Annotated in this window: 56 protein-coding genes, 5 tRNA genes, 3 rRNA genes, 1 other RNA gene and 1 other annotated feature (2 of these 66 cut by a window edge); of the genes, 59 read left to right on the top strand and 6 right to left on the bottom strand. The window is 37.5% G+C overall.

The window, feature by feature from the left end; genetic code table 11:
- Window positions 1-180, top strand: a binding site (T-box leader) (it extends 41 nt beyond the left edge of the window).
- A 51-nt stretch (window positions 181-231) separates the two neighbouring features.
- From serS to JFU18_RS15535, 3 genes are all read left to right on the top strand, one after another.
- Entirely contained in the window at window positions 232-1,506 is a 1,275-nt protein-coding gene (serS, locus tag JFU18_RS15545) for a serine--tRNA ligase (RefSeq protein ID WP_002009617.1), read from the top strand.
- Window positions 1,507-1,660: 154 nt separating this feature from the next.
- A tRNA-Ser gene (locus JFU18_RS15540) sits at window positions 1,661-1,753 on the top strand.
- 166 nt (window positions 1,754-1,919) lie between these two features.
- On the top strand, window positions 1,920-2,315 hold the full coding sequence (locus tag JFU18_RS15535; RefSeq protein WP_002029297.1) for a sigma factor-like helix-turn-helix DNA-binding protein: 396 nt from the start codon (window positions 1,920-1,922) through the stop codon (window positions 2,313-2,315).
- Between the two features lie 35 nt (window positions 2,316-2,350).
- Here JFU18_RS15535 and JFU18_RS15530 read toward each other — a convergent pair whose 3' ends face one another.
- From JFU18_RS15530 to JFU18_RS15520, 3 genes are all read right to left on the bottom strand, one after another.
- Window positions 2,351-3,019, bottom strand: coding sequence for a deoxynucleoside kinase (locus JFU18_RS15530; RefSeq protein ID WP_085308541.1), 669 nt, complete (start codon window positions 3,017-3,019; stop codon window positions 2,351-2,353).
- A 2-nt stretch (window positions 3,020-3,021) separates the two neighbouring features.
- The gene (locus JFU18_RS15525; RefSeq protein ID WP_002170085.1) at window positions 3,022-3,657 is read right to left on the bottom strand and encodes a deoxynucleoside kinase; all 636 of its coding nucleotides are present in this window, start codon (window positions 3,655-3,657) and stop codon (window positions 3,022-3,024) included.
- 123 nt (window positions 3,658-3,780) lie between these two features.
- Window positions 3,781-4,320 (bottom strand): cysteine hydrolase family protein, encoded by a 540-nt coding sequence (locus JFU18_RS15520; protein WP_002130738.1) that lies wholly within the window; start codon window positions 4,318-4,320, stop codon window positions 3,781-3,783.
- A 106-nt stretch (window positions 4,321-4,426) separates the two neighbouring features.
- On the opposite strand from JFU18_RS15520, the gene tadA reads away from it, so the two are divergent.
- From tadA to rsmI, 21 genes are all read left to right on the top strand, one after another.
- Complete coding sequence (gene tadA / locus JFU18_RS15515; RefSeq protein WP_002063356.1) at window positions 4,427-4,921, top strand: tRNA adenosine(34) deaminase TadA; 495 nt, start codon at window positions 4,427-4,429, stop codon at window positions 4,919-4,921.
- Between the two features lie 78 nt (window positions 4,922-4,999).
- Window positions 5,000-5,264: signal recognition particle sRNA large type (ffs, locus tag JFU18_RS15510), an RNA gene on the top strand.
- 132 nt (window positions 5,265-5,396) lie between these two features.
- Entirely contained in the window at window positions 5,397-7,085 is a 1,689-nt protein-coding gene (gene dnaX, locus JFU18_RS15505; protein WP_002029302.1) for a DNA polymerase III subunit gamma/tau, read from the top strand.
- A 25-nt stretch (window positions 7,086-7,110) separates the two neighbouring features.
- Entirely contained in the window at window positions 7,111-7,437 is a 327-nt protein-coding gene (locus JFU18_RS15500) for a YbaB/EbfC family nucleoid-associated protein (RefSeq protein ID WP_170935248.1), read from the top strand.
- Window positions 7,438-7,451: 14 nt separating this feature from the next.
- Window positions 7,452-8,048 carry a recombination protein RecR gene (gene recR / locus JFU18_RS15495; RefSeq protein WP_085308546.1) on the top strand — a complete coding sequence of 199 codons (597 nt, stop codon included), beginning with the start codon at window positions 7,452-7,454 and terminating at the stop codon, window positions 8,046-8,048.
- A gap of 14 nt (window positions 8,049-8,062) precedes the next feature.
- Window positions 8,063-8,284 (top strand): YaaL family protein, encoded by a 222-nt coding sequence (locus JFU18_RS15490; RefSeq protein ID WP_002009631.1) that lies wholly within the window; start codon window positions 8,063-8,065, stop codon window positions 8,282-8,284.
- Between the two features lie 248 nt (window positions 8,285-8,532).
- Window positions 8,533-8,802 (top strand): pro-sigmaK processing inhibitor BofA family protein, encoded by a 270-nt coding sequence (locus tag JFU18_RS15485; RefSeq protein ID WP_201032237.1) that lies wholly within the window; start codon window positions 8,533-8,535, stop codon window positions 8,800-8,802.
- Window positions 8,803-9,021: 219 nt separating this feature from the next.
- Window positions 9,022-10,574 (top strand): 16S ribosomal RNA (locus JFU18_RS15480).
- Window positions 10,575-10,705: 131 nt separating this feature from the next.
- Window positions 10,706-10,782 (top strand) — tRNA-Ile (locus tag JFU18_RS15475).
- A gap of 10 nt (window positions 10,783-10,792) precedes the next feature.
- Window positions 10,793-10,868, top strand: a tRNA-Ala gene (locus tag JFU18_RS15470).
- Window positions 10,869-10,947: 79 nt separating this feature from the next.
- A 23S ribosomal RNA gene (locus JFU18_RS15465) occupies window positions 10,948-13,872 on the top strand.
- A 49-nt stretch (window positions 13,873-13,921) separates the two neighbouring features.
- Window positions 13,922-14,037 (top strand): 5S ribosomal RNA (gene rrf, locus JFU18_RS15460).
- Together the 16S, 23S and 5S rRNA genes with 2 tRNA genes alongside form the textbook arrangement of a ribosomal RNA operon.
- 199 nt (window positions 14,038-14,236) lie before the next feature.
- Window positions 14,237-14,416, top strand: a complete 180-nt coding sequence (locus JFU18_RS15455) for a sigma factor G inhibitor Gin (RefSeq protein ID WP_002091596.1) — start codon at window positions 14,237-14,239, stop codon at window positions 14,414-14,416.
- A gap of 79 nt (window positions 14,417-14,495) precedes the next feature.
- Window positions 14,496-15,917, top strand: a complete 1,422-nt coding sequence (locus JFU18_RS15450) for an aminotransferase class I/II-fold pyridoxal phosphate-dependent enzyme (RefSeq protein WP_201032238.1) — start codon at window positions 14,496-14,498, stop codon at window positions 15,915-15,917.
- Window position 15,918: 1 nt separating this feature from the next.
- The gene (gene tmk, locus JFU18_RS15445) at window positions 15,919-16,545 is read left to right on the top strand and encodes a dTMP kinase (RefSeq protein ID WP_002009634.1); all 627 of its coding nucleotides are present in this window, start codon (window positions 15,919-15,921) and stop codon (window positions 16,543-16,545) included.
- Window positions 16,546-16,580: 35 nt separating this feature from the next.
- Window positions 16,581-17,564, top strand: coding sequence for a DNA polymerase III subunit delta' (gene holB, locus JFU18_RS15440; protein WP_002009636.1), 984 nt, complete (start codon window positions 16,581-16,583; stop codon window positions 17,562-17,564).
- A 5-nt stretch (window positions 17,565-17,569) separates the two neighbouring features.
- The gene (locus JFU18_RS15435; RefSeq protein ID WP_002009637.1) at window positions 17,570-18,397 is read left to right on the top strand and encodes a PSP1 domain-containing protein; all 828 of its coding nucleotides are present in this window, start codon (window positions 17,570-17,572) and stop codon (window positions 18,395-18,397) included.
- Window positions 18,398-18,411: 14 nt separating this feature from the next.
- A complete protein-coding gene (yabA, locus tag JFU18_RS15430; protein ID WP_002009639.1) occupies window positions 18,412-18,762 on the top strand; it encodes a DNA replication initiation control protein YabA in 351 nt (116 codons plus the stop codon).
- Window positions 18,763-18,882: 120 nt separating this feature from the next.
- Window positions 18,883-19,623 carry a tRNA1(Val) (adenine(37)-N6)-methyltransferase gene (locus JFU18_RS15425; RefSeq protein ID WP_201032239.1) on the top strand — a complete coding sequence of 247 codons (741 nt, stop codon included), beginning with the start codon at window positions 18,883-18,885 and terminating at the stop codon, window positions 19,621-19,623.
- On the top strand, window positions 19,610-19,900 hold the full coding sequence (locus JFU18_RS15420) for a GIY-YIG nuclease family protein (RefSeq protein ID WP_002130207.1): 291 nt from the start codon (window positions 19,610-19,612) through the stop codon (window positions 19,898-19,900). Before JFU18_RS15425 ends, JFU18_RS15420 begins: the two co-directional genes overlap by 14 nt.
- Window positions 19,869-20,744, top strand: a complete 876-nt coding sequence (rsmI, locus tag JFU18_RS15415; protein WP_002138891.1) for a 16S rRNA (cytidine(1402)-2'-O)-methyltransferase — start codon at window positions 19,869-19,871, stop codon at window positions 20,742-20,744. Before JFU18_RS15420 ends, rsmI begins: the two co-directional genes overlap by 32 nt.
- Window positions 20,745-20,764: 20 nt before the next feature.
- On the opposite strand, the gene JFU18_RS15410 is transcribed toward rsmI, so the two are convergent.
- Window positions 20,765-21,049, bottom strand: coding sequence for a transition state genes transcriptional regulator AbrB (locus tag JFU18_RS15410; protein WP_002063374.1), 285 nt, complete (start codon window positions 21,047-21,049; stop codon window positions 20,765-20,767).
- A gap of 492 nt (window positions 21,050-21,541) precedes the next feature.
- Here JFU18_RS15410 and metG point away from each other — a divergent pair, with 492 nt between their 5' ends.
- The 33 genes from metG to cysK all read left to right on the top strand — a co-directional run bounded on the left by metG (window position 21,542) and on the right by cysK (window position 54,447).
- Entirely contained in the window at window positions 21,542-23,551 is a 2,010-nt protein-coding gene (gene metG, locus JFU18_RS15405) for a methionine--tRNA ligase (protein WP_085308552.1), read from the top strand.
- 165 nt (window positions 23,552-23,716) lie between these two features.
- Window positions 23,717-24,484, top strand: coding sequence for a TatD family hydrolase (locus JFU18_RS15400; RefSeq protein WP_085308555.1), 768 nt, complete (start codon window positions 23,717-23,719; stop codon window positions 24,482-24,484).
- A 260-nt stretch (window positions 24,485-24,744) separates the two neighbouring features.
- Window positions 24,745-25,302: a ribonuclease M5 gene (gene rnmV / locus JFU18_RS15395; protein ID WP_002029323.1), complete on the top strand. Its 558-nt coding sequence runs from the start codon at window positions 24,745-24,747 to the stop codon at window positions 25,300-25,302.
- Window positions 25,299-26,177: a 16S rRNA (adenine(1518)-N(6)/adenine(1519)-N(6))-dimethyltransferase RsmA gene (gene rsmA, locus JFU18_RS15390; protein WP_002091590.1), complete on the top strand. Its 879-nt coding sequence runs from the start codon at window positions 25,299-25,301 to the stop codon at window positions 26,175-26,177. Before rnmV ends, rsmA begins: the two co-directional genes overlap by 4 nt.
- Before the next feature lie 117 nt (window positions 26,178-26,294).
- Window positions 26,295-27,158 (top strand): sporulation peptidase YabG, encoded by an 864-nt coding sequence (gene yabG, locus JFU18_RS15385; RefSeq protein WP_002009651.1) that lies wholly within the window; start codon window positions 26,295-26,297, stop codon window positions 27,156-27,158.
- Between the two features lie 238 nt (window positions 27,159-27,396).
- On the top strand, window positions 27,397-27,660 hold the full coding sequence (veg, locus tag JFU18_RS15380; RefSeq protein WP_002009653.1) for a biofilm formation stimulator Veg: 264 nt from the start codon (window positions 27,397-27,399) through the stop codon (window positions 27,658-27,660).
- Window positions 27,661-27,751: 91 nt separating this feature from the next.
- Window positions 27,752-27,931, top strand: a complete 180-nt coding sequence (gene sspF, locus JFU18_RS15375) for an acid-soluble spore protein SspF (protein WP_002094215.1) — start codon at window positions 27,752-27,754, stop codon at window positions 27,929-27,931.
- Between the two features lie 196 nt (window positions 27,932-28,127).
- The gene (gene ispE, locus JFU18_RS15370; RefSeq protein ID WP_012260164.1) at window positions 28,128-28,997 is read left to right on the top strand and encodes a 4-(cytidine 5'-diphospho)-2-C-methyl-D-erythritol kinase; all 870 of its coding nucleotides are present in this window, start codon (window positions 28,128-28,130) and stop codon (window positions 28,995-28,997) included.
- Between the two features lie 54 nt (window positions 28,998-29,051).
- Window positions 29,052-29,900: a pur operon repressor gene (purR, locus tag JFU18_RS15365; protein ID WP_002091587.1), complete on the top strand. Its 849-nt coding sequence runs from the start codon at window positions 29,052-29,054 to the stop codon at window positions 29,898-29,900.
- Between the two features lie 123 nt (window positions 29,901-30,023).
- Window positions 30,024-30,398 (top strand): RidA family protein, encoded by a 375-nt coding sequence (locus JFU18_RS15360; protein ID WP_000869819.1) that lies wholly within the window; start codon window positions 30,024-30,026, stop codon window positions 30,396-30,398.
- Window positions 30,399-30,550: 152 nt separating this feature from the next.
- The gene (gene spoVG / locus JFU18_RS15355; RefSeq protein WP_000454042.1) at window positions 30,551-30,844 is read left to right on the top strand and encodes a septation regulator SpoVG; all 294 of its coding nucleotides are present in this window, start codon (window positions 30,551-30,553) and stop codon (window positions 30,842-30,844) included.
- A 326-nt stretch (window positions 30,845-31,170) separates the two neighbouring features.
- A complete protein-coding gene (gene glmU / locus JFU18_RS15350; RefSeq protein WP_002091584.1) occupies window positions 31,171-32,550 on the top strand; it encodes a bifunctional UDP-N-acetylglucosamine diphosphorylase/glucosamine-1-phosphate N-acetyltransferase GlmU in 1,380 nt (459 codons plus the stop codon).
- A gap of 18 nt (window positions 32,551-32,568) precedes the next feature.
- Entirely contained in the window at window positions 32,569-33,522 is a 954-nt protein-coding gene (locus tag JFU18_RS15345) for a ribose-phosphate diphosphokinase (protein ID WP_002091580.1), read from the top strand.
- Window positions 33,523-33,594: 72 nt separating this feature from the next.
- Complete coding sequence (pth, locus tag JFU18_RS15340) at window positions 33,595-34,155, top strand: aminoacyl-tRNA hydrolase (RefSeq protein ID WP_087943057.1); 561 nt, start codon at window positions 33,595-33,597, stop codon at window positions 34,153-34,155.
- Between the two features lie 70 nt (window positions 34,156-34,225).
- Entirely contained in the window at window positions 34,226-34,450 is a 225-nt protein-coding gene (locus JFU18_RS15335) for an anti-sigma-F factor Fin family protein (RefSeq protein ID WP_085308557.1), read from the top strand.
- Window positions 34,451-34,555: 105 nt separating this feature from the next.
- Window positions 34,556-38,086 (top strand): transcription-repair coupling factor, encoded by a 3,531-nt coding sequence (mfd, locus tag JFU18_RS15330; RefSeq protein WP_085308559.1) that lies wholly within the window; start codon window positions 34,556-34,558, stop codon window positions 38,084-38,086.
- 135 nt (window positions 38,087-38,221) lie between these two features.
- Window positions 38,222-38,758, top strand: a complete 537-nt coding sequence (spoVT, locus tag JFU18_RS15325; protein ID WP_002009670.1) for a stage V sporulation protein T — start codon at window positions 38,222-38,224, stop codon at window positions 38,756-38,758.
- A gap of 231 nt (window positions 38,759-38,989) precedes the next feature.
- Complete coding sequence (locus JFU18_RS15320) at window positions 38,990-40,591, top strand: putative polysaccharide biosynthesis protein (protein WP_085308565.1); 1,602 nt, start codon at window positions 38,990-38,992, stop codon at window positions 40,589-40,591.
- A gap of 12 nt (window positions 40,592-40,603) precedes the next feature.
- Window positions 40,604-42,064 carry a bifunctional methyltransferase/pyrophosphohydrolase YabN gene (gene yabN, locus JFU18_RS15315; protein WP_201034581.1) on the top strand — a complete coding sequence of 487 codons (1,461 nt, stop codon included), beginning with the start codon at window positions 40,604-40,606 and terminating at the stop codon, window positions 42,062-42,064.
- A 14-nt stretch (window positions 42,065-42,078) separates the two neighbouring features.
- Window positions 42,079-42,354, top strand: a complete 276-nt coding sequence (locus JFU18_RS15310; RefSeq protein WP_002009677.1) for an RNA-binding S4 domain-containing protein — start codon at window positions 42,079-42,081, stop codon at window positions 42,352-42,354.
- A gap of 58 nt (window positions 42,355-42,412) precedes the next feature.
- Entirely contained in the window at window positions 42,413-42,721 is a 309-nt protein-coding gene (yabP, locus tag JFU18_RS15305) for a sporulation protein YabP (RefSeq protein ID WP_001059101.1), read from the top strand.
- Window positions 42,718-43,371, top strand: a complete 654-nt coding sequence (gene yabQ / locus JFU18_RS15300; protein ID WP_002091573.1) for a spore cortex biosynthesis protein YabQ — start codon at window positions 42,718-42,720, stop codon at window positions 43,369-43,371. Before yabP ends, yabQ begins: the two co-directional genes overlap by 4 nt.
- Entirely contained in the window at window positions 43,368-43,727 is a 360-nt protein-coding gene (divIC, locus tag JFU18_RS15295) for a cell division protein DivIC (protein ID WP_002124547.1), read from the top strand. Before yabQ ends, divIC begins: the two co-directional genes overlap by 4 nt.
- An 87-nt stretch (window positions 43,728-43,814) precedes the next feature.
- Entirely contained in the window at window positions 43,815-44,303 is a 489-nt protein-coding gene (locus JFU18_RS15290) for a S1 domain-containing RNA-binding protein (protein WP_002063394.1), read from the top strand.
- 158 nt (window positions 44,304-44,461) lie between these two features.
- Window positions 44,462-44,535, top strand: a tRNA-Met gene (locus JFU18_RS15285).
- 13 nt (window positions 44,536-44,548) lie between these two features.
- Window positions 44,549-44,620, top strand: a tRNA-Glu gene (locus JFU18_RS15280).
- A 261-nt stretch (window positions 44,621-44,881) separates the two neighbouring features.
- The gene (spoIIE, locus tag JFU18_RS15275) at window positions 44,882-47,353 is read left to right on the top strand and encodes a stage II sporulation protein E (RefSeq protein ID WP_016093699.1); all 2,472 of its coding nucleotides are present in this window, start codon (window positions 44,882-44,884) and stop codon (window positions 47,351-47,353) included.
- A 203-nt stretch (window positions 47,354-47,556) separates the two neighbouring features.
- Window positions 47,557-48,987, top strand: coding sequence for a tRNA lysidine(34) synthetase TilS (tilS, locus tag JFU18_RS15270; protein ID WP_085308571.1), 1,431 nt, complete (start codon window positions 47,557-47,559; stop codon window positions 48,985-48,987).
- Entirely contained in the window at window positions 48,984-49,526 is a 543-nt protein-coding gene (gene hpt, locus JFU18_RS15265) for a hypoxanthine phosphoribosyltransferase (RefSeq protein WP_002124550.1), read from the top strand. The genes tilS and hpt overlap by 4 nt, the downstream gene beginning before the upstream one ends.
- Before the next feature lie 85 nt (window positions 49,527-49,611).
- Window positions 49,612-51,513, top strand: coding sequence for an ATP-dependent zinc metalloprotease FtsH (gene ftsH, locus JFU18_RS15260; RefSeq protein ID WP_002091565.1), 1,902 nt, complete (start codon window positions 49,612-49,614; stop codon window positions 51,511-51,513).
- A 222-nt stretch (window positions 51,514-51,735) separates the two neighbouring features.
- Complete coding sequence (locus tag JFU18_RS15255) at window positions 51,736-52,524, top strand: type III pantothenate kinase (protein ID WP_002009692.1); 789 nt, start codon at window positions 51,736-51,738, stop codon at window positions 52,522-52,524.
- Window positions 52,525-52,530: 6 nt separating this feature from the next.
- Window positions 52,531-53,406 carry a redox-regulated molecular chaperone HslO gene (hslO, locus tag JFU18_RS15250; RefSeq protein ID WP_085308575.1) on the top strand — a complete coding sequence of 292 codons (876 nt, stop codon included), beginning with the start codon at window positions 52,531-52,533 and terminating at the stop codon, window positions 53,404-53,406.
- Window positions 53,407-53,523: 117 nt separating this feature from the next.
- Entirely contained in the window at window positions 53,524-54,447 is a 924-nt protein-coding gene (gene cysK / locus JFU18_RS15245) for a cysteine synthase A (protein WP_002130221.1), read from the top strand.
- A 72-nt stretch (window positions 54,448-54,519) separates the two neighbouring features.
- Here the strand turns inward: cysK and JFU18_RS15240 are convergent, their stop codons facing one another.
- Together JFU18_RS15240 and JFU18_RS15235 are read right to left on the bottom strand one after the other, a co-directional pair.
- Window positions 54,520-55,401 (bottom strand): IS3 family transposase, encoded by an 882-nt coding sequence (locus JFU18_RS15240; protein WP_201050318.1) that lies wholly within the window; start codon window positions 55,399-55,401, stop codon window positions 54,520-54,522.
- Window positions 55,402-55,409: 8 nt separating this feature from the next.
- Window positions 55,410-55,706 (bottom strand): transposase, encoded by a 297-nt coding sequence (locus tag JFU18_RS15235; protein WP_201031948.1) that lies wholly within the window; start codon window positions 55,704-55,706, stop codon window positions 55,410-55,412.
- A gap of 268 nt (window positions 55,707-55,974) precedes the next feature.
- On the opposite strand from JFU18_RS15235, the gene pabB reads away from it, so the two are divergent.
- Complete coding sequence (gene pabB / locus JFU18_RS15230) at window positions 55,975-57,372, top strand: aminodeoxychorismate synthase, component I (protein ID WP_201032245.1); 1,398 nt, start codon at window positions 55,975-55,977, stop codon at window positions 57,370-57,372.
- Window positions 57,373-57,377: 5 nt separating this feature from the next.
- Window positions 57,378-57,671 carry the start of an aminodeoxychorismate/anthranilate synthase component II gene (gene pabA, locus JFU18_RS15225; protein ID WP_002029312.1) on the top strand. It continues 294 nt past the right edge of the window, so only the first 294 of its 588 coding nucleotides appear in the window; the start codon lies at window positions 57,378-57,380; its stop codon lies beyond the right edge, outside the window.

Below are 57,671 nucleotides of genomic sequence, written 5' to 3'. Positions count from 1 at the left end.
ATAGAGAGTCGATGGTTGGTGGAAATCGATAGAAACAGTTTGTGAATCCATCCTGGAATGGAATGTGGAATATCTTTTGATTAGTAAACATTCCCGGTGAAGAGCCGTTATTTCTACTTGAGAGGAAAGCGGTAATGCTTTCAACTAGGGTGGCAACGCGGGTTAACTCCCGTCCCTTTGTATAGGGACGGGAGTTTTTTGTGTTTTATAAAATAAAAGGAGGAGTATATAATGCTTGATATTAAATTTTTACGTACGAATTTTGAAGAAGTAAAAGCAAAATTACAGCATAGAGGCGAAGATTTAACGGATTTTGGTCGCTTTGAAGAACTTGATACGAGAAGAAGAGAGCTACTTGTTCAAACAGAAGAACTAAAAAGTAAACGTAACGAAGTATCTCAACAAATTTCAGTATTAAAGCGTGAAAAGAAAGATGCGGAAGCTCTAATTCTAGAAATGCGTGAAGTTGGGGAAAAAGTAAAAGATCTTGATAATGAGCTTCGTACAGTTGAAGAAGATTTAGAAAGATTAATGCTATCTATCCCAAATATCCCTCATGAATCTGCCCCAATAGGTGAAACAGAGGATGATAACGTAGTAGCACGTACTTGGGGAGAAGTGAAAGAATTTACTTATGAGCCAAAACCACATTGGGACCTTGCTACTGATTTAGGGATTTTAGATTTTGAACGTGCTGGGAAAGTAACAGGAAGCCGATTTGTATTTTACAAAGGTGCTGGTGCAAGATTAGAACGTGCTTTGATTAGCTTTATGCTTGACCTTCATACTGATGAGCATGGATATGAGGAAGTATTGCCTCCTTATATGGTAAACCGTGCAAGTATGACAGGAACAGGACAACTTCCGAAGTTTGAAGAAGATGCATTCCGTATTGAAAGTGAAGATTATTTCCTAATCCCAACAGCTGAAGTACCTGTAACGAATATGCATCGTGATGAGATTGTGAGTAAAGAGCAATTGCCGATACGATATGCTGCGTTTAGCTCATGCTTCCGTTCTGAAGCAGGTTCAGCTGGTCGTGATACACGTGGTTTAATTCGCCAACACCAATTTAATAAAGTTGAACTTGTGAAGTTCGTGAAACCAGAAGATTCTTACGAAGAGTTAGAAAAATTAACAAATGATGCAGAGCGCGTGTTACAATTATTAGAGTTGCCATATCGTGTTATGAGCATGTGTACAGGAGATTTAGGATTTACAGCAGCGAAGAAATACGATATTGAAGTATGGATTCCAAGCTATGGTACATATCGTGAAATTTCTTCTTGTAGTAATTTTGAGGCATTCCAAGCGAGACGCGCGAATATCCGTTTCCGTCGTGAGCCAAATGGCAAACCGGAACATGTTCATACACTAAATGGATCTGGTCTTGCAATTGGACGTACAGTGGCAGCTATTTTAGAGAACTACCAACAAGAAGATGGTACAATTATAATTCCAGAAGTTCTTCGCCCTTATATGGGAGGAAAAACAGTTATTAAATAAGTTAAAACATTCATCGGTATGAGTGATTGGTAATTATGGACGTTGTCAGCAGTGTCATAAAGGAGAGGGGAAGTAAAATTTTCCTTTCCTCATAATTTATTATAGTAGGGTTGACTAACTGTTTTTCTTTTGATATTATATTTGATGTCAATATGGAGGTATACCCAAGTCTGGCTGAAGGGATCGGTCTTGAAAACCGACAGGCGGCGAGAGTCGCGCGGGGGTTCGAATCCCTCTACCTCCTCCAGATATAATTGACAACAGCGCATATAAGTGGAGATTGGAGAACTCGTTACCAACACGTAACGAGTTTTTATTTTAAAACCAATCATAAAGTATGATGTAAGGATATAGTGTCCTTATTACACACTCATATTCCGATGATTATCTTCATAGATATGAAAGGAGTTAACATGGATCTTATTATACAAACGTTTCCTTTAGATGGAAAAACTTTATATTATGTACAATGTCCTGTCTGTAAGAACAATAGAATTTTAAACAGTGGTGCAAATGTGTCGCGCATTATAAGTGATGATACATTCCGTAAACTTTGTGGTTGCACTTGTGATGTAAAACAGGTTGCAAAAAAAGTAGAGGTACCAAAAGAAGCTGAAAAACCAGCTGTGCAAAAAGAAGTAACTCCAAAACGTACAGGGAAATTACTAACAGCAGTAATTAATGGGAAAGAATTGACTGTTAAAGAGATTGCTGAAACATATGATATTAGTACGAGTACTGTTCGTCAGCGTATTAATGCTGGAAAGCCAGAGAGTGAAATTATTGCTCCGACAAAAAAGAAAAAGTAATTTCATAGGAAAACCCGTGCATATGCACGGGTTTTTTATTTTACAAGTTTACGTGTTTGTTTTAAAAAATGTCCAATTTTTTTAATGATTGGTTCGATTGAATCACCATCTTTTAAAATATCGTATTCATTAATGTTTAATCGTAAAACAGGGCATGAATTAAAGTTATTAATCCAGTTATCGTAACGTCCATGCATCTCTTTCCAATATTCAATTGGTGTTTGCTGCTCCATGGGACGTCCTCGTTCTTGAATGCGATCGACAATATCATCAAAAGAACCTTCTAGGTAAATTAATAAGTCTGGATGAGGGAAGTAAGGAGTCATGACCATAGCATCAAATAAACCTTTGTATGTTTCATAATCAGTTTCAGTCATTGTACCCTTTTCGTAATGCATTTTTGCGAAAATACCAGTGTCCTCATAGATAGAACGGTCTTGAACAAAACCGCCACCATATTCGAAAATTCTTTTTTGTTCTTTAAATCGTTCTGCTAAAAAGTACACTTGTAAGTGAAAGCTCCAGCGTGTGAAATCGGCATAGAACTTGTCCAAATATGGGTTGGAATCTACTTTTTCAAAAGATGTGCGATAACCTAAAACGTTAGCCAATGCAGTTGTCATAGTTGATTTACCGACACCTACTGTTCCAGCAATAGTGATAACTGCATCATTTGGTATATCATATTTTTGCCTTAAATTCATTGTTATTTCGACTCCTTCAAGAGAGTATTTTGAAGAGCTGATAAGATGACATTTAAATCATCATGATTTCTTACAAAATCCATATCGTCTCCATTAAATTTCAATACTGGAATATCTGGATGGTCCTTTTTGAAAGCATCCATTGCTGTTTCGTAATCTTTTGTAAGCTGTAGCAAGTAATTTGGATCCATATTTTTTTCGAATTCTCTTCCGCGCATGGCAATTCGTTTTTGTAATGTTTCTAGGCTCGCTGTTAAATAAACGATGACATTTGGCACAGGCATATCTTGCGTAAGAATGCGATAAATTTGCATGTACTTGTCATATTGAGAATCTTTTAATGTACGGGATGCAAAAATTAAATTTTTAAATATATGATAATCTGCTACTACAGGCTTTCTTTGATTCAAATACTTTATGTTAATATCCTCTAGTTGTTTGTATCTATTACAAAGAAAGAACATCTCTGTTTGAAAACTCCATTCGTCGATGTCTTCGTAGAATTTTCCTAAAAAAGGATTTTCATCAACAATCTCTTTTAGTAAGTGGAGTTGCATGTGAGTTGAAAGTTCCTTCGCAAGTGAAGTTTTTCCAACACCAATTGGTCCTTCAACCGTGATAAATGGTACTCCGGTCACGCTGTTTCCTCCTTTCAATCAGTGATTTACCGTGACTACTAAAAACACAAAACAGAATTATTGTAGCACAAGAGGGGAGCGAGCGGACTAATTTGATATAAAAAGTTAGAAAATAGATATGTATTAATTAAATTTTATTTGGGATGACGGTACAATATTTGCCTTTAATGTGGCTTCCATTATTTTTAAAGCATGTTCATTATCTTGCTCGTTATTAGAAGCGATGCAATCCCGTGGTACATAAAGTGTATAATTTCTCATATGGGCATCATTAGCTGTAAAAAGGATGCATATGTTCCCGGCAATTCCTGTTAAAATGAGATTTTCGATTTTTAAATAACCTAATAAAGAATTCAAAGGTGTTTCATAAAAAGCAGAGTAATGTGGTTTAATAAAAATGTAATCGTCAGTATGCGGAGCAATGGCCTCGATAATATTTTTACTATACTCATTTGTACAATGGGTGATAAGTTGATCAATATCAGATCTCCAAAGTTGATAGTGATCATTGACATAAATTATTGGATAGCCCAATGATTTCATGGTGTCCTTTAATTGTAAAATGGGGTTCTTTATAATTTCACATTTCTGTGCCAGGATGGGTCCGTGGGAGAATTGAAAATCATTAATCATATCGATAATGAGTAAGGCAGTATTTTTCATATGTAATTCCCTCTCTTTCTTCTTTAGGTTGGATTGAATTTGTAAAAGTTATCCCACCTGCAAGAAATGAAAAAGTGTATTTTATTTTTGGTGAAAGGACTATATTATGGAGCGAGATATATATTTTATGCAGTTAGCAATAGAGGAAGCGAAGAAGGCGGAGGCGATACAAGAGGTACCAATTGGTGCTGTAATTGTGCTAGATGGTGAAGTGATTAGTGTCGCACATAACTTAAGAGAAACTGAACAGAGATCAATAGCTCACGCCGAACTCTTAGCTATTGATGAAGCTTGCAAAAAATTAGGGACATGGCGTTTAGAAGATGCAACGTTATATGTAACATTAGAACCTTGCCCAATGTGTGCAGGGGGAATTGTTTTATCGCGTATAAAACGGGTTGTATATGGTGCGAGCGATCCGAAAGGTGGATGTGCAGGTACGTTGATGAATCTTTTAACTGATGAGCGTTTTAATCATCAGTGTGAAGTAGTGGCTGGTGTACTTGAAGAGGAATGTGGTACGTTGTTAACGATTTTTTTTAGGGAGCTTCGTAAGAAAAGAAAAGAAGTGAAAAAACTAGAGAAAAGTAATGGTAACTAACGTATTTGCATTTTGTAAAAAAACAAGTTATACTGATAATGCCTTATCCAAGGCAACCGAATATTGGTTTTAACTTTGCCGTGCTAAGCGGGGAGGTAGCGGTGCCCTATACTCGCAATCCGCTCTAGCGAGGCTGAATCCCTTCTCGAGGTTATGCTGCTGTAAGGTCTGCCTTAAGTAAGTGGTGTTGACGTTTGGGTCCTGCGCAACGGGACCCCGTGAACCTTGTCAGGTCCGGAAGGAAGCAGCAATAAGCGGGTTTTCTCGTGTGCCGCAGGAGTGCCTGAACCGAGCTAACTGCTTAAGTAACGCTTATGGTACGTAATCGACAGAAGGTGCACGGCAGTTATATATGTATACAAAACTCACCTTTATATAAAGGTGAGTTTTTTGTATGGAAAATAACTTTTGGAATCTATAAACAGAATGGGTTATAATAAATAAGATAATAACCTTTGAGGGAGGCCGTATTTTCGTGTCATACCAAGCGTTATACCGAACATGGAGACCGCAAAAATTCGAAGATGTAGTCGGTCAAAAGCACGTGACAAAAACGTTGCAAAATGCCCTTCTTCAAGAGAAAGCTTCACATGCTTATTTGTTTTCGGGTCCGAGGGGAACAGGGAAAACGACAATTGCAAAAGTATTTGCAAAGGCAATTAACTGTGAACACGCCCCGGTAGCTGAACCTTGTAATGAATGTCCTTCTTGTTTAGGAATTACACAAGGGTCTATTTCAGATGTATTAGAAATTGATGCGGCTTCAAATAACGGTGTAGATGAAATTCGAGATATAAGAGATAAAGTAAAATATGCTCCAAGTGCTGTAGGATATAAAGTATACATTATTGATGAAGTTCACATGCTTTCTATGGGTGCCTTTAATGCGCTTTTGAAAACTTTAGAAGAGCCGCCAGGACATGTTATTTTTATTCTGGCGACAACAGAACCGCATAAAATTCCAGCTACAATTATTTCGCGTTGTCAGCGTTTTGAGTTTCGAAAGATATCAGTAAATGATATCGTTGAGAGATTATCGACGGTCGTGACGAATGAAGGTACGCAAGTAGAAGATGAAGCGTTACAAATCGTAGCGCGTGCCGCCGAAGGTGGTATGCGTGATGCCCTCAGTCTTATTGATCAAGCTATTTCTTATAGTGATGAGACGGTGACGAGTGAAGATGTTTTAGCTGTAACAGGATCTGTATCTCAGCGATATTTGGGTGACCTGGTAGAATGTATACGTGAAAATGATGTATCAAGAGCGTTACGTATTATAGATGAGATGATGAGTAAAGGGAAAGATCCAGTTCGCTTTATGGAGGATTTCATTTACTACTATCGTGATATGCTTTTATATCAAACTTCACCACAATTAGAACATATGTTGGAACGGGTAATTGTAGATGATCAATTCCGTACGTTAAGTGAAGAAATGCAACCGGAAGTAATCTATGAAATTATTCATACCCTTAGTAAGGGACAACAGGAGATGAAGTGGACAAACCATCCAAGAATATTCTTGGAAGTTGTTATGGTGCAACTGTGTCAGCAGTTTATGATGCAAGCAAACGGCGCAGATCGTTTACAAGCGATTATGAACAGGATGCAGCAGCTGGAGAAAGAGTTAGAGCAAGTTAAAAAGAATGGTGTGCCAGCTGGTGTTCAGCAGGAAGTAAGAGAGACGCGGGCAACACCAAAACCGGTACGAACAGGAAGTATGAAAATTCCTGTTGGACGTGTGAATGAAGTGTTAAAGCAAGCGAAGCGTCAAGATTTAGAACAGTTAAAAGCTGTATGGGGCGAATTATTAGGAAGGCTCAAGTCACATAACAAAGTAGCATTTGCTGTTTTATTAGAAAATAGTGAACCAGTTGCGGCTTCGGATGATACCTATGTGTTAGCATTTCAATATGAGATTCATTGCAAAATGGCTAGTGAAAATCGAGAAGCGATGGATACATTGGAACAAACTCTTTTTGAATTGTTAAGTAAAAGGTTAAATATGATTGCTATCCCAAAAAGTGAATGGGGTAAAATTCGTGAAGACTTTTTACAACGCGAAGGCGGGGATTCTGAAGAAAGCCCAGAACAAAAAGAAGATCCTCTTATAGAAGAGGCTGTAAAATTAGTAGGGCAAGAACTTATTGAAATAAAAGAGTAATAATAATGAGGAGGAATTAATTATGATGCGTGGCGGAATGGGAAATATGAATAATATGATGAAACAAATGCAAAAGATGCAAAAAGACATGGCGAAGGCGCAAGAAGAGCTTGGCGAAAAAACAGTTGAAGGTACAGCTGGCGGCGGAATGGTTACTGTTATTGCAAATGGTCATAAGCAAGTTCTTGAAGTGAAAATTAAAGAAGAAGTTGTAGATCCAGAAGATATCGAAATGTTACAAGACTTAGTATTAGCTGCAACGAATGATGCACTTAAAAAGGTTGATGAACTTTCAAACTCTACAATGGGCAAATTTACAAAAGGCATGAACTTACCAGGTGGAATGTTCTAGGAGGATATTGATATATGCATTATCCAGAACCGATATCAAAATTAATTGATAGTTTTATGAAGTTGCCAGGAATCGGACCGAAAACAGCGGTTCGATTGGCATTCTTCGTGTTAGATATGAAAGAGGATGATGTACTAGGTTTTGCGAAAGCGCTTGTGAATGCAAAGCGAGATTTAGCGTATTGTTCTGTGTGCGGACATATCACTGACCGCGATCCTTGTTATATTTGTGACGATTCGCATAGGGATCAATCGGTTGTTTGTGTAGTACAAGAGCCGAAAGATGTAATTGCGATGGAAAAAATGAAAGAATATAAAGGTGTATATCATGTTTTGCGTGGTGCCATTTCTCCAATGGAGGGAATTGGACCAGAGGATATTAATATCCCGCAGTTATTAAAGAGACTGCAAGATGAAACAGTACAAGAAGTGATATTAGCAACAAACCCTAATATTGAAGGGGAAGCCACAGCGATGTACATATCCCGCCTCTTAAAGCCAACAGGAATTAAAGTAACTCGTATTGCACATGGTCTGCCAGTTGGTGGAGATTTAGAATATGCAGATGAAGTAACACTATCGAAAGCTTTAGAAGGCCGTAGAGAGATATAAGAGGAGAAGGGAAAATGTTCTTTCAAAAAAAGGGTAAGTTGCGTAAAGAGTATGACGATAAGTTAATTGTATTATTAGAAAAGGTAAAGAATGAATGGCTACGTCAGAAGAGACTGGTTGAACAAAGCGTTGAGCCGTCTCAAGATGTACTTTGTTCTTTAAAAATAGCAGAGGCGAAATATTTTTTCTTGTTAAAAGAAGCAAAACGTCGTCCTGTGAAAATGGAACAATGGTAAAAGGTCCTGTTTTTTAAAGCGGGACCTTTTACTTTTTATCGATTTATTTGTGAGTAATAGGGCTACTTTATTTTTGGGATATAAAGAGGAGAAAGAAAAAATGGGAATGGAATTAGTTGTATCTAATTGCTAGTGCTTAGATTAAAGGTTATAAAGATGAAGTGGTAGGAGTTATGTTATAGATGTTCTTTTTTCTTGTCTTGTCCCATACAAATGGATATGTATAGGTCATTCATAAGGAGGAAAAAATGAATTCTACAATTATTATTGTTGGCATTCTTTCTTTAGTTTTTATTTTTCTTGTTTTTGGTGTTTCTGTTAAACCAATACGTTTTATAGGGAAAGCACTCTTTCATGTCACTTTAGGTATAGCGTTACTATTTATTGTGAATGTTGCAGGGACATATTTCGATTTTCATATTCCAATTAACATGGGCACAGCTACAGTATCAAGTTTATTAGGGATGCCAGGTGTTGCTGCATTAGTGATTATTAAGCTATATATAATGCCAAGATAAATTTATTTTGGCATTTTTTAAAAAAGCGTTGACTTATCGATTAGTAATATGATAAATTAATAAGCGTCGTCAGGAACGAAAGAAAAAAGTTGTTGACAGATTCAAGTCAAAATGTTAAATTATAAAAGTCGCTGAAACGCGGCATTGAACTTTGAAAACTAAACGAAACAAACAACGTGAAACGTCAATTTTTATTTTTAGATGCTAGACAAACTAACTTTATTGGAGAGTTTGATCCTGGCTCAGGATGAACGCTGGCGGCGTGCCTAATACATGCAAGTCGAGCGAATGGATTAAGAGCTTGCTCTTATGAAGTTAGCGGCGGACGGGTGAGTAACACGTGGGTAACCTACCCATAAGACTGGGATAACTCCGGGAAACCGGGGCTAATACCGGATAATATTTTGAACTGCATAGTTCGAAATTGAAAGGCGGCTTCGGCTGTCACTTATGGATGGACCCGCGTCGCATTAGCTAGTTGGTGAGGTAACGGCTCACCAAGGCGACGATGCGTAGCCGACCTGAGAGGGTGATCGGCCACACTGGGACTGAGACACGGCCCAGACTCCTACGGGAGGCAGCAGTAGGGAATCTTCCGCAATGGACGAAAGTCTGACGGAGCAACGCCGCGTGAGTGATGAAGGCTTTCGGGTCGTAAAACTCTGTTGTTAGGGAAGAACAAGTGCTAGTTGAATAAGGCTGGCACCTTGACGGTACCTAACCAGAAAGCCACGGCTAACTACGTGCCGACAGCCGCGGTAATACGTAGGTGGCAAGCGTTATCCGGAATTATTGGGCGTAAAGCGCGCGCAGGTGGTTTCTTAAGTCTGATGTGAAAGCCCACGGCTCAACCGTGGAGGGTCATTGGAAACTGGGAGACTTGAGTGCAGAAGAGGAAAGTGGAATTCCATGTGTAGCGGTGAAATGCGTAGAGATATGGAGGAACACCAGTGGCGAAGGCGACTTTCTGGTCTGTAACTGACACTGAGGCGCGAAAGCGTGGGGAGCAAACAGGATTAGATACCCTGGTAGTCCACGCCGTAAACGATGAGTGCTAAGTGTTAGAGGGTTTCCGCCCTTTAGTGCTGAAGTTAACGCATTAAGCACTCCGCCTGGGGAGTACGGCCGCAAGGCTGAAACTCAAAGGAATTGACGGGGGCCCGCACAAGCGGTGGAGCATGTGGTTTAATTCGAAGCAACGCGAAGAACCTTACCAGGTCTTGACATCCTCTGAAAACTCTAGAGATAGAGCTTCTCCTTCGGGAGCAGAGTGACAGGTGGTGCATGGTTGTCGTCAGCTCGTGTCGTGAGATGTTGGGTTAAGTCCCGCAACGAGCGCAACCCTTGATCTTAGTTGCCATCATTAAGTTGGGCACTCTAAGGTGACTGCCGGTGACAAACCGGAGGAAGGTGGGGATGACGTCAAATCATCATGCCCCTTATGACCTGGGCTACACACGTGCTACAATGGACGGTACAAAGAGCTGCAAGACCGCGAGGTGGAGCTAATCTCATAAAACCGTTCTCAGTTCGGATTGTAGGCTGCAACTCGCCTACATGAAGCTGGAATCGCTAGTAATCGCGGATCAGCATGCCGCGGTGAATACGTTCCCGGGCCTTGTACACACCGCCCGTCACACCACGAGAGTTTGTAACACCCGAAGTCGGTGGGGTAACCTTTATGGAGCCAGCCGCCTAAGGTGGGACAGATGATTGGGGTGAAGTCGTAACAAGGTAGCCGTATCGGAAGGTGCGGCTGGATCACCTCCTTTCTATGGAGAATTGATGAACACTGTTCATCAATATAAGTTTCCGTGTTTCGTTTTCGTTTAGTTTTGAGAGTTCAATATAAGTATTGACTCTTAAATAGGAATATGATATAAAAAAATTCCGCAATTTGTATGGGCCTATAGCTCAGCTGGTTAGAGCGCACGCCTGATAAGCGTGAGGTCGATGGTTCGAGTCCATTTAGGCCCACCATACATTTTACGGGGCCTTAGCTCAGCTGGGAGAGCGCCTGCCTTGCACGCAGGAGGTCAGCGGTTCGATCCCGCTAGGCTCCACCAAAAAGCTATTTTATATAGCAAATGGTATGTTCTTTGAAAACTAGATAACAGTGTAGCTCATATTTTTTAATTTTAGTTTGGTTAAGTTAGAAAGGGCGCACGGTGGATGCCTTGACACTAGGAGTCGATGAAGGACGGGACTAACGCCGATATGCTTCGGGGAGCTGTAAGTAAGCTTTGATCCGAAGATTTCCGAATGGGGAAACCCACTATACGTAATGGTATGGTATCCTTACCTGAATACATAGGGTATGGAAGACAGACCCAGGGAACTGAAACATCTAAGTACCTGGAGGAAGAGAAAGCAAATGCGATTTCCTGAGTAGCGGCGAGCGAAACGGAATCTAGCCCAAACCAAGAGGCTTGCCTCTTGGGGTTGTAGGACATTCTATACGGAGTTACAAAGGAACGAGGTAGACGAAGCGACCTGGAAAGGTCCGTCACAGAGGGTAATAACCCCGTAGTCGAAACTTCGTTCTCTCTTGAATGTATCCTGAGTACGGCGGAACACGTGAAATTCCGTCGGAATCTGGGAGGACCATCTCCCAAGGCTAAATACTCCCTAGTGATCGATAGTGAACCAGTACCGTGAGGGAAAGGTGAAAAGCACCCCGGAAGGGGAGTGAAAGAGATCCTGAAACCGTGTGCCTACAAATAGTCAGAGCCCGTTAATGGGTGATGGCGTGCCTTTTGTAGAATGAACCGGCGAGTTACGATCCCGTGCGAGGTTAAGCTGAAGAGGCGGAGCCGCAGCGAAAGCGAGTCTGAATAGGGCGTTTAGTACGTGGTCGTAGACCCGAAACCAGGTGATCTACCCATGTCCAGGGTGAAGTTCAGGTAACACTGAATGGAGGCCCGAACCCACGCACGTTGAAAAGTGCGGGGATGAGGTGTGGGTAGCGGAGAAATTCCAATCGAACCTGGAGATAGTCTGGTTCTCCCCGAAATAGCTTTAGGGCTAGCCTTAAGTGTAAGAGTCTTGGAGGTAGAGCACTGATTGAACTAGGGGTCCTCATCGGATTACCGAATTCAGTCAAACTCCGAATGCCAATGACTTATCCTTAGGAGTCAGACTGCGAGTGATAAGATCCGTAGTCAAGAGGGAAACAGCCCAGATCGCTGACTAAGGTCCCAAAGTGTGTATTAAGTGGAAAAGGATGTGGAGTTGCTTAGACAACTAGGATGTTGGCTCAGAAGCAGCCACCATTTAAAGAGTGCGTAATAGCTCACTAGTCGAGTGACTCTGCGCCGAAAATGTACCGGGGCTAAATACACCACCGAAGCTGCGAATTGATACCAATGGTATCAGTGGTAGGGGAGCGTTCTAAGTGCAGTGAAGTCAGACCGGAAGGACTGGTGGAGCGCTTAGAAGTGAGAATGCCGGTATGAGTAGCGAAAGACGGGTGAGAATCCCGTCCACCGAATGCCTAAGGTTTCCTGAGGAAGGCTCGTCCGCTCAGGGTTAGTCAGGACCTAAGCCGAGGCCGACAGGCGTAGGCGATGGACAACAGGTTGATATTCCTGTACCACCTCTTTATCGTTTGAGCAATGGAGGGACGCAGAAGGATAGAAGAAGCGTGCGATTGGTTGTGCACGTCCAAGCAGTTAGGCTGATAAGTAGGCAAATCCGCTTATCGTGAAGGCTGAGCTGTGATGGGGAAGCTCCTTATGGAGCGAAGTCTTTGATTCCCCGCTGCCAAGAAAAGCTTCTAGCGAGATAAAAGGTGCCTGTACCGCAAACCGACACAGGTAGGCGAGGAGAGAATCCTAAGGTGTGCGAGAGAACTCTGGTTAAGGAACTCGGCAAAATGACCCCGTAACTTCGGGAGAAGGGGTGCTTTCTTAACGGAAAGCCGCAGTGAATAGGCCCAAGCGACTGTTTAGCAAAAACACAGGTCTCTGCGAAGCCGTAAGGCGAAGTATAGGGGCTGACACCTGCCCGGTGCTCGGAAGGTTAAGGAGAGGGGTTAGCGTAAGCGAAGCTCTGAACTGAAGCCCCAGTAAACGGCGGCCGTAACTATAACGGTCCTAAGGTAGCGAAATTCCTTGTCGGGTAAGTTCCGACCCGCACGAAAGGTGTAACGATTTGGGCACTGTCTCAACCAGAGACTCGGTGAAATTATAGTACCTGTGAAGATGCAGGTTACCCGCGACAGGACGGAAAGACCCCGTGGAGCTTTACTGTAGCCTGATATTGAATTTTGGTACAGTTTGTACAGGATAGGCGGGAGCCATTGAAACCGGAGCGCTAGCTTCGGTGGAGGCAGCCGGTGGGATACCGCCCTGACTGTATTGAAATTCTAACCTACGGGTCTTATCGACCCGGGAGACAGTGTCAGGTGGGCAGTTTGACTGGGGCGGTCGCCTCCTAAAGTGTAACGGAGGCGCCCAAAGGTTCCCTCAGAATGGTTGGAAATCATTCGTAGAGTGCAAAGGCATAAGGGAGCTTGACTGCGAGACCTACAAGTCGAGCAGGGACGAAAGTCGGGCTTAGTGATCCGGTGGTTCCGCATGGAAGGGCCATCGCTCAACGGATAAAAGCTACCCCGGGGATAACAGGCTTATCTCCCCCAAGAGTCCACATCGACGGGGAGGTTTGGCACCTCGATGTCGGCTCATCGCATCCTGGGGCTGTAGTCGGTCCCAAGGGTTGGGCTGTTCGCCCATTAAAGCGGTACGCGAGCTGGGTTCAGAACGTCGTGAGACAGTTCGGTCCCTATCCGTCGTGGGCGCAGGAAATTTGAGAGGAGCTGTCCTTAGTACGAGAGGACCGGGATGGACGCACCGCTGGTGTACCAGTTGTTCTGCCAAGGGCATAGCTGGGTAGCTATGTGCGGAAGGGATAAGTGCTGAAAGCATCTAAGCATGAAGCCCCCCTCAAGATGAGATTTCCCATAGCGTAAGCTAGTAAGATCCCTGAAAGATGATCAGGTTGATAGGTTCGAGGTGGAAGCATGGTGACATGTGGAGCTGACGAATACTAATAGATCGAGGACTTAACCATATAATATGAAGCGAATGTTATCTAGTTTTGAAGGAATATACCTTCATAGTTTGGTGATGATGGCAGAGAGGTCACACCCGTTCCCATACCGAACACGGAAGTTAAGCTCTCTAGCGCCGATGGTAGTTGGGACCTTGTCCCTGTGAGAGTAGGACGTCGCCAAGCAAGATAAAAACACAAGTCTTTTGACTTGTGTTTTTTTGTTTTTAAACAGTACATGAAAGAAGTAAAGGGAATACATAAGTAATACAAACACGTTGCCCAAGAATAAATCATATTATATAAGAAGTTGATGTATATTTTTCAGAAATTTGTTAAGGAATAGAGGTATATAATATGTTTATTTAAAAAGGGAGGAAAGATTATGAAATTACCAAGTGAAATTTGCATCGTTTGTGAGACAAAAAGAGGGGAAGGAATATATGTATATAATAATTTAATATGTTACGAGTGCGAAAGAAATCTGGTGAATACTGAGACAAATGACCCGAAGTATATACATTATTTAAAACAACTGCGAAAATTGGAAGTATCATATTTTTAAATAGGCATTATGCCTATTATTTTTTTTGCCCTAATATCTGTATAATAGATACAGAATGAATAATAAGGAAGAGATATATATGAATCAAAATCGTATGCCTTTATATGAGGCGCTAATGGAATTTAAAGAAAGGCGACTACTATCTTTTCATGTTCCGGGTCATAAGAATGGTTTAAACTTCCCTCAGAAAGCTTCAGGGGGGTTTAAGGACATATTATCAATTGATGTAACAGAGTTAACAGGATTAGATGATTTACATAGCCCGTTTCAATGTATAGATGAAGCACAGCAATTATTAGCTGAAGTATATGGCGTGCACAAAAGTTATTTTTTAATTAATGGTTCAACAGTTGGAAATTTAGCAATGATTTTGTCTTGCTGCGGCGAACATGATATTGTCCTCGTACAAAGAAATTGTCATAAATCGATCATTAATGGTTTGAAATTAGCAGGGGCTAATCCGGTCTTTTTAAATCCATGGATTGATGAAGTACATAACGTACCAGTAGGTGTTCATGATGAAATTATTAAGGAGGCAATTACAAAGTATCCAAATGCAAAAGCACTTATTTTAACACATCCTAATTACTATGGTATGGGAATTGATTTAGAGGCAAGTATCGCTTACGCACATGCACATAAAATTCCTGTTCTAGTAGATGAAGCCCATGGGGCACATTTTTGTATAGGGGACCCCTTCCCGAAGTCAGCATTAGTTTATGGTGCGGATATTGTGGTTCATTCCGCACATAAAACATTACCTGCGATGACAATGGGATCTTATTTACATATAAATAGCCGTTTGGTGAGCGAAGAAAAAGTTTCCTCCTATTTAAGTATGCTACAATCTAGTAGCCCATCGTATCCAATTATGGCTTCTCTTGATATAGCACGTTTTGCAATAGCAGTTATAAAGGAAGAGGGTCATGATGAAATCGTTGAGTTTTTACGCCGATTTAAAGAAGGATTGCGATCTATCCCACAAATAGCCATTTTGCAATATCCATCGCAAGATGAATTAAAAGTTACGGTGGAAACTCGCTGTCAGTTATCGGGGTATGAATTACAGTCTGTATTTGAAAAAGTCGGTATATATACGGAAATGGCAGATCCATATAACGTCCTATTTATATTACCGTTACAAGTAAATGAGGGGTATATGAAAGCTATAGAGATCATTCGATTAGCTATGCAGCAATATAAGGTAAAAGACAAGCCAGCATCAATTCGTTATACTTATAAAGGGGAGATTTCCCCTTTACCGTATACGTATAAACAATTAGAGAGATACGAAACGAAGTTAGTGTCTATAGAAGAAGCCGTTGGTATGATAGCTGCAGAAATGGTGATTCCGTATCCACCTGGAATTCCATTGATCATGTATGGAGAGAGAATTACTCAAGAACATACAAAGCAAATTACTCATTTAGAGAAAACAGGGGCTCGTTTTCAAGGTAGTACGAAATATATGAACGTGTATGATATAGAAAGTAGGTTTTAGGATGAAGGGATTATTTGTAACAATTGAAGGGCCAGAAGGTTCGGGTAAAACAACATTAATTAAAAGTTTATTACCATATTTTGAGCAAAAGGAACAAAAGGTAATGGCGACCAGAGAACCGGGTGGTATTGCAATTTCTGAAGATATTAGAACAATTTTACATAAACAAGAGTATACGATGATGGAAGCACGTACAGAGGCGCTCTTATATGCTGCTGCACGTAGACAACATTTAGTGGAAAAAGTTATGCCAGCACTTGAGGAAAACTATCTTGTACTATGTGATCGTTTTATAGATAGCTCTTTAGCATATCAAGGATATGCAAGAGGCTTAGGTATGGATAAAGTATTTGAAATTAATCGTTTCGCAACGGAAGATTGTATGCCTAGTTTAACAATCTATTTAGATATTGAGCCAGAGGTAGGTTTAGCACGAATTGGAAAAGATGCAGGACGTGAAGTAAATCGACTAGATATGGAAGATATCTCTTTCCATAAACGTGTGCGTGAAGGGTATTTACAAGTTGTAGAGCGTTTCTCTAATCGCATTGTATTAGTAAATGCTGATCAACCAATGAAAAAACTTATAGAAGAAGTTGTTCAGATTATAGAAGATAAATTGTTATAATAGAAGGAAAGAATGAAATAAGTGAGGTATGCAGTATGATAAATACGTGGGAGCAGCTTTCTGCTATACAGCCCATCGGTGTCAAAATGTTGATGAATAGCATTGCAAAAGAGCGTATATCCCACGCTTACTTGTTAGAGGGAGGGAAAGGGACTGGGAAGTTCGCCACAGCAATTCAAATGGCAAAAAGTTTTCTCTGTTCACAAAGAAATGGTGTAGAGCCTTGTCATGTATGTACGAATTGTCGCCGAATTGATTCAGGTAACTACCCAAACTTACATATTGTAAAACCAGATGGATTATCTATTAAAAAACAGCAAATTCATGATTTACAAGAAGAGTTTTCAAAAACAGGATTAGAAGCAAATAAAAAAGTATATATTATTGAGCATGCAGATCGTATGACAGCAAATGCAGCGAATACGCTTTTAAAGTTTTTAGAAGAACCAAGTAGTGATACAACAGCTATTTTACTTACTGAACAAAGTCATCAGATTTTAAATACAATCTTATCTCGTTGTCAAGTTGTTACGTTTAGGCCGTTGCCTACAGAATCTTTAATTAAGAGGTTAGAGGAAGAAGGTATTACAGTTTCTTTATCTACACTTGCTGCGCAGCTTACAAATAGTTTTGAAGAAGCTTTATTAATGTGTAATGATGAATGGTTTGCACAAGCGAGAGCTTTAGTGATAAAATTATGTGAAGCGCTCGAAAAAGATAAGGCCTCTATTTTTTTTGTACAAGAAAAATGGGGGAAGCACTTTGGAGAGAAAGAACAATTACAGCAAGGCTTAGATATGTTACTCCTTATTTATAAGGATTTATTATATGTTCAACTTGGAGAAGAAGATCGTCTTGTTTTTCATGAGCAGAAAGAGATGTTTGAATCCTTTTCTTATGCTCAGAAGCGCATTGTATCAGCTCTCTTTAATATATTAGAGGCAAAAAATAGAATCAACGCTAATGTAAATGCGCAGCTTGTGTTCGAACAGTTAGTGTTGCGGTTGCAGGAGGGATGACCGTTTTGTATGATGTAGTAGGTGTTCGCTTTAAGAAGGCCGGAAAGGTATATTACTTTGATCCAAATCAGTTCGATATCTCAGAAAATGAGTTTGTAATTGTAGAAACGGTAAGAGGTATTGAGTACGGAAAAGTAGTTATTACCAAAAAGCAAGTTGATGAAAATGACGTTGTATTACCGCTAAAAAAAGTTATTCGTATTGCAAATGAAAATGATCGTACCATTGTTGAAGAGAATAGGCATGCTGCGAAAGAAGCATATCAAGTTTGTCAACAAAAGGTAGGAGAACATAATCTTGATATGAAGCTTGTAGATGTAGAGTATACGTTCGATCGTAATAAGATTATTTTTTACTTTACTGCGGATGGTCGGATTGATTTCCGGGAACTAGTGAAAGACTTAGCGGCAATTTTTAGGACAAGAATTGAGCTGAGACAGATCGGCGTTCGTGACGAAGCAAAAATGCTTGGTGGTATTGGTCCATGTGGTCGTATGCTTTGTTGTTCTACTTTTTTAGGAGATTTTGAACCTGTATCCATTAAAATGGCAAAGGATCAAAATTTATCATTAAATCCTGCAAAAATCTCTGGTTTATGTGGTCGCTTAATGTGTTGCTTAAAATATGAGAATGATGAATATGAGGCAGCAAAGGAACAACTTCCTGATTTAGATCAACGTATACAAACACCGCACGGTACTGGCCGTGTTATCGGATTAAATATTTTAGAAAGATTAATTCAAGTGGAACTAGTAGACAAGGAACGGATAGTAGAATATACGTTAGATGAATTAATGAATAAAGGGGTCGTTTCGAGTCAAACCACAGATTAATGAGGTGGGTGCTTGTGGAGAAAAAAGATATTTTTGCATCGGTTTCTAGTATGGAAGAGCAAATTGGACATTTATACAAACAGTTGGGAGAATTAAAACAACATCTTGCAGAATTATTGGAAGAAAACCAACATATAAAAATGGAAAATGAAAATTTGCGACATCGTTTTGAAGAAGTGCAGAACAAGGAAAAACAAAAAACTCAAAAACGCAAAGAAATGAAGGCGAAGACAGATATTGGTGAAGGCTACGATAATCTAGCGAGACTATATCAAGAAGGTTTTCATATTTGCAATCTACATTATGGAAGTGTACGTAAAGAGGGAGATTGTTTATTCTGTCTGTCATTTTTAAATAAAAAGTGAGATTACCTTTCCAATATAATTGGAAAGGTAATTTTTTATACATGAGAGTAGAATGAAATTTATTTTTACATTAATAGAAGATGAAATAGGGTAGGTTAAGTGTAAGAAAGGGAGCAATATATGAATTTATATGAAGATGAGCGTTTAGATTACTTATTAGCGCAAGATATGAAGATTGTACAAAGTCCATCAGTATTTAATTTTTCTTTGGATGCTGTTTTACTTGCAGATTTTGCTTGGGTGCCAATTCAAAAAGGTAATTTACTTGATTTGTGTACAGGTAACGCAGTTATCCCTCTTTTATTAAGTACAAGGACAAAAGGGAAAATTACAGGTGTAGAAATTCAAGAGCGCTTATATGATATGGGAATAAGAAGCGTTCAATACAATAATTTAGAAGAAAGAATTCATTTAATCCATGGAGATTTGAAAGATATGCCGGAGAAACTTGGACGTCATCAATATGATGTTATAACATGTAATCCTCCTTATTTTCAAACACCACAAACTTCTGAGAAGAATATGAATGAACATTTAGCGATAGCTCGTCATGAAATTATGTGCACACTAGAAGATGTTGTATACGCAAGTAGCCAGCTAGTGAAACAGGGTGGGAAAGTAGCATTTGTACATCGTCCAGGTCGTTTACTCGACATCGTCACATTAATGCGTAAATACAAAATTGAACCGAAACGTGTGCGATTTGTTTATCCTAAGGCTGGTAAAGAAGCGAATACATTGTTAATTGAAGGAATTAAGGATGGGAATGCAGATTTAAAAATCTTACCACCTCTTTTTGTATATGAAGAAAACAATGAATATACAAAGGAGCTTCGTTCAATTTTATATGGAGAAGAATAAGCATTGTTTTTATGTGGTGGAGTGTTCTGATGGAAGTTATTATGCTGGATACACGAATCATATAGAAAAACGGATTCAGACCCATAATAGTGGAAAAGGTGCTAGATATACACGCGCTAGACTTCCAGTTGTTTTAAAATATGTAGAGGATCACGAGGATAAACGAACGGCTATGCAAGCTGAGTATCACTTTAAGCAGTTAACGAGGAAAAAAAAAGAAGAATATATGCAAAAAGGAGAACGCTATGTGGCAGCAAAAAAGCTTTCAGCAAAATGAAAAGGGAGTTTTATATTTAGTACCGACTCCAATCGGAAATTTAGAGGATATGACATTTCGTGCAATCCGAATTTTAAAAGAGGCAGACATTATTGCAGCGGAAGATACAAGGCAAACGAAGAAACTTTGTAATTACTTTGAAATTGAAACACCAGTTATGAGCTATCATGAGCATAATAAAGGAGTAAGTGGACGGAAAATTTTAGATAAGTTAGAAGAAGGTAAGACTGTAGCCATTGTGAGCGATGCTGGTATGCCATGTATTTCAGATCCTGGTTATGATATCGTTGTAGAGGCTGTAGCAGAACAATATCATGTTATCCCGCTTCCTGGAGCAAATGCAGCCCTTACAGCATTGATTGCATCAGGACTTGAGACAAAACATTTTTATTTCTATGGTTTCCTGCAAAGAAATAAAAAGGGACGTAAGCTTGAATTAGAAAAACTACGCTATATTCCAACTACAATGATGTTTTATGAGGCGCCACATCGTTTAGATGACACTTTAATCTCTATGCAAGAAGTATTAGGAAATAGGGAAATCGTATTATGTCGTGAGCTAACGAAAAAATTTGAAGAGTTTATTCGTGGAACAATTGAAGAGGCGATTGAGTGGACGAAGCAAAATGAAGTTCGTGGTGAGTTTTGTATTTTAGTAGCAGGTTCAACAGAAGAACCTACTCAAGAAGAACAATGGTGGGAAGTTATTTCAGTATATAATCATATTGAACATTATATAAATGAAAAAGGTATGAATTCAAAAGAAGCGATTAAAACAGTCGCTAAAGACCGAGATTTGTCGAAACGTGATGTATATCAAATCTATCATGTTGATAAAAAATAAGCTTCTCATAATTGAGAAGCTTACTTTGCTGTTTCGATATAATCTTGAAGTTCGTTTAAGACTTGTTCAGCGCCTTCTTTGCTTAAGATAATTTTACCTTCAGCTAAAGATAGGTTACCATCAGATACTTCACCAGTTACTTGGCAAGTCATGTTTGGTTTATATTTCTTTAAGATGATTTTTTCTTCATCAACGTAGATTTCAAGAGCGTCCTTTTCTGCAATACCTAAAGTGCGGCGTAATTCGATTGGAATTACTACACGACCTAATTCATCAACTTTACGAACGATACCAGTAGATTTCATAATTCTTTTCCTCCTAAATAAATAGTTTATAAGTTTCGAGTCTATTTTTTGATTCGTCATTTTTCGACAAAATACCCTATGGACATATGATACCAATCATTTACATTTCCGTCAATTCTTAAATTCTATATTTTTAAAAAAGATTTATAGATTTTTATACTTCTTATATATGATAGAATGTAAGTCATTTCTACAATTGTTTGTATTATTTTTTTGTAATGTTTATACTTTTCGGGAAATATATTGTATATTTTTTTGAATATGAGTAATAGATGATAAAGATATCGAGCATTAACTCGTTTTTATCCCGCTATTTGCGAGCAGTAAGACTCCCACTTCAAAATTTAGCCGGAGCAAAGAAGTTAAGTGGGAGTCGGGCTGCTCGTAAAAGCCCGATTGGTGTGGGCTAATAATCCATGGGAGATGAACCCTCCCCACGGATTAAAGTTTCACTTTATATATGAGTTTTTGATATACTGTTTATAAATACATATGAGGTTATTCGGGAGGTCCAAAACGATGAAAGAGGAAAATAAGTCCTTTTATATTACTACCCCAATTTATTATCCAAGTGGAAAGTTACACATTGGACATGCTTATACGACGGTAGCAGGAGATGCGATGGCACGATATAAGCGTATGCAAGGATACAATGTTCATTATTTAACAGGAACTGATGAGCATGGACAGAAGATCCAAAAGAAAGCAGAAGAACTAAATGTTACACCACAGGCATATGTGGATAACATTGTATCAGGGATTAAAGAACTTTGGGAGAAGATGGATATCTCTTATGATGATTTTATTCGTACAACTGAAGATCGTCATAAAGATGTTGTTGAGAAAATCTTCAAGCAGCTAGTAGATCAAGGCGATATTTATCTTGATGAATATGAAGGTTGGTATTCTGTACAAGATGAAACATTCTATACAGCGCATCAATTAGTAGATCCAATTATGGAAGGTGACAAAGTAGTTGGTGGAAAAAGCCCAGATAGTGGTCACGCTGTAGAACTTGTTCGCGAAGAGTCTTATTTCTTTAGAATGGGTAAATATGTAGACCGACTATTAAAGTTCTATGAAGATAACCCACATTTCATTCAGCCGGAGTCCCGTAAAAATGAAATGATTAATAACTTCATTAAACCAGGATTAGAAGATTTAGCTGTTTCTCGTACTTCATTTGACTGGGGAGTTCGTGTTCCAGGTAACCCAAAACACGTTATTTACGTATGGGTAGATGCGTTGTCTAATTACATTACTGCATTAGGATATGGAACAGAAAATGAAGAGAAGTATAAAAAATTCTGGCCAGCAGATGTCCATTTAGTTGGGAAAGAAATCGTTCGTTTCCACACAATTTATTGGCCAATTATTTTAATGGCTTTAGATTTACCACTTCCGAAGAAAGTCTTTGCTCATGGCTGGATTTTAATGAAGGATGGAAAAATGAGTAAGTCAAAAGGAAACGTAGTAGATCCAGTTACATTAATTGATCGTTACGGATTAGATGCATTGCGTTACTACTTACTTCGCGAAGTTCCATTTGGATCGGATGGAGTATTCACACCAGAAGGATTTGTTGAACGAATCAACTTTGATTTAGCGAATGATTTAGGTAACTTATTAAATCGTACAGTAGCTATGATTGATAAATACTTTAACGGGGAAATCCCTGCATTTAAAGCAAATGTAACTGAGTTCGATGAAACGTTAGTGACATTTGCCAAAGATACATTGAAAAAAGTAGAAGAGGCAATGGAGAATATGGAATTCTCTGTAGCGCTAAGTTCCATTTGGCAATTAGTTAGCCGTACGAACAAATATATTGATGAAACGCAGCCGTGGGTATTAGCGAAGGATGAGAATGATCGCGAAAAACTTGCGTCTGTAATGGCCCACTTAGCTGAGGTACTTCGTCAAACAGGTATTATGCTTATGCCATTCCTAACAGTAGCACCAAGTAAGATGTTTGCTCAACTTGGACTTACTGAAGAGGCGCATAAATCTTGGGAAAGCCTATCTACAATTGGATGTATTCCAGCTGGAACAAAAGTAGAAAAAGGAAACCCAATCTTCCCTCGTTTGGAAATGGAAGTAGAAGTGGGGTATATTAAAGAACAAATGCAAGGTTCTGCTCCTAAAGTAGAAGAGAAAAAAACAGAAGAACCAAAGGCAGAAGAAATTACAATTGATGATTTCTTTAAAGTAGAATTGCGAGTAGCTGAAGTAATATCCGCTGAACCTGTGAAAAAAGCAGATAAGTTGTTAAAAATTCAGCTTGATTTAGGTACAGAGAAGCGCCAAGTGGTTTCTGGGATTGCTAAATTCTATTCCCCAGAAGAACTAAAAGGTAAAAAGGTTATTTGTGTAACGAATTTAAAACCTGTAAAATTACGTGGTGAATTATCACAAGGTATGATTTTAGCAGGTGAAGAGAATGGCGTATTGTCATTAGCATCAATTGACCAGAATTTACCAAATGGTACAAAAATCAAGTAATTGAGACAAGAAAAGAGATGTTTCACGTGTAACATTGGTGAAGCGTCTTTTTTCTTTTTACATTCCGTTTTTTGCATTAAAATTGAAGTATTGTTATCGTTAAGTTAGAAAGAGTGTAGTTTTTCTATGAGAGAATTGATTTCAATATAAAAGGAGTTATTTATTATGTTGTTTGATACACATTCACATTTAAATGCAGAGCAATTTGAAGAAGATTTACAAGAAGTTATCGCGAGAATGAAAGAAGCGGGAGTTACATATACAGTTGTTGTTGGATTTGATGAAGTAACGATAAAGAAAGCAATTGAATTGGCAGAGGCTTATGATTTTATTTACGCTGCAGTTGGATGGCATCCTGTTGATGCAATCGATATGAAAGAAGAACATTTAGCTTGGTTAGAAGAATTAGCGGCTCATCCTAAAGTAGTTGCAATTGGAGAAATGGGATTAGATTATCACTGGGATAAGTCTCCAAAAGAAGTACAGAAGGAAGTATTCCGTAAACAAATTGCATTAGCGAAAAAGGTGAAATTACCGATTATTATACATAACCGCGATGCAACTCAAGATATTGTTGATATCCTAGAGGAAGAGAATGCAGCTGAAGTAGGGGGCATTATGCATTGCTTTAGCGGTAGTGTAGAAGTAGCGCAGCGATGTGTCGATATGAACTTTTTAATTTCATTAGGTGGTCCAGTAACATTTAAAAATGCCAAGAAACCGAAAGAAGTTGCTATGGAGATTCCGTTAGAAAAATTATTGATAGAGACAGATTGCCCGTATTTAACACCCCACCCATTTCGAGGGAAACGAAATGAACCTAGTTATGTAAAACTGGTAGCAGAAGAAATTGCGAATTTAAAAGGAATTTCTTATGACGAAGTAGCACAAGTAACAACAAAGAATGCCAAATCCTTATTTGGTGTTGAATAAAAAAGAATGGGGAGTCCCATTCTTTTTTTATTTTTTGAGAAGAGAGATAGTAGAAGTGATAAGAACCAACTATTTACTCATAACATAAGTGTAGAAATATTGCGGATAAATTAAGATGGAGATAGAAGTGTTACAATAAGGATAGTGAACAAAGATTTTTCTCTTCTACTTTTTAAAATGTACGATTGGGAAAATAATAATGGAAAAGTCGTCATTTTTTTGTTTTACTAAGTAGAGATGAAAAGAGTGTGGAGGCAAGCATGAAAATTAAAGAGATTATCGTTGTAGAAGGTAAAGATGATACAGTTGCGATTAAACGTGCTGTTGATGCGGATACAATCGAAACGAACGGTTCAGCAATCGGTGATCACGTTATTGAGCAAGTTAAATTAGCGCAGCAAAAACGAGGCGTTATTATTTTCACAGATCCGGATTATCCTGGAGAGCGTATTCGAAAAATTATTTCTGACAAGGTTCCTGGATGTAAGCATGCTTTTTTAACGAAGGAAGAAGCACTTGCTAAAAGGAAAAAAGGTGTTGGAATCGAACATGCTTCTAATGAGTCGATTCGCCGTGCTTTAGAGAATATACATGAAGAAATGGAAGCTTACACAAGTGAAATTAGTTGGAGTGATCTAGTCGATGCGGGCTTAGTGGGCGGAGAAATGGCAAAGAGTCGCAGAGAAAGAGTGGGTAAGCTATTAAAGATTGGTTATACAAACGCAAAACAGTTACATAAACGTTTACAAATGTTTCAGGTTTCAAAGGAATCATTTGCAGAAGCTTATAAGCAAGTAATACAGGAGGAAAAAAAATGAAGGATATCGCAACACCAAATCGTACGAAAGACATTGTTGAAAAGTATGGATTTTCATTCAAAAAAAGTTTAGGACAAAATTTTTTAATTGATACGAATGTATTAAATCGTATCGTTGATCACGCAGAAATCGGTTCAGAAAGTGGCGCAATTGAAATTGGACCAGGTATCGGTGCGTTAACCGAGCAATTGGCGAAGCGTGCTAAAAAAGTAGTGGCTTTTGAAATTGATCAGAGGTTATTACCAATTTTAGACGAGACGTTAGCTCCATATAGCAACGTTACAGTTATAAATAAAGATGTACTAAAAGCAGATGTACATGAAGTGTTTAGTGAGCAATTTGAAGAAGGACAAGATGTAATGGTAGTAGCTAACTTACCATACTATATTACAACGCCAATTTTATTTAAATTGCTTGAAGAAAAATTACCGGTTCGTGGATTTGTTGTTATGATGCAAAAAGAAGTTGGGGATCGTTTAGCTGCTAAACCAGGAACGAAAGAGTATGGTTCTTTATCAATTGCCATTCAGTATTATACAGAGGTAGAAACAGTTATGACTGTACCGCGTACAGTGTTTGTGCCACAACCAAATGTTGATTCTGCGATTATCCGTCTTCTAAAGCGTCCTAAACCAGTTGTAGAAGTGACAGATGAAACTTTCTTCTTTGAAGTAGTACGAGCAAGTTTCGCACAGCGTCGTAAAACTTTAATGAATAATTTATCAAATAATTTAAATGGTTTCCCGAAAGATAAAGAGCTGTTGGATCGAATTTTGACAGAAGTAGGAATTGATCCGAAGCGAAGAGGCGAAACGCTATCTATCGAAGAGTTTGCAACATTAAGTAATGCATTAATTCTTCATAAATTGTCATAAGAATATGAAAGGGACAGTTCAACTTGAGCTGTCCCTTTTGTCACCTTTCCTTTCCTAAATTCATACTTTAAAAACAGGTAAGATGGCCTAACGAGTTTGGAGTTTGGAGGTAGGAGAATGGATTTACATGTTGGAGAATTAGTTGAACGATATTCTCATAATAGGGATATTCTTTTTCGTATTATAGAAATAAAAGGCGATATGGCAATATTATTTGGAGAGGAAATTAGACTTGTGGCGGATGCACCACTTGCAGATTTAGTTAGTATAGATCAACGAGAACATAAAAATAGAGTGAAGCGTGAAAAAGAAACGATGGAGCGTACTTACCGGTTGTTTCAGCAAGATTACGTGTTGATGAAACAAAGACATGAACATAATTCAACTGGTGGATATACAAGTGAAGTGAATTATTTTCAAATGCCAGGACGTGTATTGCATATAGATGGAGATCCTTTATATTTGCGCAAGTGCTTAGATTTATATAATAAAATAGGCGTTCCTGTTCAAGGTATTCATTGTAAGGAAACGGAGATGCATGAAAAGGTAGTAGACTTAATAGATCATTTTCGCCCAGACATTTTAGTTATTACAGGACATGATGCATATACAAAGTCAAAAGGAGTTATGGGAGATTTAGCAGCATATAGACATTCTAGACATTTTGTACAGGCCGTTCGAGAAGTGCGGAAAAAGTATCCATCGTTAGATCAACTCGTTATTTTTGCTGGGGCTTGTCAATCACACTTTGAGGCGTTGATTCGGGCAGGTGCTAATTTTGCTAGTTCACCGTCTAGAATTAATATTCATGCTCTAGATCCTGTATATGTAGTTGGCAAAATTAGTTTCACTTCATTTATGGAAAGAGTAAATGTATGGGACGTTGTGCGTAATACAATTACTGGCGAAAAGGGACTAGGCGGAATTGAAACAAGAGGGATTTTACGAACAGGATTGCCCTTTCAACATTATGACGAATGAGCAAGGTACATACGTATCTTGCTTTTTTATGTGGAAATGATTTAAATGAGTCTGGATAAAAAGCGGCAAGAACGTGCAGACTATACAATGATACTTTTAGAATATAGTATTTCTTCTATCTATTTGAACGCATGATGCTTTTATAATGATATTGTCTGTGAATTGCGGTTAATAATTGGGATAGATATATCGTGTTTTAAGTGTTCAATCTAAATTACAGCGAGGTGTAGCAAAGTATATGTCAAAACGTTTAGATGAAATTAAAAGCGAATTAGATCACCATCTTGGACAGCGACTTATGTTAAAGGCAAATAGTGGGAGAAGAAAAACTGTGGAGCAATCAGGTGTACTTGCAGAAACGTATCGTTCTGTGTTTGTTGTACAATTAGACCAGCAAGAAGATGCATTGCAACGTGTATCTTATAGTTATGCAGATGTTTTAACAGAGACAGTAGAGCTAACATTTTACGATGAATCTCAAAATGAAGTATTTTATAATTAATGTATTTTTTGTTACATATATTCCCATAAATGAAAAGCTATATTATTTTGCATACTAATTATACCGTAGCAAAATAAGGAGGGACTCTGCATTGAGTAGACGAAGAGGAGTCATGTCAAATCAATTTAAAGAAGAGCTTGCAAAAGAGCTTGGCTTTTATGATGTTGTTCAGAAAGAAGGATGGGGCGGAATTCGTGCGAAAGATGCTGGTAATATGGTGAAACGTGCTATAGAAATTGCAGAACAGCAATTAATGAAACGAAACCAGTAGTTGTAAGATACTTTCTATGCTACGGTAGCCGAGGAGAGATTCCTCGGCTTTTTGCACGCTAAAAGGTGGCATCATTTGACATAAGTAGTTTCATTCTGAATGCTTTTCGATATAATTAGGGAAGTGTCATCGTCTTACTATAAATTTATGGTAAAATAAACGATAAAAGATTGAGTACATAGAGTGGGTGAATAGATTGAAGCTACTAGTGAAAGCACCAGCAAAGATTAATCTGTCGTTAGATGTACTGGGAAAAAGACAAGATGGATATCATGAAGTGAAAATGATTATGACAACAATCGACTTGGCAGATCGTTTAGAGCTAACGGAATTAGCAGAAGACCGTATTGAAATTTTGTCCCATAATCGGTATGTCCCAGACGACCAACGCAATTTAGCTTATCAAGCAGCGAAATTATTAAAAGTGAAGTTTAATGTAAAAAAAGGTGTGTCTATTACTATTGAAAAAACGATTCCAGTAGCCGCTGGATTAGCAGGTGGAAGTAGTGATGCAGCAGCGACATTACGTGGCCTTAATAAGTTATGGAATTTAGGGCTAACAATCGATGAATTAGCAAAGCTTGGCGCAGAAATTGGATCAGATGTATCGTTCTGTGTATATGGTGGAACTGCTATTGCCACTGGAAGAGGAGAAGAAATTGAACATATAAAGACTCCGCCTTCTTGTTGGGTTGTTTTAGCAAAGCCCCACATTGGTGTATCTACTGCTGACGTGTACGGAAATTTAAAATTAAATCGTGTTACTCATCCAAATGTAGATAAAATGGTTGAAGTCATTAACCATGGCGATTATAAAGGAATTTGTGATACTGTTGGTAACGTTTTAGAAGATGTGACGTTTGCGATGCATCCCGAGGTTGCACGTATTAAATCACAGATGAAACGCTTTGGGGCAGATGCCGTATTAATGAGTGGAAGTGGCCCAACTGTATTTGGTCTTGTACACCATGATTCGCGAATGCACCGCATATATAACGGGTTAAAGGGATTTTGCGAGCAAGTATATGCAGTGCGTTTATTAGGAGAGCGAGAAACGCTTGAATAAAGACGTATAATACGTTATGATTTGTTTAGAATATTCGTGATTTGAGGTGAGAGTATGAAAATTAGACGAAGTACAAGATTGGTCGATCTGACGTATTACTTGTTACAAAATCCTCGTCAGCTAGTTTCTCTCACTTTTTTTGCTGAAAGGTATCAATCGGCTAAATCTTCCATTAGTGAAGATTTAGTTATTATTAAGCAAACGTTTGAACAACAAGGTGTCGGCACATTGCAAACGGTACCAGGAGCAGCAGGAGGAGTGAAATATATTCCTTATATAAGTGAAGAAGAGGCAAATCTGATTATTAACGAGCTTTGTAGCTTATTTGAAAACCCAGACCGTATTTTGCCTGGCGGTTACTTATATATGACGGATCTTTTAAGTAATCCTCGCCAGATTAATGGCGCAGGTCGTTTATTTGCTTCTGTTTTTGCTAGGCAACCAATTGATGCGGTTATGACGGTAGCGACAAAAGGAATTCCGCTTGCTTATGCAGTAGCGAACTACTTAGATGTACCGGTAGTAATTGCGAGAAAAGATAATAAGGTAACAGAAGGACCCACTGTTAGTATTAACTATGTATCAGGTTCCTCTAAGCGAATCCAAACGATGACTTTAGCAAAGCGTAGCCTTCCAGAAGGGTCCAATGTTTTAATTATTGATGACTTTATGAAAGCTGGCGGAACCATTCAAGGTATGATGAGCATGCTAGAAGAGTTTAAAGCTAATGTTGTTGGGATTGGCGTATTAGTAGAGTCTACGGATATTGAAGAAAGACTTATTAATAACTTTGTATCATTAATTCGTCTGTCAGAAGTTGATGTGAAAGAAAAAGCGATTCAAGTGGAAAAGGGGAATTATGCACTTGCACCATTTGATAAAGGGCTTGTAGAGGCTGAGTAAAAAGGTAAAGCAGATAGCTTTACCTTTTTTTATTCCTATTTATAAATTACAAAATAGATGGACAAACTGCCTTTGGTACACTATTTTTAAAGAGTAAAAATAAATAATAAAAGGGTGAAAAGTATGAAAGTTGTTCAAACAAGCAAAGCACCACAGGCAATCGGACCATATTCACAAGGGATTATTGTAAATAATATGTTCTATAGTTCAGGACAAATTCCGTTAACGGCAAGTGGAGAACTTGTAACAGGAGATGTAACAGTACAAACAGAGCAAGTATTTGAAAATTTACAAGCGGTATTAGCAGAAGCAGGTGCTTCATTTGATACAGTGGTAAAAACAACAGTATTCTTGAAGGATATGGATGATTTTAATGCTGTTAATGAAGTATACGGTTCTTATTTCTCTACTCATAAACCAGCGCGTTCTTGTGTACAAGTAGCAAAATTACCGAAAGATGTTTCTGTTGAAATCGAAGTAATTGCCCTAGTTAAGTAACTCTTTGTAAGCGATAACCTCTACTAATCCTTATATTCAACTACAATAAAAATTTTTATCTTAAAAATTTTTAAAAAATTAAAGGGAAAATAGAAAATTTGTGGAATTTATACAAATATATCGCTTATTTAGAAAAGGGTGGTGAACACAAGATGGAAGTGACTGACGTAAGATTACGCCGCGTAAACACAGAAGGCCGCATGAGAGCAATTGCCTCTATTACTCTAGACCATGAATTTGTTGTTCATGATATTCGTGTAATTGATGGTAATAATGGATTATTTGTAGCAATGCCAAGTAAACGTACTCCAGATGGAGAATTCCGTGACATTGCACATCCAATTAATTCTAATACACGCTCTAAAATTCAAGATGCGGTTTTAACAGAGTATCATCGTTTAGGCGAGTTAGAAGAGGTTGAGTTTGAAGAAGCAGGCGCTTCGTAAAATTCGAATGAAAAGGGCTTTTGAAAGAAAGTCTTATAATTTTGTAGCAAACTCCTGTAAGCATTTACAGGAGTTTGTTTTTTTTTTTGAATAATAAACGTTTCTAATTATAAAAATTCATATTTTGAAAAAATAAAGATGAAAAACTTCTAATTTTTTCAAGATCATTTAAAATAGTATAGCTTATTCCTTAAAAAAGATACTAAAGAGTAAAACATCTTATAAGAATTATGGTAAAATTTAATAGTTATAATGTGTTTCTTGAAATATATGATGATTTAGGATAATATCGTTAATGGATAAATAGGTTGCGATGGAGGGTCTATATGTCAAACAGATTTGCAGTGATTCTAGCTGCAGGTAAAGGCACACGTATGAAGTCCAAGCTATACAAAGTGCTGCATCCTGTATGTGGAAAACCAATGGTACAACATGTAGTCAATGAAGTATCTCAATTAGGATTGCAGAAACTTGTAACAGTCGTTGGACATGGTGCTGAAAAGGTACAAGAACAGCTAGGAAACGTAAGTGAGTTTGCATTACAAGCAGAACAACTTGGTACAGCTCATGCTGTCGATCAAGCTGCAAGTGTACTTGCAAATGAAGAGGGAACAACTTTAGTTATTTGTGGTGATACACCTCTAATAACTGCTGAAACGATGGAAGCATTGCTTCAGCAACACGAAGAAGCGGGAGCAATGGCGACGGTACTAACAGCGTACATAGAAGAGCCTGCTGGATATGGCCGTATCGTTCGTAATGAGAATGGTCATGTTGAAAAGATTGTTGAGCATAAGGATGCAAATGAAAAAGAATTAGCTATTAAAGAAATCAATACAGGTACGTATTGTTTTGATAATAAAGCTTTATTTGCTTCACTTTCTAAAGTTTCAAATGATAATGTACAGGGCGAATATTACCTTCCGGACGTTATTGAAATTTTAAAAAATGAAGGTCATATTGTATCAGCTTATCAAACAGAGCACTTCGATGAAACGTTAGGTGTTAACGACAGAGTCGCTCTATCGCAAGCGGAAATTATTATGAAAAATCGTATCAACCGAAAGAACATGGTAAATGGTGTTACAATTATTGATCCAAGTAACACATACATTTCTGCGGATGCAATTATTGGTAGTGATACAGTTCTTCACCCAGGAACGGTTATTGAGGGGAACACTGTAATTGGTTCTGATTGTGAAATTGGACCGCATACAGTAATTCGCGATAGTGAAATTGGAGACCGTACGGTAATTCGTCAATCTACTGTACATGACAGCAAACTTGGTACAGAAGTATCGGTTGGTCCATTTGCACATATTCGCCCAGATTCAGTTATTGGAGATGAAGTGCGCGTTGGAAACTTTGTAGAAATCAAAAAAACTGTTTTTGGTAATAGAAGTAAAGCTTCACACTTAAGTTATATCGGGGATGCACAAGTTGGAGAAGACGTGAATCTTGGTTGTGGTTCAATTACGGTGAACTACGACGGCAAGAATAAATTTAAAACTGTAATTGGTAACGGGGTATTTATTGGATGTAATTCAAACCTTGTTGCTCCTGTAACAGTTGAAGATGGTGCTTATGTGGCAGCAGGCTCTACAATAACAGAGAATGTTCCGTCAAAAGCATTATCAGTAGCACGTGCACGTCAAGTTAACAAAGAAGACTATGTTGATCAATTGCTGAATAAGAAAAAATCATAATGTGGAGGGTTAATCTAGATGTCGACTCAATATCTAAATTCTAATTTGAAAGTATTCTCTTTAAACTCTAATAAGGAACTTGCTGAGCAAATCGCAAAGCATATTGGAGTAGGACTAGGAAAATGTTCTGTTGATCGTTTTAGTGATGGAGAAGTTCAAATTAACATTGAAGAAAGTATCCGTGGTTGCGATGTATTCATTATTCAATCTACAAGCTTCCCAGTAAACGAACATATCATGGAATTACTTATTATGATTGATGCATTAAAACGTGCATCTGCAAAAACAATTAATATTGTTATTCCTTACTATGGTTATGCGCGTCAAGACCGTAAAGCGCGTTCTCGTGAACCAATTACATCGAAACTTGTAGCAAACTTGCTTGAAACAGCAGGTGCAACTCGTGTAATCACTCTAGATTTACATGCTCCGCAAATTCAAGGATTCTTTGATATCCCGATCGACCACTTAATGGGTGTACCGATTCTTTCAGACTACTTTGAAGCAAAAGGCCTTAAAGATATCGTAATCGTATCTCCTGATCACGGTGGTGTAACGCGTGCTAGAAAAATGGCGGATCGCCTAAAAGCGCCAATCGCTATTATTGATAAGCGTCGTCCTCGTCCGAATGTATCTGAGGTAATGAACATTATCGGTAACATCGAAGGCAAAACAGCAATTTTAATTGATGACATCATTGATACAGCTGGTACAATTACATTAGCGGCAAACGCTCTTGTTGAGAACGGTGCTTCTGAAGTATATGCTTGCTGTACACACCCAGTATTATCTGGTCCAGCAATTGAGCGTATTCAAAATTCGAATATTAAAGAGTTAGTTGTAACGAACTCTATCGTATTACCAGAAGAGAAGAAAATTGATAAAGTACATGAACTTTCAGTTGCTCCATTAATCGGAGAAGCAATCATTCGTGTATACGAAGAAGAATCTGTAAGTGTATTATTCAATTAATTGGATAGAATGAGACGTAACCAAGCTTGGTTACGTCTTTTCGTATCGAAAAAAGAAAGTAGTGGTACAAGAATGAAATTAATAGTAGGACTTGGGAACCCAGGTAGAGAATATGAATTAACAAGGCATAATATTGGATTTATGGCAATCGATGAACTTGCAAAACGTTGGAGTATTTCTTTGAATGAACAAAAGTTTAAAGGGGTATTTGGCGCAGGCTTTGTTAATGGGGAAAAAGTAATCTTACTAAAGCCACTTACATATATGAATTTATCTGGGGAAAGTATCCGTCCACTCATGGATTATTATAAAATTGATGTCGAGGACTTCATTGTTATGTACGATGATTTAGATATTCCTGTAGGTAAATTACGCCTTCGCATGAAAGGTAGTGCGGGTGGACATAATGGTGTGAAATCAACAATTTCACATTTAGGAACACAAGAATTTCAACGTATCCGCATGGGAATCGATCGTCCGAAAAATGGGATAAAAGTAGTGGATTACGTATTAGGACGTTTTACATCTGAAGAAATATCTGGCGTTAATCAATCCATTGAAAATGCAGCAGATGCATGTGAGGAATGGTTAAATAAACCTTTTCTCCAAATCATGAATACTTTTAATAGTTAAGCGCACAATCTGGAATATTTTATTTTGTTTTATCCCATACTAGTAGCAATTGGATATTTAGGAGGCTAGTATGGAAGGTTATTATTACTGTAGACATTGTGGAAGTAATGTGGGCTCCATTATCGCAGAAAAAGTATATAGCGACGTTTTGTTTCAACTAACAGAGCAAGAAGTAGTGGATATGATTCATTTTCATGAGAATGGAAATATATATATAAAAACGATTTGTGAATCGTGTCAAGAAACGCTCACATCTTATCCTGAGTATTATGAATATGAAAAATTTCTGCAATAAAATGTTGTCGCTTTGGCATGTCCAAAGCATTTTTCTGTTTTCTTTTTCCAAAATATTTGCATAAAATATAGTAACTTGCTCTTTATGTTGAGAGGAGTTTTGAAAATGATAGGTTTATTAGAGCAATTTTATAAAAATGAAGAAATACAATCGGTTATTAATGGGCTAGAAGATGGGTTGAAAGAGCAACTTGTATCGGGTATGGCCACATCCTCTCGTTCATTATTAATGGCAGCTTTATATAAAAAGACAAAGCAATCACAACTTATCGTGACGCACAATTTATACCAAGCACAAAAAGTACATGAAGATTTAGTGGCGTTACTTGGTGAAAAAGATGTTTGGCTATATCCGGTAAATGAATTGATAGCATCGGAAGTTGGTGTTGCAAGTCCAGAATTGAAGGCGCAGCGTATTGAAGTGTTAAATCGCTTAGCTGCGGGAGAGAATGGGATTATTGTAGCGCCAGTTGCAGGGCTGCGTAGGTTTTTACCAATAAAAGAATTATGGAAGCAAAGGCAAATTGAAATCAATCTAGGGCAAGAGATTGATTTAGATGCACTCTTGCATACCTTACATCATATTGGTTATGAGCGTAAGTCGATGGTAGAAGCTCCAGGAGAGTTTAGTTTGCGCGGGGGAATATTAGATATTTACCCATTAACTGAAGAATTACCATTTCGTATTGAATTCTTTGATACACAGGTTGATTCTATTCGATTATTTGATGTGGAAGAACAGCGCTCTCAAGATAAAAGGGAAAGTGTTCGGTTTGGTCCGGCAACAGAGTTTTTATTTTCACAGGAAGAATTGAAATCGGGAATTAAGCATCTTGAAGAAGGTTTGACTAAGACGATGCAAAAGCTTTCCGATGATAAATTAAAGACTACTGTGCTTGAGACGGTTAGTCATGAAATTGAAATGTTGAAAAACGGGCAAAGTATAGAACAAATGTTTAAATATTTATCTATTTTCTATAAAGAACCTGCTAGTCTGATAGATTATTTACCAGAGAACGGTGTTGTAATTTTAGATGAGATTTCCCGTATTCAAGAAACCGCATCACATCTTGAAACAGAAGAAGCGGAATGGTATATCTCACTTCTTGGCGAAGGAACAATTATTCAGGATTTATCTTTCTCCCACTCGTTTGAGGAGTTTCTTCATAATAAAAAAAGAAGTTTTGTATATTTAACGTTATTCTTACGCCATATAGCACACACACATCCTCAAAACATTGTGAATGTGACATGTAAAACGATGCAAGATTTCCACGGACAGATGCATTTGTTAAAAACTGAAATTGATAGATGGAATGAAGGTAATTTTACGACCGTTGTGCTTGGAACAGATGATGAACGTGTAAAAAAACTACAACATATTTTAAGTGATTATGATATTGATGCAGACATTGTAGAGGCCACAGATATCTTATTGCCTGGAAGGTTACAAATTGCTGTAGGTGATTTACATGCAGGTTTTGAAATGCCGATGCAAAAGTTTGTTGTCATTACTGAAAAGGAGCTTTTTCATAAGAAGGTTAAAAAATCACAACGTAAGCAAAAGTTATCTAACGCTGAACGTATTAAAAGTTATTCGGAATTAAAAGTTGGAGACCATGTAGTTCATGTAAATCATGGTATAGGTAAATTTTTAGGTATTGAGACATTAGAGATTAATGGTGTTCATAAAGATTATTTAAATATTAAATATCAAGGTAATGATAAGTTATACGTTCCAATTGAACAAATTGATCAAGTGCAAAAATACGTAGGGTCTGAAGGTAAGGAACCAAAAGTTTATAAATTAGGCGGAAATGATTGGAAGAAGGTCAAAACGAAAGTTGAAAAATCTGTACAAGACATTGCAGATGACCTAATTAAATTATATGCCGAGCGTGAAGCTTCGAAAGGTTATGCATATACACCAGATACGGCAGAGCAACAAGAGTTTGAATCTTTATTCCCATATCAAGAGACAGAGGATCAATTACGTTCTATTGAAGAGATTAAGAAAGATATGGAACGCGGACGTCCGATGGATAGGCTTCTTTGTGGTGACGTAGGATATGGAAAGACCGAAGTAGCTATTCGTGCGGCATTTAAAGCAATTATGGATGAAAAACAAGTTGCGATTTTAGTACCAACAACAATCCTTGCACAACAACACTATGAAACAATTCGAGAGCGTTTTCAAGATTACCCGATTAATATAGGATTACTAAGTAGATTTCGCACACGAAAACAACAAAATGAAACGATTAAAGGTTTAAAAGATGGAACGGTGGATATTGTAATCGGAACGCATCGTATTTTATCTAAAGATGTTACTTATAAAGATTTAGGACTTCTTATTATTGATGAAGAACAAAGATTCGGCGTTACACATAAAGAAAAAATTAAACAATTGAAAGCAAATGTTGACGTGTTAACATTAACGGCAACTCCGATTCCACGTACACTTCATATGTCTATGCTTGGTGTGCGCGATTTATCTGTTATTGAGACACCACCAGAGAATCGTTTCCCAGTACAAACATATGTAGTAGAGTATAATCCAGCGTTAATGCGAGAAGCGATAGAGCGAGAGTTAGCAAGAGGCGGTCAAATTTACTTCCTATATAACCGTGTGGAGGATATTGAAAGAAAAGCAGATGAAATTTCGATGTTAGTTCCAGATGCTCGTGTAACATACGCACATGGGAAAATGAATGAAGGTGAATTAGAGTCTGTTATGCTATCGTTTTTAGAAGGGCAGCATGATGTTCTTGTAAGTACAACAATTATTGAGACGGGTGTAGATATTCCGAATGTAAATACATTAATTGTATTTGATGCAGATCGTATGGGATTATCGCAGTTGTATCAGCTTCGTGGTCGTGTTGGGCGTTCTAATCGCGTCGCGTATGCATACTTTGCATACAAACGTGATAAAGTGTTATCGGAAGTTGCAGAGAGGCGTCTGCAAGCAATTAAAGAGTTTACAGAGCTTGGATCTGGTTTCAAAATTGCGATGAGAGACTTATCAATTCGTGGTGCGGGTAATTTGTTAGGGGCAGAACAACATGGATTTATTGATTCTGTCGGATTTGATCTATATTCTCAAATGTTAAAAGATGCAATTGAGCAACGTAGAGGAACAGACGGAGTTGAAAATACCGTTAATGTTGAAATTGATTTAGAAGTAGATGCATATTTACCGGATGCGTACATTTCAGATAGTAAACAAAAAATTATGATGTATAAACAATTTAGAGGTATTTCTGCAATTGAAGATATTGAAGAGTTGCAGGAAGAGATGATCGACAGATTTGGTGATTATCCACAAGAAGTTGGTTATTTATTACAAATTGCAAACATTAAAGTGTTGGCAATGAAAGAACAAATTGAGTTAATTAAGCAAAATAAATTTGAAGTAACATTCCTGTTTTCTGAACAAGCGAGCCAAAATATAGATGGTGGAAAATTATTCATGCTAGGAAGTAGTTTTGGCCGTATGATCGGTCTTGGTATGGAGGGGTCACAATTGAAAATTGTGATGAAAACGAATGGATTAGAGACGTCGAAATGGTTAACAATTGCTGAAAATTTATTAAAAGGCTTGCCAAATGTAAAAAAAGAAGTAATAAATGCCTAATATAAGATAAAAAATACAATTCGACGTGCATAGAAGAACTAATGTGTAAAATACTATGTTTAATAGTTGGTGATTTTTACATGAACAGGTAAATTCACCACTTTGATCATCAGTAGAAAGTGAGGCAGCATTAGAATGAAAGCAACTGGAATCGTACGTCGAATTGATGATTTAGGCAGGGTAGTAATTCCGAAGGAAATTCGTAGAACTTTACGTATTCGTGAGGGAGATCCACTAGAAATATTTGTTGATCGCGATGGAGAAGTGATTTTGAAAAAATATTCTCCAATTAGTGAACTAGGTAATTTTGCAAAGGAATATACGGAAGCTTTATACGATAGCTTAGGACATAATGTGCTTGTATGCGATCGTGATTCTATTATCGCAGTAGCGGGCGCATCTAAAAAAGAATACTTAAATAAAAGTGTTGGCGATTTAATTGAGAAGACAATGGAAGAGCGTAAGTCTGTAATTATGACAGATGAAAGCGAAATTTCAATTATTGATGGAGTAACAGAAAAAGTGAGCTCTTATACAATTGGCTCGATTATTGCAAATGGAGATCCAATCGGAGCTGTCGTTATCTTCTCTAAAGAGGCTATTATAAGTGAAGTAGAGCATAAATCAGTAAATACAGCTGCAAGCTTTTTAGCGAAACAAATGGAGCAGTAGCGAAGTGTAATTTCTATAAGTAGCAATCTTTCCTAATTATGATATTTCTATTTGAGAAATTAACTATTTGGAGATATAAGTATATTGAACGAAGGTAGCGCTTTGCTACCTTTTTTCATTGAATATTTTTGCTGTTGAAAGAAGTCAGTGAATGTAAGGAATATGAAGGAGAGCCAGTTTTTCTTTGTGATATAATACGAGGGGTGAGAATAGAAAAAGGAGTTTTCTTGTATGGAAGCGAAGAAGTACCAAGCCTTTTGGCGTGGGGCTATTATATTAACAATCGCAAGTTTTGTTACGAAGGTATTAAGCGCTTTTTACCGTATTCCATATCAAAATATAGCGGGTGATGTTGGTTTTTATATTTACCAACAAATTTATCCGTTTTATGGATTTTGTTTGATTTTAGCTACTTATGGGTTTCCTATTATTATTTCAAAAATGGTCGCAGAAAGATTAGAACGAGGAAAACAAAAAGAAGCAGAAGAAATTATTTGTGTATCTTTTTGGTTTTTATTAGGAATTGGCTTTATAGGATTTTTCACATTATTCTTTGGGGCCAAAACAATTGCATCGGCTATGGGCGATATACATTTAGATAAATTATTACGCGTTATTTCGTTTTCATTCCTACTAATGCCATTTTTATCTGTAGCGAGAGGATATTTTCAAGGATTCAATAATATGATGCCGACGGCTGTTTCGCAAGTAATTGAACAAACGATTCGTGTTTCTATTATTGTATTTTTATCACTATTCCTTATTGCTCAGGGATTTGATTTATATACAGTTGGTGCGGGTGCTATGCTAGGTTCAATTGCAGGCGGGCTTATTGGGATTATCGTACTTTTACTTTATATGCGTCATGATTTCCATGCTATTTTCTTCAAAAGATGGAAGGGAATTAGAAATAAAAAAGGGATTGTTCGAATCCTTTTTTGGCAGGGATTAGCGATTTGTGTTAGTAATTTAGTCCTTATTTTTATACAAATGGCGGATTCTATTTCCTTGTATACTTTGCTTATTCGTGCGGGAGAGAAAGTTGAAAATGCAAAGGTACTAAAAGGTGTTTATGATAGAAGTATCCCGCTTATGCAATTAGGTACTGTTGTGACAACTTCTTTCTCATTGTCACTTATTCCTATTATTACAGCGGCGAAAGAAAGAGGAGATCTTTCATTTATTCAAGAAAAGGTAAAGTTAGCAATGAAAATAACATTTGTTATTGGATTTGCAGCTGCTATTGGATTAACTTGTATTATTCAACCTACAAATATTATGTTGTTTGAAAATAGTGATGGATCAGATGTGTTATCGATTTTATCTTTATCTATTTTATTTAGTTCATTGTCAATTACAACTGCTTCCATTTTGCAAGGAGTGGGACAAACATTAAAACCAGCAATATTCGTTGTATTTGGAGGTTGTTTGAAGTTAGTTTTAAACTATATATTAATGCCGTATTTTGGTGTAAAGGGAGCTGCAATTGCAACTTTAGTTGCGCTTATTGTAATTGCCTTGCTAAATAGTGTGTTACTTATGCGAGCTGTATCGGAGCCGCTTATTGATAGGCGGAATATGTTAGGTGTAGCTATTAGTGGTATCGGTATGGGGTTTGTATTAATAATCTTTATGCGTATGTTGCGAATGTCCGGATTAGTAATTGATACAGGACATAGAGGAATTGCGACGCTTGAAGCGCTGTTAGGTGTAGCTATCGGTGGATTAGCATATATGTTTTTAATTTTAAAATTACGTGTATTTACAAAAGAAGAATTAGGAACCGTTATGAAACAAGAGAAAAAAGAAGGTTCATTGAAGAAGAGTGGATAGAGGTGACTGGTTGTGAGTGGAATCATTACTATTTTAGGATTAGGTGCTGGTGAGTTAGATCAGTTAACGATGGGTGTATATCGAAAGATAAAAGAAGCAGACCATATGTTTGTTAGAACGAAGGAACACCCAGTTATAGAAGAATTGGAGAAAGAAGCTATAAAATATACGGCCTTTGATAATGTATATGAGGCACATGATACATTTGAAATCGTATATGAAACAATTGCGAATACATTGCTAGAACAAGCTAAAGGCGCAGAAATTATTTATGCTGTTCCAGGTCATCCGCTTGTAGCAGAAAGAACAGTTCAGCTACTTTTGGAAAAAGGAGAAGCAGCAAATATTGAAGTGCGAATTGAAGGTGGACAAAGTTTCCTTGATCCGATGTTTGCAAGTCTAAAAATTGATCCGATTGAAGGGTTCCAATTAATTGATGCTACATCATTTGAAAGAGGGCAATTAGAATTACGTCAACATTTAATCTTTTGCCAAGTGTATGATGCATTCGTTGCTTCAGATGTGAAGCTAACGTTAATGGAGATTTTTCCAGATGATTACGAAGTGTATATCGTAACAGCTGCAGGGACTTCATTCGAGCAAGTGAAAAAGGTATCGTTATACATGTTAGATCACGAAACAGAATTAAATAATTTAACGAGTGTGTATGTACCGCCAGTTAAGGAACGTGCGTCCTTATATCAGCAGTTTGATGTACTTAGAGCAATTATTGCTGATCTTCGTGGACCGAATGGTTGCCCATGGGATAAAAAGCAAACTCATCAATCTTTAAAGAAATACTTAATTGAAGAAGCGTATGAAGTGCTAGAAGCAATTGATGAAGAGGATGATGATCATTTAGTAGAAGAACTAGGTGATATATTATTACAAGTTATGCTTCATGCCCAAATTGGAGAGGATGAAGGTTGGTTCTCTATAGATGACATTATTCGGACTTTAGCTGAGAAAATGGTTCGTCGTCATCCGCATGTGTTTGGGGATACGGATGTAAATAATGCTGATGAAGTGATTGCAAATTGGGAAGAAATTAAAAAAAAAGAAAAGGGATTCGTGAAAGAATCTGTTTTAGCGGGTATTCCAAAAAGCTTGCCACAACTAATGCGTGCTTATGAAATTCAGAAGAAAGCTGGAAAGGTTGGATTTGATTGGGTTGATGTGCAGCCGATGATAGAGAAGGCCTTAGAAGAATGGCAAGAATTCCAACAAGAAGTTGTAAACATGGATGAGAAAAAGATGCTAGGTGAATTTGGTGATTTACTATTTGCATTTGTTAATATAGCTCGTCATTATAAATTAGATCCAGAAGAAGCGTTACGTTCAACTAATGAGAAATTTATGGCTCGCTTTTTATACATGGAAGCAAAAGTAGCTGAAATGAATAAGGAAATGCAAGATTTATCATTAGAACAGTTAGATATTTTATGGGAAGAGGCAAAACAAACAGAGCGTTAATAGGGGGATTTGATATGCGTCTAGATAAATTTTTGAAAGTATCACGTTTAATTAAAAGAAGAACATTAGCAAAAGAAGTGTCTGACCAAGGAAGAATTTCGATTAATGGCCAAGTGGCAAAAGCGAGTTCAGATGTGAAGGTAGAGGATGAATTAACAATTCGTTTCGGGCAAAAAATAGTAACTGTGAAAGTAAATGAATTGAAAGAAACAACTAAAAAAGAAGATGCAGCAAACATGTATAGTCTCGTTCGTGAGGAAAAAGTGAAAGCGGAAGAAGGCTTGTTCTAAAATAGGTTAGCCCTTCATACATTACTATTAGCTAGTATAAAGCTATGGGGGGATTTTCGTGAATAATGGTTACTCACCTATGTCTTCTAATCAACAAAATGTTTCTGTAGAGCATGATATTATCATGCGTGGCAGGCGTGTAATCGATATTACTGGTGTAAAGCAAGTAGAGAGTTTTGATAGCGAAGAGTTTTTACTCGAGACTGTAATGGGTTTTTTAACAATTCGTGGTCAAAATTTGCAAATGAAGAATTTAGATGTAGAAAAGGGTGTTGTATCAATTAAAGGGAAAGTTCATGAAATGCTGTATATTGATGAGAACCAAGGGGAGAAAACTAAAGGCTTCTTTAGTAAGCTGTTTAAATGAGCCTAACAATTCAGTTGTATACAATGCTTTCGATGATTGGAATGGGTGCTTGGATTGGTGCTTCTTTAGATACATACCAACGGTTTTTAAAACGCCAAGAGCGTAAACGTTGGCTTGTATTTATACATGATATACTATTTTGGATTGTCCAAGCATTATTCGTTTTTTATGTATTACTGCGTGTAAATGAAGCCGAACTACGTATATATGTATTTTTGGCGTTACTATGTGGTTTTGCAGCATATCAAAGCTTATTGAAAGCACTATACATGAAGATGTTAAATTTTCTCATCTATATTTTTGTACAAACAACACAATTTTTTGTTCGAATTATACAGCTACTCATGATAAAACCTGTTATTATTATAGCACAGCTATTTATTGCATTTATATTATTCTTATTTCGTATACTGCTTTCAATTGGACATGTGTTATGGAAAATGGTGATTTGGATATTACTTTTCATATGGAAAGTTTTTTTCTCGCCTGTTCGGTTTATTGCTTCGCTCATATGGAAACTTCTCCCTAATCGTGTTAAACTTTTTATAATGAAGCATGTAGGGTTCCTGCAATATGTAGCAAAATTGAAGGGACATATCTTCCAATTATGGGTGCGTATAAAAAAGAAGTTAGGGGGACCTCGGAAATGAGGGAACTGAGACAAAGAACAATCGAAAAACAGAGTCCAAATCCTGTTAAAGAACATATAATACAAACGGATGAGAACAGGAAGCGACTTTATCGCCGTTTAGCGGTTTTTCTTGTCTTTGCTTTTACAATTATTGCTAGTATTAGTGTGACGTTTTATCAACAAAACAGTTCCATTAAAGCAAAAGAAGCAAAAGTTAAGGACATGAAAAAAGAACTGGATTCATTAACGAAAAAAGAAAAGAATCTAAAAGATGAAGTTCAAAAGTTGAATGATGAAGAGTACGTTTTAAAGATTGCTAGAAGGGATTATTTCTTCTCCGGAAAAGGGGAGATAATTTTTCCTGTTTCTAAGTAGAGTATGTCTTATTGACACTACATTTTAGGATTATATATAATAAAGTAAAATTTGACTTTTTAACCACTAAGGAGGAGCATTTTTTTTATGTCAATCGAGGTAGGCAGCAAGTTACAGGGTAAAGTAACAGGTATTACAAATTTTGGGGCTTTTGTGGAGCTGCCAGAAGGCTTAACAGGTCTTGTTCATATTAGTGAAGTTGCTGATAATTATGTGAAAGATATTAACGATCACTTAAAAGTAGGCGACCAAGTAGAAGTAAAAGTTATCAATGTTGAAAAAGATGGCAAAATTGGCCTATCTATTAAGAAAGCGAAAGAACGTGAAAAAACAGAAGGAGATCGTCCACGTGGTGAATACCAACGTGGTGGTGATCAACAACGTTCTGGACGTCCACAACGTAATAATAATCGTTCTTCCAACAGAGATAACCGCGGTGGCGGTAACGAACGAGCTCCAAAAGAAACATTTGAGCAAAAGATGGCACGCTTTTTAAAAGATAGTGAAGATCGTTTAACTTCTTTAAAGCGTAACACAGAATCTAAACGTGGTGGCCGTGGCGCACGTCGCGGATAATAAGTCCGTTTAATTCTTAACATATAGAGAGGTACCCAGAGTAATTACTCGGGTACTTTTTTATGTGAGAGAATATATTTTAAAAAAGTTTTTGAGATGTGTTGACTTTAAAGCGTATCTGATGTAAGATACTAATTGTCCGTTAAATATGACGACATGGCGGTGTAGCTCAGCTGGCTAGAGCGTACGGTTCATACCCGTGAGGTCGGGGGTTCGATCCCCTCCGCCGCTATATTTAATTTAACGGCCCGTTGGTCAAGTGGTTAAGACACCGCCCTTTCACGGCGGTAACACGGGTTCGAATCCCGTACGGGTCATCTAAAAAGATCATGCAAATTTGCATGATCTTTTTTTGTTAAATATAAATTAAGACGTGCAATACTTCTACAAAATCACCCTATATTTTCTGAAGATTCTTTTAACTTGCTTTAAATAAATTAAATACTATGTATATATGTAGATTTATTTCGAATAAAAAGTCGAACGATTATAAAAGTCAAAACTGTTGTTTTGACAAAAAAACCAATAATCATCTTTTATAATAACAGTAATTAAACTATGCAGGTGGTGTTAAAAATATGCCTAAAGCAGGAAGGAATACTATGAATACAAGTGCATTGGCGATGAATGAAAGTCAGCTTGGAACAATAAAGTGGACGAGTAAGTTGCGAATGAAGTTTGAACAAGTTTTCTTTAGATGGGGATTCATTATTGCTGTTATTGGTTTTCTTTTGGGACGAGCATATATATTAACAAACATTTTACCGTTTGCATTGCCGTTTTTTGCTGCTGTTTATGTTATGAAGCGAGATAAAATGCCGCTCGCGTTCTTAGCTCTAATGGGGGGAGCACTTTCAGTTTCAATAGATAATTTATTTTTTACTTTTGCATCTATTTTTACCTTCTTTATTTATAATATCTTCTTTAGTCGGTTTACACGTAAAACTGTTGGACTTGTACCATTCCAAGTATTTATCTCCGCATTAACCGCACATTTAGTTGTTGTATATTTTGCACAGCAAACCGTCACCATGTATGATCTGCTCGTCAGTACGATCGAAGCGGGGCTTAGCTTCGTATTAACGATGATATTTTTACAAAGTGTTCCGCTTTTAGTGGAAAGGAAAGGGAAGCAACAAGCGTTAGAAACAGAAGAAATTGTTTGTTTAATTATATTACTAGCATCTGTTTTAACGGGCACAACGGATTGGTTTGTTTATGATGCTTCTATTCAACATATTTTCACTAGATATTTAGTATTAGTATTTGCCTTTATTGCAGGGGCAGCTACAGGGTCCACGGTAGGAGTTGTCACTGGGTTAATATTAAGTTTAGCGAATGTGGCGAGCTTGTCTCAACTTAGTCTCCTTGCCTTTTCAGGATTGCTTGGGGGATTGTTAAAAGAAGGGAAGCGTATAGGAGTTAGTTTAGGTTTATTAATTGGTACAAGCTTAATTACATTATATGTAGACAAGCAAACAAGTATTGTAACAACTTTAATTGAATCTGGTGTAGCAATTGTTTTATTCTTATTAACACCGAAGCTTGTTATGGATCGTATTGCTAAATTTATGCCAGGTACACAGGAGCATTCACAGGATCAACAACAATATTTAAGAAGAGTGCGCGATGTTACAGCAAACAAAATCAATCAATTTGCTAATGTATTTGCTGCTTTGTCTAATAGCTTTTCTGTATACGGGTATGTGGAGGAGGAAGATAAAGAAACAGAAGCTGATTTATTTTTAAGTACAATTACTGCAAAAACATGTCAAACATGCTTTAAGAAGGATCAATGTTGGGTAGTTAATTTTGATAAAACATACGATTATATGAAACAAATAATGAGTGAAACAGAAGAAGGAACGCTGCAGCATAATCGGAAGTTAGTTCGTGAATGGGACAAGCATTGTGTGAGAGGGAAGAAAGTAACGGATTTAGTAGCGGGTGAATTAGATCACTTCTATGAGGGGCAGAAATTAAGAAAACAAATGAAGGAAAATCGTAGAATTGTAGCGGAGCAATTACTAGGTGTATCAAAAGTGATGGAGGATTTCGCTAAGGAGATACAACGAGAAAGAGAGAACCATCAAGCGCAGGAGGAGCAAATTTTACAAGCGTTTCGTGATTTTGGTGTCGAAGTGGAGCATGTTGATATTTATTGTTTAGATAGAGGAAGTATTGATATTGAAATGTTGATTCCGGCTGCATCTAATGAACATGGGGAATGTGAGAAGTTGGTTGCTCCAATGCTTTCAGATATTTTAAAAGAGAATATCGTCGTTAAGCATGAAGAGAAATCCTCATATCCAAATGGGCACAGTTTAATATCATTTGGTTCAGCGAAGACGTATTCTCTTGATACAGGATTGGCCACAGCTGCAAAAGGTGGTGGGTTTGTTTCAGGTGATTCCTACGCGATGATGGATTTGAGCGTTGGTAAATATGCACTTGCGATTAGTGATGGTATGGGAAATGGACAAAGGGCTCATATGGAGAGTAGGGAAACGGTAAAATTATTACAAAAGATACTTCAATCAGGTATTGATGAAGAAATAGCGATTAAGTCCATCAATTCGATTCTTTCTTTAAGGACGACAGAGGAGATGTATACAACGCTTGACTTGGCTATGGTAGATTTACGGGATGCGAGTGCGAAGTTTTTAAAGATTGGATCGACGCCGAGTTTTGTTAAACGCGGAAATAATATTTTGAAAATTGAGGCAAGTAATTTGCCGATGGGAATCATTGAAGATGTTGAAGTTGATGTGGTTGGTGAGCAATTAAAAACGGGTGATCTTCTTATCATGATGAGTGACGGCATCTTTGAGGGAGCGCAACATGTGGAGAATCACGAATTATGGATAAAACGTAAAATTAAAGAACTACAAACAGAGGACCCACAGGAAATCGCTGATATTATTATGGAAGAAGTAATTCGCTCTGGTGATGGTTATATAAATGATGATATGACTATTGTGGTGGCGAAAGTAAAGAAAAATATGCCGAAGTGGGCTACGATTCCAATAGTAGGAATGCAGGCGCAATAAAATAATCAAAAAACCTAGGTAGATGCCTAGGTTTTTTTGATTAAAAAGGTAATGTGATTACTTTGTTAAATATACAGGAGGGATGTAAGATAAAAATATGGATTTTGTACATCTTTTTTTTGCACAATGTTTGTAAAAGTTGTACCATTATATACAAGGTAACTAATGTTGTTGTTCTTGTTTAATGAAAGGTGATTGCGAAGTTGAAAGATGCATTTGTTGAAAAAGTAGATGACTTTGTAAAGCAGCATGATGTATTAAAGAAACATTCAACAATTGTTGTAGGGGTTTCTGGTGGTCCTGACTCTTTGGCTCTTTTATATTATTTGTTAGAAAAAAGGGCAGAAAAACAGCTAGAAATTGTAGTAGCACATGTGGACCATATGTTTAGAGGCAATGAATCTTATGAGGATTTACAGTTTGTACAGGGTCTTTGCAAAGAGCTAGGAGTTATTTGTGAAACGCTAAGGATTAATGTGTCGCAATATCAACAGCAATATGGAATGAATGCACAAGTTGCAGCTAGAGAATGCAGATATGCATTTTTGGAAAGAATAATGAAGAAATATGCTGCGAGATATGTAGCTCTTGGTCACCATGGAGATGATCAAGTAGAGACGATTTTAATGCGCCTTGTACGAGGGAGTACTCCGAAAGGATACGCAGGAATTGCAGTGAAGCGATCTTTTCATAATGGATATTTAATTAGGCCGTTACTTGGGGTAACTAAGGAAGAAATTGTTGATTACTGTAATAAATTAAAAGTTATTCCGCGTATAGATCCGAGTAATAAAAAAGAAGTATATACAAGGAATCGATTACGTAAATATGTCCTTCCTTATTTGAAAGAAGAAAATCCACAAATGCATGAGAAATTTCAAAAATTTAGCGTGCAGATGCAAGAGGATGAGGCTTATTTGCAGGAATTAGCTTTTGAGAAAATGAATAAAGTAATTACAAAAAAAAGCGATAAACAAATTAGCTTATCAATTCCTGCCTTTGAATCCATGTCTATGCCTTTACAAAGAAGAGGGATTCAACTAATATTAAACTATCTTTATGAATATAAGATTCCATCTTCGCTTTCTTCTATACATATTGACAAGGTGATTGAATTTTTTAAGCGGGCACAACCTTCAGGTTCACTAGATTTTCCAGGTGGTTTGAAAATTGTTCGCACATACGAAGAATGTGGTTTTGGATTTAAACAAGAAATTGTTTCTCCTTTTTCGCAAGATTTATCAGTACCTGGGACAATTATATTGCCGAATGGGGATAAACTTGTAACAGAGGTGAGCGAAGATATACCGAGTAACATGAATGAAACAGTATTTGTTGCTAAGTATAATGATATATCGTATCCACTTCGTATTCGGTCTAGGGAAAATGGAGATCGCATGTCAATGCAAGGTATGGATGGTACAAAAAAGATAAAAGCTGTTTTTATCGAAGCGAAAGTACCAAAAGAAAAAAGAGAAGAATGGCCGATCGTCTGTGACGCAAGTGGAAATATTATTTGGGTACCCTTGTTGAAACGATCTGCGTTTGCTACTTCGAAAGAGCTAGCAAAGAAGGGTAAATACATGATTATTCACTACAAAAGCAAGGAGTCTTCCGGGAGGATAATGAAATGATGAATCAAGATATCGAAAAAGTATTAATTTCTGAAGAACAAATACAAGAAAAGGTGCACGAACTAGGTGCAGTTATTGCAGAGGATTACAAAAATACAGTACCTCTTGCGATTGGTGTACTAAAGGGTGCAATGCCATTTATGGCAGATTTATTAAAGAGAACAGATACATATCTTGAAATGGATTTTATGGCTGTATCTAGCTACGGTCACTCTACAGTTTCGACAGGCGAAGTAAAAATCTTAAAAGATCTTGATACTTCGGTAGAAGGTCGCGATATTTTAATCGTTGAAGATATTATTGATAGCGGTCTTACACTAAGCTATTTAGTGGACCTGTTTAAATATCGTAAAGCGAAATCTGTAAAAATTGTTACTTTATTAGATAAGCCAACAGGCCGTAAGGTTGATCTGAAAGCAGATTATGTTGGATTTACTGTTCCTCATGAATTTGTTGTAGGATATGGATTAGATTATAAAGAGCAGTACCGTAATCTTCCTTATGTAGGAGTATTAAAACCAAGTGTTTACTCAAATTAATTAAATATAGGCGTTACAATTGTATAGGAAATTTTTTTTATGTTACGATTTACTATAGTGTTTATGCCGTGAGAGGAGGTTAGGAATGAATCGTATCTTCCGTAATACCATCTTTTATTTACTGATATTCTTAGTAGTAATTGGAATCGTGAGCTATTTTAATGGTTCGACGCAAAAAACGACATCAGTTAGCTACGATAAATTCATTACTCAACTTGAAAAAGGTGAAGTGCGTAATGTGCAGCTTCAACCGAAAAATGGTGTGTTTGAGGTAAAGGGACAATTCAAGACTTCTAGCCAAGGAGAACAATTTGTTACTTATGCACCAAATACTGAGGAATTACAAAAGAAAATTAATGATAAAGCGCAAGGGGCTGAAGTTAAGTATCAACCAGCAGAAGAAACAAGTGCTTGGGTAACGTTCTTTACTTCTATCATTCCGTTTGTCATTATCTTCATTTTATTCTTCTTCTTATTAAACCAAGCTCAGGGCGGCGGTAGCCGTGTTATGAACTTCGGGAAAAGTAAGGCGAAGCTATACAATGATGAAAAGAAAAAAATTCGTTTCAGAGATGTTGCTGGAGCGGATGAAGAGAAACAAGAACTTGTTGAGGTAGTTGAATTCTTGAAAGACCCTCGTAAGTTCGCTGAAGTTGGTGCCCGTATTCCAAAGGGTGTTCTATTAGTGGGACCTCCAGGTACAGGTAAAACTTTACTAGCACGTGCTGTTGCAGGTGAAGCGGGCGTTCCGTTCTTCTCTATTAGTGGTTCTGACTTCGTAGAGATGTTCGTCGGTGTCGGTGCATCCCGTGTACGTGATTTATTTGAAAATGCAAAGAAAAATGCTCCTTGTATCATTTTCATTGATGAAATTGATGCAGTAGGACGTCAACGTGGCGCGGGTCTTGGCGGTGGTCATGATGAGCGTGAACAAACGTTGAACCAATTGCTTGTTGAAATGGATGGATTCGGTGCAAACGAAGGTATTATTATCATCGCTGCGACAAACCGTCCTGATATTCTTGATCCAGCGTTATTACGTCCAGGTCGTTTTGACCGTCAAATTACAGTAGATCGTCCAGATGTAAATGGTCGTGAAGCTGTACTTAAGGTACACGCTCGTAATAAACCGCTTGATGAGAATGTCAACTTAAGAGCAATTGCAACTCGTACACCAGGATTCTCTGGTGCCGATCTTGAAAACTTATTAAACGAAGCTGCTTTAGTAGCTGCGCGTCAAGATAAGAAGAAAATTGATATGAGTGACATCGATGAAGCGACGGATCGTGTTATTGCAGGTCCAGCTAAGAAAAGTCGTGTTATCTCTGAAAAAGAACGTAATATCGTTGCATTCCATGAGGCTGGCCATACTGTAATTGGTGTTGTCCTTGATGAAGCAGATATCGTTCATAAAGTAACAATTGTCCCTCGTGGTCAAGCTGGTGGATATGCGGTAATGCTTCCGAAGGAAGATCGTTACTTCATGACAAAACCAGAGTTACTTGATAAAATCACTGGTTTACTTGGTGGTCGAGTAGCTGAGGAGATTGTATTTGGTGAAGCAAGTACAGGTGCTCACAACGACTTCCAACGTGCGACTGGTATTGCAAGACGTATGGTTACAGAATTCGGGATGAGTGATAAACTTGGACCGATGCAATTTGGTAGCTCACAAGGTGGTCAGGTATTCTTAGGAAGAGACTTCCATTCAGAACAAAACTACAGTGATGCAATCGCGCATGAAATTGATGTGGAAATGCAAATAATTATTAAAGACTGTTATGCTCGTGCGAAACAAATTCTTACTGAAAAACGAGATAAGCTTGATATTATCGCGAAAACGTTACTTGAAGTAGAAACATTAGATGCAGAGCAAATTAATCATTTATATGATTATGGCAGATTACCTGAGCGTCCAACATCTTCAGATGATGTGAAAGTAAACATCAATATGAAGAAAGACGATGAAGATACAGAAGATAAGTAAGAAAAAAAGGAGTGACAATAGTCGCTCCTTTTTTTTGTGGAATGAATTTAAGTGGCAAAAAAAATTGAATGAAACTATTATTAAAAATTGAAATAGAGAGTAATCTTTTTGTACAATGATGAGTATAGAAAAACTGATTATATAAGTATGTGTGATATGATGTTTTTATAAGTTTTATACATACTGCGCAAATATAGATTAAATAAGATAAGTGGTGAGAATATGATTTTTGTATTGGATGTAGGGAACACAAATGCGGTACTAGGTGTGTTTGAAGAGGGGGAACTTCGTCAGCATTGGCGCATGGAAACAGATCGTCATAAAACAGAAGATGAGTATGGGATGCTTGTAAAGCAGTTACTTGAGCATGAAGGTCTTTCTTTTGAAGATGTGAAAGGTATTATTGTGTCTTCAGTCGTACCGCCAATTATGTTCGCTTTAGAGCGTATGTGTGAAAAGTATTTTAAAATTAAACCGCTTGTAGTGGGGCCTGGGATAAAAACTGGCTTGAATATTAAATATGAAAATCCACGTGAAGTAGGCGCGGACCGAATTGTAAATGCAGTAGCAGGAATCCACTTATATGGAAGTCCGCTTATTATTGTTGATTTTGGTACGGCTACTACATATTGTTATATTAACGAAGAGAAGCATTATATGGGTGGCGTCATTACGCCAGGAATTATGATTTCGGCAGAGGCTTTATATAGCAGGGCAGCAAAGCTTCCTCGTATTGAAATTACAAAACCGGGTAGTGTTATCGGGAAGAATACAGTAAGTGCAATGCAATCAGGTATTCTTTATGGATACGTTGGACAAGTGGAAGGTATTGTTAAGCGTATGAAGGAAGAAGCTAAGCAAGAACCGAAAGTTATTGCAACAGGTGGATTAGCAAAATTAATTTCAGAAGAATCAAATGTAATTGATATTGTAGATCCGTTTTTAACGTTAAAAGGTTTGTATATGTTATATGAGCGTAATGCAAATTTACAACATGAGAAGGGTGAATAAATAAGTATGAAAGATTATTTAGTAAAAGCGTTAGCGTTTAATGGAGAGGTTCGTGCTTATAGTGTACGTACAACAAATACAGTGAGTGAGGCGCAAAAGCGTCATGATACATGGAGAACAGCTTCAGCGGCACTTGGTCGTTCTTTAACTGCGGGTACAATGATGGGTGCTATGTTAAAAGGCGAGCAGAAGTTAACGATTAAAGTAGAGGGTAACGGCCCGATTGGTCCTATCTTAGTCGATGCTCATGCAAATGGGGATGTACGTGGTTATGTAACGAATCCGCATGTTGATTTTGAAGGAACGGAACAAGGGAAATTACGTGTATATCAAGCGGTAGGTACAGAAGGATTTGTAACGGTAATTAAAGATATCGGTATGCGTGAACCGTTTATTGGTCAATCTCCCATTGTTTCAGGAGAACTAGGGGAAGATTTCACATATTATTTCGCGGTTTCTGAGCAGACACCTTCTTCTGTAGGTGTTGGTGTTCTTGTAAATGGAGATGATAGCGTATTAGCGGCGGGTGGATTCATTCTTCAAATTATGCCAGGTGCGCAGGAAGAAACAATTTCATTTATTGAAGAGCGTCTTCAACAAATCCCGCCAGTATCACAATTAATCGAACAAGGTCTTTCTCCAGAAGAATTACTGTATGAAGTGCTTGGAGAAGATAAAGTGAAAGTGCTAGAAACAATGGATGTTCAATTTAATTGTACATGTTCACGCGAGCGTATTGAAAGTGTGCTAATTAGTTTAGGTAAAGCGGAGTTAGAACAAATTCGTGCAGAAGAAGAAGAGACGGAAGTTCACTGTCACTTCTGTAATGAACGACATAAATTCACTAAAGAAGATATTACAAGTCTAATTGAGAACCTGTAATAAAGAAGTTTAGGTGGAGAATCAGCCGCCCAAATGGATTGACAAACAGGGAATTTTCTGACAAAATCTAAATATAGATAAAACCAATAAAAATACTCGGTGTTAGGAGTGACAGGAATGCGAGTGGCACAATCAGTTTCAGAATTAATCGGGAAAACGCCGATCGTTAAGTTGAACCGCATCGTAGAATCAGACAGCGCAGATGTATACTTAAAATTAGAATTTATGAATCCGGGGAGCAGTGTTAAAGATCGTATCGCGTTAGCTATGATTGAAGATGCTGAAAATAAAGGATTATTAAAAGAGGGCGATACAATCATTGAGCCGACAAGTGGTAACACAGGTATTGGCTTAGCGATGGTAGCAGCTGCTAAAGGATATAAGGCAATTTTAGTAATGCCAGAAACAATGAGTATTGAGCGTCGTAATTTATTACGCGCTTACGGTGCTGAATTAGTATTGACTCCAGGACCTGAAGGAATGGGTGGAGCAATTCGAAAGGCAACTGAATTAGCAGAAGAACATGGGTACTTTATACCGCAACAGTTCCAAAATCAAGCGAATCCAGAAATCCATCGTATAACAACAGGTCCAGAAATTGTTGAACAGATGGGGGATCAATTAGATGCGTTTATCGCAGGTATTGGTACAGGTGGAACAATTACAGGTGCCGGTGAAGTGCTGAAAGAAGCTTATAAAGATATCAAAATTTACGCGGTAGAACCTGCGGATTCACCAGTATTATCTGGTGGAAAGCCAGGACCACATAAGATCCAAGGAATTGGAGCGGGGTTTGTTCCGGAGACATTGGATGTAGAGGTATATGATGAAATTATTCAAGTGAAAACGGAGCAAGCGTTCGAATATGCGAGAAGAGTGGCTAAAGAAGAAGGTATTTTAGTTGGTATCTCTTCGGGAGCAGTCGTTTATGCAGCGACAGAAGTTGCGAAGAAATTGGGTAAAGGGAAAAAGGTACTTGTTATTATCCCAAGTAACGGTGAACGTTATTTAAGTACACCACTTTATCAATTTGAGTCATAAGTGAATGTGATTTGAAAAGCATCCTTAAAATGCAGTGACCCCTGTCAAGTAGACAGTATTAAAAAAGCGCAACTAAGCAACCTGAGTTCTATATTTATATGGACTCAGGTTATTTAATTTCTTTTGAAATCTTTGATGATTATAAAAGTACATATATTTACGCACGGCAAGTTTGACCTCATTCGCTTTATGGAAGGAGTGTAAATGAAAACACTCTGCCTTAAAGTGACTGAAGAAGTTTTCCATACAAGCATTATCCCAACAGTTGCCTCTTCGAGACATACTTGTCTTCATCTGATATTTTTTAAGTAATTGATTATATTGACGAGATGTATACTGGGACCCTTGATCACTATGTAAGAGGATTCCCTTCACATTACGTTTTTTCTTTGCCTTTTTAAGTGTATCTAACACAAGTTTTAAGTCGTTTCTACGACTGGTTTCATAGGCAACAATTTCATTATTGTATAAATCCTTAATAGCGGATAAGTACAAGCGCTGTCCATTGAAAATCAAATAGGTAATATCGGTTACCCATTTCTCATTCGGTTTTGAAGCTTGAAACTCCCTATTTAGATGGTTCTCTGAAATCACATAAGCTTCTTTTTTTCCGTAATAAGGTCGTTTTTTCCTAATTACGGCTTTGATACCTAGTTCACTCATCAATCTTTGGATGCGTTCATGATTCAAATGAAGGTTATATGTGGCTTTCAGCCACACTTGTATTCTTCTATATCCATAAATTCCTCTTAATTTTTTATGACACTTCAATATCTTTTTCTTAATTTCGATATCCTCTGATTGTTTTTTTGAAGGCGTCGTATGCCGTTTTATCCATTTGTAGTACCCACTTCTGGTTACACCAGCAATATCGCATAGAATGGTCACTGTATAACCTGTTTTTGTCATTTCATGGATGACTTCGAATTTTTTTATTTTGGATACGACTTTCATTCCTCCTTTTACATCCCTAAGAGCTTTTTTAACATTTCATTTTCCGCTTCTAATCGTCTGATCTTAGCTTCAGGATCTTCGGGTCTAACCCTTGGTCTACCTAAACCTGGTCCTTTCGCTTTACCGCGTTTTTCTTCTAGTCCTTTGATTCCTTCAGCTTCAAAGTGTTTCACCCAACGACTTACAACCGAGTGATGAATACCTAATTCTTTCGCAATGGTTTTATAGCTCATGCCTTCTATTAAGTATAAATCTATAGCTTGTTTCTTAAATTCTACATCGTAAGTGACTCTAATTTTTCCCATGAAAAAATCCCCTCCATAGTAAACAGGTTAATGTGCTTTCTTTTTCCTGTCTACTATAAGGGGATCATATCAAAAAAGGATGCTTTTTCTTTTTTGATTGGAAAAAGGAAAAGAGTGAATGACTAGAAAACTTCATGTAAAATAAGAAGTAGTATAATTAATTTATTTTCACTAGCCCTCAAGTATAATCATTCTCTATATAAATAATTTTATGTAGTTTGAGTTGATTGGCTTAAGAGGGTGGGATAACAGAAGACGGGGTGTTGATATGCAACGAAGAAAATCTTTAGCGCTTTCTATTCCATATCAGTTAGATTTCTTTAAGCAATATAAATTTCTTTCTCAGGATAAGCCGCAACATATTTTGTTAGAAAGTGGACGTGGTGGTCGTTATAATATTGTTGGGCTGGATCCAGTAGCGGTAATTCAGGGTAAGAATGAGACGTTACATATAAGTGAAAGTGGTAAGGAAACAATAAAGCGAGGGAATCCATTAGATTTAATGCAAGCGTATATGGAGAAATGGACAACGGATTATAATCCGGAGTACCCACCTTTTCAGGGTGGGGCAATTGGATACTTTAGTTATGATTGTATCCGTTATATTGAAAAACTTTCTTCTCTTGCGAAGGATGATATTAATATACCTGACATATTCTTTTTGTTATTTGATGACGTGTTTGTGTATGATCAACAGGAGAGAGTATTATGGATTATTACGCATTATGTAGATGAGTGTGAAGAGGCAGAAGAACGATTAAATGAATGGAAGGGTCTTTGGATGAAAGAAGCCCCCGAAGTGACTATGCCGTTTGAATCTCCTGAAAAGAAAAATGAAGCAGTCGCTTTTACGGAAGAGGGCTTTATGAAGGCCGTTGAACGTATTCAAGAATATATTGGAGCGGGTGATGTGTTTCAAGTAAACTTGTCGACAAGACAAGAAAGAACATTACAAACGCATCCACTAGAAATATATACAAGTCTTCGTGAAATTAATCCATCTCCATATATGGGTTACTTGGAGTTTGGAGATTTTCAAATTGTTAGTGCTTCGCCTGAATTGCTAATTAAAAAGCAAGGAAAAGAAGTGAGTACAAGACCGATTGCTGGTACGCGCTCTCGAGGAGCAAGTGAGCAAGAGGATGAAGAATTAGCGAAAGAATTAATTGAAAATGAAAAGGAAAGAGCAGAGCATGTAATGCTTGTGGATTTAGAACGAAATGACTTGGGCCGGGTTTGTAAATATGGCACTGTTGAAGTAGATGAATTTATGATAATTGAAAAATACTCACACGTTATGCATATTGTTTCTAATGTGCGTGGTGAGGTGGAAGCAGATAAAGATGCTTTCGATTTGGTGAAGGCTGTATTTCCTGGTGGGACAATTACCGGTGCCCCGAAAATACGTACGATGGAAATTATTGAAGAATTAGAACCTGTTCGCCGAGGAATTTATACAGGGTCAATTGGTTGGATTGGTTATTCTGGAGATACGGAATTGAATATTATAATTCGAACACTACTTGCTAAAGATGGACAAGCGCATGTGCAAGCTGGAGCGGGTATTGTAATTGATTCAAATCCAAAAAATGAATATAAAGAGTCGTTAAAAAAAGCAATCGCTTTATGGCGTGCAAAAGAAAGTAGCGAAGAAACGGTTAGGTGAGAGAAATGATATTAATGATTGATAATTATGATTCTTTTACATTTAATTTAGTGCAGTTTCTTGGAGAACTTGGACAAGAGCTTGTTGTTAGGCGTAATGATGAAGTGACTATTTCGGATATTGAGAATATGAAACCGGATTTTTTAATGATTTCGCCAGGTCCATGTAGTCCTAATGAGGCGGGAATCAGTATGGATGTTATTAAATATTTTGCAGGTAAGCTTCCGATTTTTGGGGTCTGTCTTGGACATCAATCAATTGCACAAGTATTTGGAGGGGATGTTGTCAGGGCAGAGCGT

The organism is Bacillus sp. TH22 (assembly GCF_016651015.1).
GTDB lineage: Bacteria > Bacillota > Bacilli > Bacillales > Bacillaceae_G > Bacillus_A > Bacillus_A mycoides.
Note: the sequence above shows the minus strand (reverse complement) of the source record. Positions and strands in the feature narration are given on the sequence as shown.

What these genes read in the sequence shown, in the direction of transcription:
- serS (WP_002009617.1), top strand. Translation starts at nt 232, where the DNA reads ATGCTTGATATTAAATTTTTACGTACGAATTTTGAAGAAGTAAAAGCA.
- JFU18_RS15535 (WP_002029297.1), top strand. Translation starts at nt 1,920, where the DNA reads ATGGATCTTATTATACAAACGTTTCCTTTAGATGGAAAAACTTTATAT.
- JFU18_RS15530 (WP_085308541.1), bottom strand. Translation starts at nt 3,019, where the DNA reads ATGAATTTAAGGCAAAAATATGATATACCAAATGATGCAGTTATCACT.
- JFU18_RS15520 (WP_002130738.1), bottom strand. Translation starts at nt 4,320, where the DNA reads ATGAAAAATACTGCCTTACTCATTATCGATATGATTAATGATTTTCAA.
- tadA (WP_002063356.1), top strand. Translation starts at nt 4,427, where the DNA reads ATGGAGCGAGATATATATTTTATGCAGTTAGCAATAGAGGAAGCGAAG.
- JFU18_RS15500 (WP_170935248.1), top strand. Translation starts at nt 7,111, where the DNA reads ATGCGTGGCGGAATGGGAAATATGAATAATATGATGAAACAAATGCAA.
- recR (WP_085308546.1), top strand. Translation starts at nt 7,452, where the DNA reads ATGCATTATCCAGAACCGATATCAAAATTAATTGATAGTTTTATGAAG.
- JFU18_RS15490 (WP_002009631.1), top strand. Translation starts at nt 8,063, where the DNA reads ATGTTCTTTCAAAAAAAGGGTAAGTTGCGTAAAGAGTATGACGATAAG.
- JFU18_RS15485 (WP_201032237.1), top strand. Translation starts at nt 8,533, where the DNA reads ATGAATTCTACAATTATTATTGTTGGCATTCTTTCTTTAGTTTTTATT.
- JFU18_RS15455 (WP_002091596.1), top strand. Translation starts at nt 14,237, where the DNA reads ATGAAATTACCAAGTGAAATTTGCATCGTTTGTGAGACAAAAAGAGGG.
- JFU18_RS15450 (WP_201032238.1), top strand. Translation starts at nt 14,496, where the DNA reads ATGAATCAAAATCGTATGCCTTTATATGAGGCGCTAATGGAATTTAAA.
- tmk (WP_002009634.1), top strand. Translation starts at nt 15,919, where the DNA reads ATGAAGGGATTATTTGTAACAATTGAAGGGCCAGAAGGTTCGGGTAAA.
- holB (WP_002009636.1), top strand. Translation starts at nt 16,581, where the DNA reads ATGATAAATACGTGGGAGCAGCTTTCTGCTATACAGCCCATCGGTGTC.
- JFU18_RS15425 (WP_201032239.1), top strand. Translation starts at nt 18,883, where the DNA reads ATGAATTTATATGAAGATGAGCGTTTAGATTACTTATTAGCGCAAGAT.
- JFU18_RS15420 (WP_002130207.1), top strand. Translation starts at nt 19,610, where the DNA reads ATGGAGAAGAATAAGCATTGTTTTTATGTGGTGGAGTGTTCTGATGGA.
- rsmI (WP_002138891.1), top strand. Translation starts at nt 19,869, where the DNA reads ATGTGGCAGCAAAAAAGCTTTCAGCAAAATGAAAAGGGAGTTTTATAT.
- JFU18_RS15410 (WP_002063374.1), bottom strand. Translation starts at nt 21,049, where the DNA reads ATGAAATCTACTGGTATCGTTCGTAAAGTTGATGAATTAGGTCGTGTA.
- metG (WP_085308552.1), top strand. Translation starts at nt 21,542, where the DNA reads ATGAGGTTATTCGGGAGGTCCAAAACGATGAAAGAGGAAAATAAGTCC.
- JFU18_RS15400 (WP_085308555.1), top strand. Translation starts at nt 23,717, where the DNA reads ATGTTGTTTGATACACATTCACATTTAAATGCAGAGCAATTTGAAGAA.
- rnmV (WP_002029323.1), top strand. Translation starts at nt 24,745, where the DNA reads ATGAAAATTAAAGAGATTATCGTTGTAGAAGGTAAAGATGATACAGTT.
- rsmA (WP_002091590.1), top strand. Translation starts at nt 25,299, where the DNA reads ATGAAGGATATCGCAACACCAAATCGTACGAAAGACATTGTTGAAAAG.
- yabG (WP_002009651.1), top strand. Translation starts at nt 26,295, where the DNA reads ATGGATTTACATGTTGGAGAATTAGTTGAACGATATTCTCATAATAGG.
- veg (WP_002009653.1), top strand. Translation starts at nt 27,397, where the DNA reads ATGTCAAAACGTTTAGATGAAATTAAAAGCGAATTAGATCACCATCTT.
- purR (WP_002091587.1), top strand. Translation starts at nt 29,052, where the DNA reads ATGAAAATTAGACGAAGTACAAGATTGGTCGATCTGACGTATTACTTG.
- JFU18_RS15360 (WP_000869819.1), top strand. Translation starts at nt 30,024, where the DNA reads ATGAAAGTTGTTCAAACAAGCAAAGCACCACAGGCAATCGGACCATAT.
- spoVG (WP_000454042.1), top strand. Translation starts at nt 30,551, where the DNA reads ATGGAAGTGACTGACGTAAGATTACGCCGCGTAAACACAGAAGGCCGC.
- glmU (WP_002091584.1), top strand. Translation starts at nt 31,171, where the DNA reads ATGTCAAACAGATTTGCAGTGATTCTAGCTGCAGGTAAAGGCACACGT.
- JFU18_RS15345 (WP_002091580.1), top strand. Translation starts at nt 32,569, where the DNA reads ATGTCGACTCAATATCTAAATTCTAATTTGAAAGTATTCTCTTTAAAC.
- pth (WP_087943057.1), top strand. Translation starts at nt 33,595, where the DNA reads ATGAAATTAATAGTAGGACTTGGGAACCCAGGTAGAGAATATGAATTA.
- JFU18_RS15335 (WP_085308557.1), top strand. Translation starts at nt 34,226, where the DNA reads ATGGAAGGTTATTATTACTGTAGACATTGTGGAAGTAATGTGGGCTCC.
- mfd (WP_085308559.1), top strand. Translation starts at nt 34,556, where the DNA reads ATGATAGGTTTATTAGAGCAATTTTATAAAAATGAAGAAATACAATCG.
- spoVT (WP_002009670.1), top strand. Translation starts at nt 38,222, where the DNA reads ATGAAAGCAACTGGAATCGTACGTCGAATTGATGATTTAGGCAGGGTA.
- JFU18_RS15320 (WP_085308565.1), top strand. Translation starts at nt 38,990, where the DNA reads ATGGAAGCGAAGAAGTACCAAGCCTTTTGGCGTGGGGCTATTATATTA.
- JFU18_RS15310 (WP_002009677.1), top strand. Translation starts at nt 42,079, where the DNA reads ATGCGTCTAGATAAATTTTTGAAAGTATCACGTTTAATTAAAAGAAGA.
- yabQ (WP_002091573.1), top strand. Translation starts at nt 42,718, where the DNA reads ATGAGCCTAACAATTCAGTTGTATACAATGCTTTCGATGATTGGAATG.
- divIC (WP_002124547.1), top strand. Translation starts at nt 43,368, where the DNA reads ATGAGGGAACTGAGACAAAGAACAATCGAAAAACAGAGTCCAAATCCT.
- JFU18_RS15290 (WP_002063394.1), top strand. Translation starts at nt 43,815, where the DNA reads ATGTCAATCGAGGTAGGCAGCAAGTTACAGGGTAAAGTAACAGGTATT.
- spoIIE (WP_016093699.1), top strand. Translation starts at nt 44,882, where the DNA reads ATGCCTAAAGCAGGAAGGAATACTATGAATACAAGTGCATTGGCGATG.
- hpt (WP_002124550.1), top strand. Translation starts at nt 48,984, where the DNA reads ATGATGAATCAAGATATCGAAAAAGTATTAATTTCTGAAGAACAAATA.
- ftsH (WP_002091565.1), top strand. Translation starts at nt 49,612, where the DNA reads ATGAATCGTATCTTCCGTAATACCATCTTTTATTTACTGATATTCTTA.
- JFU18_RS15255 (WP_002009692.1), top strand. Translation starts at nt 51,736, where the DNA reads ATGATTTTTGTATTGGATGTAGGGAACACAAATGCGGTACTAGGTGTG.
- hslO (WP_085308575.1), top strand. Translation starts at nt 52,531, where the DNA reads ATGAAAGATTATTTAGTAAAAGCGTTAGCGTTTAATGGAGAGGTTCGT.
- cysK (WP_002130221.1), top strand. Translation starts at nt 53,524, where the DNA reads ATGCGAGTGGCACAATCAGTTTCAGAATTAATCGGGAAAACGCCGATC.
- JFU18_RS15240 (WP_201050318.1), bottom strand. Translation starts at nt 55,401, where the DNA reads ATGAAAGTCGTATCCAAAATAAAAAAATTCGAAGTCATCCATGAAATG.
- JFU18_RS15235 (WP_201031948.1), bottom strand. Translation starts at nt 55,706, where the DNA reads ATGGGAAAAATTAGAGTCACTTACGATGTAGAATTTAAGAAACAAGCT.
- pabB (WP_201032245.1), top strand. Translation starts at nt 55,975, where the DNA reads ATGCAACGAAGAAAATCTTTAGCGCTTTCTATTCCATATCAGTTAGAT.